A 57,671-nucleotide genomic window follows, 5' to 3' on the forward strand; every position below is an offset into this window, starting at 1 on the left:
CTATGACGGCCAACTCTATGGTTGGGCACCCTCGGGAGACGATGAGCACCGCCGCTTTATCGCCCCCTTGGAGCCCTCTGATCTGCATCGCCCTTATGCGCTGTTACGTTTTGCCAACAACTATGTAGCCGAGATCTCGCCGAAACGGACGGAGTGGGTGACTGCCTATTACAATGATACCGATGGAGTTTATATCCTCGCTACTGATCGGCAGCCTTTCGCTACCTACAATCAGTACGGCTTAGGATACGCCTGGGGCCACATGCGTACGCCTGAATATGCTGGAGATCCGAATTTTTACCACGACGTATGGGATGATCCATACCGATACGGTGCTTTTGGTGGTGGGAGGGTGAGCGTTGGGCCAATTGGGGGGCGACCGATGCAAGTCGAAGTCGAAGCAGGCAAAGTTGCGCCACCTTCGCCGGAACAGCGTCCCGCAGACTACGCCGACCTCGTGAGTATCTACTACTACTTCCTGGAGATGCCCAACAGCACGCGCGGTGAAGGCCCGATCTATGGACCGGAGCCGGAAGTGGAGCGTAGCGGGATCGACTGGGCGGCCTTGTTTGGGCGGCAGCCTGTTTCGACCGGTGGAGCTTTCCATACCGCCAAGGAGCTGCTGGGTGAGCGCTGGAGTCAACCGGCGCGGATCAAGATGCGCCCGGATACGCCCTTCTTCGACAATCTGCCCAGCTACGAGCGCGTGCTGCTCTTTGCGTTGGAAGAGAAGGTCTACGCCTACACGATGGAGCACGGCGTCTGGAATACCGAAGTGTCCCTTGCCGATCTCAACGCTGGCGATGTGAAGGGTAAGCTGGCCTATCCCGGCGGCTACGAGGTCGAAGGCCTCGAACTGCTCGGCTGGTAAGCCCGCACGAGTTCCCGGAACTTTCAGCCCTCGACTCGCACCGGCGGGTCGGGGGCTCTTTGTTGCCACGGGGGGCGCTAGCTCAAGCGCTCGATCGAGGCGAGGGCTTCGGCGATGGCGCCCTTCAGCTTGGGCACCTTCACGGGCTTGCTCAGGTAGCAATCCATGCCCACCTCCAGGCAGCGCTCCTCGTCGAGGCGAGAGGCGGCGGCGGTCAGGGCGATGATAAAGGGCTGTTGGGCGGGCGAGACATACTGGCGGATCTGCTGGGTGGCTTCAAAGCCATCCAGCTCCGGCATGTGCACGTCCATAAAGACGACGTCGTAGGGCTGGCGCATGCAGGCCTCGAAAGCCTCGCGCCCGTTTTGCGCCACATCGGCCGTGCAGCCCATTTTCTTGAGCAGCAGCAACAATACCTTGCGGTTCACGGCATTGTCTTCCGCGAGGAGCATGCGAAGCTTTTCCATGCCTTCCGGGCGGTCGCTGAAGTCGTCCGTCGGGGCGGCGCGGTTGGCGGCCGAAAGCTCCTTGCCGGCCAGCGTGATGACTTCGCCGCCGATGACGGGCAGGGGCAGGGTAAAGTGGAAGGTGCTGCCTTGGCCGAAGATGCTGTTGACGCCCATCTTGCCGCCCATCAGCTCGCAGAGGCGGGCGCTGATGGCGAGGCCGAGGCCCGTGCCGCCAAAGCGGCGCGTAGTGGAGGCATCGACTTGCGAGAAGGGGCGGAAGAGCTGGCTCACGCGGTCTTCCGGGATGCCGATTCCGGTGTCCTGGACTTCGAAGCGCAGGAAAATCTGCTCGTCTTCGCGAGCGCCGACGGCGACCCGTAGGGCCACATGCCCGTGGGTCGTAAACTTGATCGCGTTGCCCAGCAGGTTGATCAGGATCTGGCGCAGGCGAGTCGGGTCGCCTTGATAAAGGCGGGGCATACCCTCTTCCATTTCGAGCCGCAGTTGCAGCTTCTTTTCTTCGGCCTTTACGCGCAGGAGGTTCATCGTCTCCTGGAGCAGCTCCTGCATGTCGACCTGGATGGCCTCGATGTCGAGCTTGCCGGCTTCGATCTTCGAAAAGTCGAGAATGTCGTTGATCACCTCCAGCAGCGTCTCAGAGCCGTGGCGGATGGTGCGGACAAAATCCAGTTGCTCGGCGTTGAGGGGCGAGACTTCCAGCAGCGCGCACATGCCCAGCACCGCATTCATGGGGGTGCGGATTTCATGGCTCATGTTGGCCAGAAATACGCTCTTGGAGACGTTGGCGTTTTCTGCCTCCAGCGCCATTTCGTTGGTGCGCGCAATCGTCGCCTCAAACTGCTCGTTGAGTTGGTCGAGCTGATTCTGCAGCCATATGATCCGGCGCTCGGCATCGCCCAGCTTTGCTTCGGCTTCTTCCAGCTCGGCTTCGGCGCGCTCGCGGGCGGCCCGCTCCAGTTGCCATTGCAGGCGATACCAGGCGGTATCGTGTTCGGCCGGCTCTTGCTGCAGCGCATCCAGCAGCTGGCGGATTTCCTGCAGTCGTGCTGCTTGGATCCGCTTGGTGGCCTGCGTATCGGGCACGCGCGCCGCCAGCTCGTTTGCACGCGCGGGATGGCTCTCACGGGAGGGCAGGATTGGATTCGTGGGCAGCACTGGACTCAGGCAGGCGATTCGTTGTTGAATGGTTTTTATATCGTCCAAGAGGGGCTACCCTTTAACCGCATTCGCCGGATAAGCTCTCACGACACGCGTGTCGCCTCTGCCGCATGTTGGGCAAAGGCGAGCGCTGCGGGGCCGTTGCTAAGGCCGTAGCAACGGAGCCAGTGAATCGTTAGCAGGCAGTCGCAGACAAGAACGCGCTTTCAATAGCGTCTTTTGCAGTTCTGGATCAAGTCCCCAAGCCATCTCGAGGACGTTTTGTGCAAAAGTGGTCTCCCACGCCGTTTCCTGCGGATAGGGCCAGGCTTCGGGCTGACAAAAATAAGGCAGCAAATACTGCAGCGCGCGGGGCAGGCTGGCTCCGTTGGGAGCTTCAAAAGCCGTTACGTCTACTTCCACATCAAGGCCGAGCAGCGCCAGGCGGTAAAAGTGCTCCAGGTTTTCGGTGCTGTAGCTCCAGGTGCGGGTGCGGACCAACTCCTCCGGCTGGGCACCGCTGGAGCGGATCTGGCTGTAGACCCGGGCGCGCACAGAGCTTTCGAGCAGGTGACGCAGGTAGGCGCGGTTGCCGATGAAGTGGGCGAGGCCGGCCGCCTGCAGATCGAAGGCCGTGCCGTGGTTGTTGATCGAGGCGGCTTCGTCGCGCCCGTGGTCGCTCGTGATCAGCCAGAGAAAGTAGTCTTCGTACCATTCGCGCAAGGCGGCGAAGTCCTCTGCCGGCAGGTGCGGGGAATGGGCTAGCAGCAGGATGCCGTCGGCCAGTTCCCCCAGTGGGTGAGCGTCGATGATGCCCGTGCCGCGCCCGTCGCTGCGGCCCGGGATGGCCTGCGCGTGGTTCAGGTTGGGTCGCATGCCCGTTTCGGGGTCGAGGAACCAGACATGGAGCAGCTTGGCCCCGTGGGCGGCGTAGCGGTCCTCACCTGTCAAGTGCCAGGCCAGAGCGCAGTAGCGCACGTCGTGGATCATGCGGTGCAGCGGCTCGCGGTCCGACACACGATCGCGCTCGGGGTTGAATTGGCCGTCGCGGCGCACGTAGGGCAGGCCGTCGGGCGTCTCCGGGTTGGGCCACCAATAGGGGCCCGTGCTGTAGTAGTCTCGCGGGTCGCCACTGGGTGGGGTGCGCTCGTTGAACGTCACCGAATACGTTTCGCCTGCCGCCACGATGCGGTCGGCCTCTGCCTGCACTGCGTCGCGCAACCCGGGCCAAGGGGCTTCGTTGGATTGGGTGAGATCTTCAAGGCGGTCCTCCTGCCAAAAGAGCAGTGGCTGGGGGAGGGCCAGCAGCGGGGACGTGAACAGAGCCAGGAACAACAGGGAGGGGTAGAGGGGTTTCATGCAATGTCGACCAATAAATATTAGTTACAAGGGCGTCAATGCTCGTGCCTGTGAATTAGCTCCTGCTTCGGGCGTTGCCATGGGTGGGCTGGGGCGGTAGAGCAGATGCTTTTGCGGCTAACCCCTTTTCAAAGAAGACTATGCTCAAAGGAATTTCCCCCCTGCTTTCGCCGGAGTTACTGGCGGTGCTGTGTCAGATGGGCCATGGCGACGAGATCGTGCTGGCCGACGCCCATTTCCCGGGCCATACGGTGGGCCAGCGCGTGCTGCGGGCCGACGGCCTGCGCATTGCCGATCTGCTCGACGGTATCCTGCCACTCTTCGAACTCGATGCCTATGTCGATGCGCCGCTCGTAATGATGGCGGCGGTCGAGGGCGATGCGCTCGACCCGAAGGTGGAGGAGGCCTACCTGCAACCTGTCCGCAAGCACGCCCCCCAGGCGCCCGCCATCACGCGGATCGACCGCTTTGCTTTTTACGACCGCACCGAAAAGGCCTTCGCCGTCGTCATGACGGGCGAACTCGCCAAATACGGCAACATCCTGCTCAAAAAAGGCGTGACGCCGGTCGTGTAGAAGTGCGGACGCAGAAGCGCCGGGACCTTGCGATCCCGGCGCTTACTCTAACGGGGTCCAGGCTATAGGGGGCCTGGGTGTCTTGGTTTGGGAAGTTATGCGCCCTGGTCTACCGGGGGTTGCTCAACCGGCACGTAGGCTTCGGACCAGGTCTGGTCGACGCCGACGATAATGCCGATCTCACGCTCCATGCTGTCGCCTTCGCCGTCGGTGACGGTGAAGCGGAAGCTGCCGAGGCCGCTGAAGCCGCTGACCGGCGTGAAGCGGGCGGTGACGCCGTCTTCGAGCATCTCCACGCTGCCTTGCGACTGGTCGACGACGGCGTGGACCGGCGCGTCGGTGAAGCCGCGGGTATATTGGCTCAAGTCGATCTCCACCGAGCCGTCGACCGCGCAGGTGTAGTGCGGGGTGGCGAGGAAGGCGAGGTAGTCGTCGAGGTTGGTCCAGAAGTCGCCATCCGGGTCGGCATGGGCATCGCTGAAATCGCCGGCGGGTGAGTCGGTCGGGGTGCCGATGAGCGTCTCCCACCAGTCGGGCAGGCCGTCGCCGTCGGTATCCCAGCCGGCGGGGCGTTGCAGCTCGTCATACAGCTCCCAGCCGCCGACGTCTTCCTGGCTGTCGATCAGGCCTGCGTAGTTCGTCTTGCTGCCGCGGTAGGTAAAGGAGCGGTCGAGCGTGTTGGAGATCACACGGTCGTCGTGGCTGTCCTGCATGGGCAGGTTGCAGCCCACATCGGAGAGCACCTTCTTGTAGGCGAGCACGGCCGAATCTTCGGTGATGTGGGAGGGGAAGAACTGTTGGTCGACGTAGGCATCCGGGTGATCATTGTCGGTCGTGTAGCCGCCCGTCTGGTCTTCGGGTCCCACGTCGGTACGGGTCGGGTCGGAATAGTCGAGGATGTTACCCTCCATGAAGTAGCGCTGCTGGCCCGAGCCCACGCTTTCGTGCTGCGGGTTGAGGAACACGAGGCGAGTGGTGGAGGGGCCCTGCTTGTAGTAATTGCCGACGAAGTTGACCTCCTTGGCCCCACCGTCGGTAGCGCGGCTGCGCCAGTTGTAGACGATGTTGTTGCGCAGGTCGAGGCGACCGGCGTAGGCCCCCGTGGTGTCGAGGCCGCCCGCCATGCTCCAGTTGCGACCGGCGCAGTGGACGAGCAGGTTGTGGTGGAACGAGCCGACATCGCCGCCGATGCTGGCCGCATAGCCGTGCTGGGCGCCTTCGGGGTAGTTCTTGTGGCCGGCTTCGTTCAGGGCCTCGGCCAGGATGGTGCGCTGCAGGGTGATGTTGCGGCCACTGCGGGAGCTGAAGGCCTCGTCGATCGACCAGCTGACCGAGACGTGGTCGTAGATCGAGTGGTTGGAGCCTTGCATGCCCGTGCCGTCGGAAGTTTGCTCGGCGGTGTTGCCCAGGCGGATGCGCATGTAGCGCATGATGCCGTCTTCCACGCCGCTGAAGCCCAGCTTGTGCTTGCGAATGGTGATGCCCTTGCCCGGAGCGGTCTGCCCGGCGATGGTGATCTGGTCGTCGTTGTCCTGCACCGTGAGGTTCGACTCCAGCGTGATGGTGCCGGCTACGTTGAAGACGACGGTGCGCGGCCCTTCGACCTCTTCGATCGCCCAGCGCAGGCTACCCTCGCCGCTGTCGTTGAGGTTGGTCACGGTCACAACCTGGCCGTTGCGGCCCCCCACGGCGAAGCGGCCGTAGCCTTCGGCGCCCGGGAAGGCGAGGCGGCGCGGGGCAAATTCCCACACGTCGCCCGTGGCGGTGCCGGCGGCGTTGGTGGAGTCGACGCGCCAGTAATAGGTCTGTAGCGGGTTGAAGGCTCTTTCGACCTCCATCTCCGCCTCCGTGACGCTGCCGAGGTATTCGGGCGACTCCGGCGTGGCATTGGCGACGGCTTCCGGATCGGTGCCAAAGTAGACGGTGCTGGTTTCCGCCCCCTGGCCGCGTCGCCATGAGAGCAGCACGCTGCCATCTTCGGCATCCACATGCCCGTCTTCATTGGCGGGGGAGGGGGAGATAGCGGCGGAGGGCATAGGCACCTCGTCGGTGTTGTTGTTCTCCACGTAGCCGAGCGCGAACTCACCTGTCACGCGCTCTTCCGGCAGGTAGACCCAGTTTTCAAACTCAAAGCTCCAGACCCAGTCGGAGCCCGGGTCGAGGTAGATCGTGCCGAGGAAGTTGCCTGTCCACACGTAGTCTTCGACGCGAGGGAAACCGGCCCAGGTCACGTCGGCAGACTGAGGCGGGTTGGCATTGGTGTCGTAGAAATAGACCCAGGAGCCTTCGCTCGTCACCCAGTCGGCGGGGAGATAGATCCAGCTGTTGGTGCGGTAGGCCCACAGCCAGTTGTTTTCGGACACATAGAGCGTGCGCAGGAAGTCGCCTGTCCAGGTGTTGCCCTCGGCATCGACGCCAAAGTTGAGCGCCCAGTTGTTGGATTCGGGCGTGACGGAGGCCCAGGTGCGGCCGACGCGGAGCTCGTCGAGCAGCATCTCGGCGTGCGGGCGCTGGAGGGCTCCGGTGCCGGTGGTGCTGGCATTGCCCACAAAGGGGCTGATCCAGTTGAGGTTGGTAAAGTCGATCGGCTTTTCGCCGTCCATGATCGCCACTTTGGTGATGTCGGCGTTGGCGAGGCTTTCGCCCATCGAAAGATCCGGGTTGACCCAGATGTAAAGATTGTCCGCCACGGTCGCATCGCCCACGTGGTCGATCCGCACCACGATGAAGGCCTGCTCGCTGAAATCGACGTCCGAAACCGTATCGAGGCTGGAGCCGTAGACCGACCATTTGTTGGTCTTCCAGTTGGAGAAATTGCCGACGGAGATGCGCTCGGAAGTGCCGCTCCAGAGGCGGACGGAAGCGCCGCGCGGGTAGGGGTTGGGGTACCAGCTGTCGAAGTCGTCCGGATCTGGCGTGCTCGGGTTGTCCTCTGGATCGTCGAGCGGCCCTACCCGTTGCCCGATGAACGAAACGTAGGTGCTCGTATTGGGCTCGGCGCCGAGGGCGGCGGCAAAGCGGCGGGCGAGTTGCAGCTCTCCATTGGCCCCGGTGAGGTGCACGTGGTTGCCCTTGGTCGTCAGCCCGCCATAGCTCAGGCTGCCGCTCTGAACGATGGCGGAGTTACGGACCTGGGAGGAATTGCCGCCGGTAATGTCGACACGCCAACCCCAGCCGCCGTTCCAGCCACTGCCGCCGGAGAGCATCTCGATGCTGCTGCCGACATCGTATTCAAAGCCTTCGTAGGCGAGCAGGTCGTCGTTTTCCTGCGCCTGGAGCGCGAGCATGGGGCCGGCCAGCAGCAGGCCCAGCGTCGTGGGGAGGGTGTGTACGCGCAAGGCGCGCACCAAGGGGGAGCACACAAGTTTCATGGAGTAGGTCTACGCCAGCCGTGGGAGGGAGGCGAAGAAAAGCGGGGGTAGGGTAAAGATGGGAAGTTATTTCAAATGAAATAACCTGCTACAGGGATGAAATTAATTGAAAATAGAGTCAAGGATTATCCCCCGGGCATGGACGATTTTTTTACAAATTACTGGCGCATATTATTATATTTAGATGTGAGGCTGCGCTGCCGTCGCTTCATCTTTTCTCGCGCCAAGGTTGTCACTGGCAACGCTTCTGGCGTAATGGGGTTTACTCTACCATGCATCAGTTTCGTATCCCGGCCCTGCTCCTCGCCCTCAGCGCACTCACGGCGGCGGCGCCCCTGCACGCGCAGCCCCGCAACCGCCCCTCGCCCGTGATCCAGGGCCCCGAGCAGCTCAACGAGGCGGAAGGCCACCGCGTGCTGCAACAGTTTCGCCAGATCGGCTGGCCGGGCGACTTTGCCTTCCGCTTTCGCCTGCTGCATTACCCGCGCGGCGGCAAGACGGAGGTCTATTACGGCACGCTCTACGGCGCCTGGAATGCCCAGCACCCGGAGACCCGGGTCGACTTCGACCCGCTGGACGGCGAGCGCCAGGCCTACCTCTGGGAGGGCAACCGCGAAAGCTGGCACTACGCCGGTGCAGGTGAGCCTACGCCGCTCGATGGCGAGACGCTGCACCAGCCGTTGCTCCCCGGCCTTGTCTACACGCCCTTCGATTTCCAGATCCCCTTCCTGGAGTGGCAGGATTACGTTTATGAGGGCACCCACCGCGTCGCCGGCCGCCCGGCGCACTACTACCTGATGTACCCGCCGAGCGACGACCCCCGTTATGCCGAGATCGGCGCGGTGCGCATCATGATCGACGCCGATTTCTACGCCATCCTGCGCGCCGAAGTGCTCAGCCCGGAGGAAAAGATCATCCGCACCCTGCGCGTCGGCTCGTTCAAGAAAGTCGACGACCAGTGGGTGGTGACGCGTTTCGACCTCAGCGACGAGCGCACCCGCACCCGCACGCGCCTGGAGTTCGACGCGGCTGCGCTGGGTCGGGATTTGCCCGATACGCTCTTCACGCCCGAAAGCCTGGAAGCGCCCTACGAGGCCCTGCCGCGCCAAGCCTTCCGATCGCTATAGCGAAGCGCGGGCTGCCATTGGGGGCAGGAGAGCCAAGGTGTGATGAAATAGAAAAAAGGATTGTGCTTTGCGCCAATGAAAGATTTGATCGCTACACCCCAATCTGGTTCATCACAACACTCTCCTTACCCCTACTATGGTCTCCTCATCAAGCCCGGTAAGCTTTGAGGTTGAGCAGCCATTGTGGCAGCGCCTGCAATCCCTGGCGGATCATGCCGGCCACCTGCCCATCTCCCGTCTGGTGGAGACGGCGCTCAATCGCCTTGCTGCCCAACCCCTGCCCGAGGCGCCCCCGCCCCGCCGGCAGATGTCTGTCCGTCTCAAGCCAGAACTCCGCGACGTGCTCGACCAGCTTTCCGAAGAAGCTGGCCTCAGCCGCTCGCGTCTGATCCGAGAGGCGCTCGAAGCCCTCGTCGAGCATCCCCCGCTGGAGTGGATGCACAACGGCAACGGCCTGGCCAAGAAGCCCGCCGCCTCTCCCGCCACCCCGGTGGAAGAAGACGCTGCTTCGGCCTCCAGCCGCCGCAAACGCCGCCTGGGCGCGGGCCCCGCACCCCGAGCCCGTCGTCGCCCTGGCGCCGAAGTGGCCCTGGTGGGCGAGAGCCCCGGCCTCAACGGCAAGCGCAAGCCCAAGAAGGCGAAAAAAGGCGCATAAACCGCAGCCCTGCCTCTTGCAGGACGAGGCGGAAAGGGCTAGGCTCTTCCGCCTCCGCTGCATGTACCGACCCGGCTGCGGTGGAGCTTCCCCGAGCCGCCAAAGCCTGCGCGCGACCGGAAAATCCTTGCCACCGGGCTGGGAACTGACGTGATAGGCGATTGCCTCTCGAGCTATTCGTTTTTACGGGATTTCGCAATGAGTTATCAGCATCTTACACCCCCCGCTGGCGAGAAAGTCGCCAAGGTGAACAATCAACTGCACGTGCCGGACCAACCGGTGCTGCCCTTCATTGAAGGCGACGGCATTGGCCCCGACATCTGGGCCGCCTCCCAGCGCGTGTTCGATGCCGCAGTCGAAAAGGCCTACGGCGGCAAGAAGAAGATCACCTGGTTCGAAGTTTACGCCGGTGAAAAGGCCTTCAACAAGTTCGGCACCTGGCTGCCCGAAGACACCCTGCAAGCCTTCAAGGAATACCTCGTCGGCATCAAGGGCCCGTTGACGACCCCGGTGGGCGGCGGTATCCGCTCCCTGAATGTGGCCCTGCGCCAAGAGCTGGACCTCTACGTGTGCCAGCGCCCCGTCCGCTACTTCAAGGGCGTGCAAAGCCCCGTCAAGGAGCCGGAGCTGGTCGACATGGTGATCTTCCGTGAAAACAGCGAAGACATCTACGCCGGTATCGAGTTCCAGAAGGGCACGCCCGAGGCCGCCAAGTTTGCCTCGCTGCTCAAGGAGCACTTCCCGAAGCCCTTCAGCAAGGTCCGCTTCCCCGAGACCTCCGGCTTCGGCATCAAGCCCGTCTCCGAAGAAGGCACCAAGCGCATCGTCCGCTCGACCATCCAGTATGCGATCGAGCAAGGCCGCAAGAGCGTTACGCTCGTGCACAAGGGCAACATCATGAAGTTCACCGAAGGTGCCTTCCGCGACTGGGGTTACGAAGTAGCCCGCGAAGAGTTCGGCGGCAAGGTCATCGGTGAAGGCCCCTGGGTCGAGCTGCCCAACGGCATCGTCGTCAAGGACGTAATCGCCGATGCCTTCCTGCAGCAGATCCTGATGCGCCCCGCCGAATACGACGTCATCGCCACCCTCAACCTCAACGGCGACTACATCTCCGACGCCCTGGCCGCGCAGGTCGGCGGCATCGGTATCGCCCCCGGCGGTAACATCAACTACATCAACGGCGCCGCCATCTTCGAAGCCACCCACGGCACGGCCCCCAAGTATGCCGGCCAGGACAAGGTCAACCCCGGCTCCGTGATCCTCTCCGGCGAGATGATGTTCCGCTACCTCGGCTGGAACGAAGCCGCCGACCTCGTGATCAAGGGTATGGAAAAGGCGATCTCCGGCGGTCAAGTGACTTACGACCTCGCCCGCATGATGAACATCGACCCGATCAAGTGCTCCGAGTTCGGCAGCGCCGTGATCAAGGCGATGGACTAAGCCAGGAGTTTCATTGTAAGGCCTATCGCGCCAATCTCTCAAAAACCCTGCCAGAAAATGAAACTCCCACTGCGCTATCTTCTCGGCGGCGCGGCACTGCTTGCCGGTGCCTCGTCGCTTCAGGCCATCGACCAGACCGTCCGCGTCTCGGCGTTTTACAGCGTACCGGGCGACTCCGACTTCTCGGGCCCGTCCGACGCCGTGCTCGACGGTGAAGGCGGCCTCGGCCTGTCCCTCGCCTGGGGCGTCAACCTGCCCGTCCTGCGCGCCGAAGTGGAATTCCTCGGTGCCCAGTACGACTACGACGGTATCCAGTCGGAAGACCTGAACGACTTCGACGGCGATTACGAACGCTACGGCCTCTTCGGCAACGCGATCTTCGACCTGCCCGGCGTGCCGTTCATCGACCCCTACATCGGGGCCGGTGTGGGTGTGGTCCGCACCTCGACCAACCTCACGGTGCAGACCCGCACCGAGAGCAATGGCACCGTGACGACCACCAACACCCAGACGGTCAACGACGCCAACATGACGCCCGCCGTCCAGTTCATGGTCGGCCTCAAGGCGGAAGTGGCGGACAAGATCTACGCGACCGCCGGCTACCGCCTGCTGTATGCCGATCAGGACATCACCGAGTCGGCCCTGGAAGTGTCGCCCAACGAGCTCAGCCACTTCTTCGAGCTGGGCCTTGGTTACAATTTCTAGAGCCTGAATCTGGTCCCACCTTTGCGCCCGGAACCTCCAGTAGGCTCCGGGCTTTTTTGTGTCTCTACTCCTCTACGTGGATGCGCACGGTAGCCGGGGTCAGCCCGTCGGCCACGGCGCGGAGTTCGACCACGCCGGGTTCTCCGGTGCCTTGCACGATGACTTGAGCGAGGCCGTTGAAGACGCGACGCTGAGCGGGTGGGGCCGGCTCGATGATTTTCCACTGGGCCGGCTTCGTCTGCGCCAGCAGCTCTCGCGAGCGCCAGTCGCCGAAGGGCTGGGCGGCGATCTGCAGCACGTTGCCGGTCGGCTTCAGCTCCAGCGAATTGAGGGGCAAGGCGGCGGTCGCGGTCTTGGGATCCGCATGGTCGAAGAGCACCTTGCCGTTGAGCGTCACCCGCTGTTCCTGCCCGAGGGCCGAAAGCAGCAGCTGTACCTGAGCGCCTTTTGGGGCCTTGGGCCGGTCGAAGCGCACTTCGTAGACAACGGCGCTTTGGGTGTCCGCCGGGTTGGGGGCTTGCCAAGCGCCCAGGCTGCGGGTGGAGACGGTGGGGTTGAACTGCTCCGGCTCGTGCGAAGAGGGGTTGCCGTTGCCGACGCCCACGATCCGCCCCGGCCCGGTCAGGCTGAAGCGCACGAGGTGGTCCGCCGTCGGCACCAGGTAGCCATCGGCGGCATGCACGCCCACTGCGATCACGGCCGTAGCTTGCGGGTCGGCAGGCATCGTGAGCCGGTCGGCCAACAGCTTCACGGTGGCGGCTGGCCCGGTGGTGGGGCGGCGCTCTTCCATCGCCAACTTGCCGCCGTTGTAGCCGCGCAAGACCAGCTCGCCCGGCGCGTAGACGACGTTCCAGCTCAGGAAGCCGTTGCGCGGCATCGCCTGGCGGCCTTGGGACTCGCCGTTCACGAGCAGCTCGACTTCGTCGCAGTTGCTGTAAGCGCTTATTTCGATGGTTTCACCCTCGCGCCCCGGCCAATTCCAGTGCGGGAAGACGTGCAGCACCGGCTCGTTTTGCCACCATGCGCGCAGGTAATAAAAGCTGTCTTTGGGGAAGCCGCAGTTGTCGAGAATGCCGAACTGCGAGAGCACCGCCGGCCAGCCAAACGGCGTCGGCTCGCCCCGGTAATCGAAGCCCGTCCAGTAAAAGACGCCCGCCGCGTAGTCGCGCGCGGCATAGTGCTGCCAGCCAGTGATGGCGTTGCCGCCGGACGAGCCGTCTTCGCGCGGGGCCTGGTGGGCGAGGGCAGGGGCGTCGACGTAGATGCCGCGCGTGGCCTGGATCGTCGTTTCTTCGGTGCCGACGATGATTTGCTGCGGGTAATCGCGGTGCTGCCGGTCGGTGTCTCCATGCTTGATGTAGTTGACGCCCATCACGTCGACCACGGTGGAGATGCCGCCCCAACCGCCGCTGATGGCCGCCGTCACGCGTCGGGTCGGGTCGAGCCGCTGGACGAAGCGCTGCATCCGCTCGGTGACGCGGGCACCCTTTACATTGCCCTCGATCGCCCACTCTTCGTTCCCGATCGACCACAGGATCACGCTCGGGTGGTTGCGGTCGCGCAAGATCATGTGCCGCAGCTCGTCGAGGTGGTAATCGTTGATCCCCATCAAGCGGTTTTCGTCGATCACGAGCATGCCCAGCCGGTCGCAAGCCTCCAGCAGGGCCGGTGAGGCCGGGTGGTGCGACACGCGGTAGGCGTTGCTGCCCATCGCTTTAAGTTGGCGCAGTCGGTATTCCTGCAGGTCGTCGGTCAAAGCTGTGCCGACGCCCGCATGGTCCTGGTGATTGTTCGTCCCCTTCAGCTTCACGTGGCGCCCGTTGAGGAAGAAGCCCTCGTCGGGGTCGAAACGGATCTCACGAATGCCGAAGGGCGTGCGATAGCGGTCGATCTCTCCCCCGTCTCGGTCGGCCAAAACCGTGCGCAGCGTGTAGAGGTAGGGCGCGTCCAACTCCCAAAGACTCGCGTCGATCACGTTCAGGGCGTCGCTGACCGTGACGGTGCCGCCAGGATCAAGCGTCAAAGTGTCTGATTCGGTCGTCGAGACGACGTTCCCTTCTGCGTCGATCACCTGTTGATGAACTTGGAAGGTAGCGGTCTCGAAGCCCTCGTTTTGCACCGTGGTTTCGACCGATACCGTAGCGTTTGCGCCTTCGATTTCGGTGGTGACGTAGGTGCCGTAGCGGGCGACGTGCAGCGGGGCCGTCTTGAGTAGGTAGACGTGCCGGTAAATACCCGCGCCCTCGTAATACCAGCCCTCTTCCATCGAGGCGTCCGCACGCACCGCGACCACGTTGTCGCCGCCGTAGTTGAGGTATTCGGAGAGGTCGTAACTCTGGGAGAGGTAGCCGCTCGGCTCTTGGCCGACGAAGAAGCCGTTTACAAAGATGGCGGCGTCGCGGTAGATACCGTCGAATTCGACCCGGATCCGGCGGCCAAGATCACTCTCGGGCACGTGGAAAGTATGGCGATACCAGCCCACGCTGTTTTCCGGGAACCCTCGGCCCACTGCCTTAAAGCCGTGGCTTGGGCTGGCGTCGGGCGCGTAATCCAGCTCGGCCGCCCAGTCGTGGGGCAGGGTGATCTCGCGCCACCCTCGGTCGTCAAACGACGGTGCGGCAGGGCCGTCGCCGAATCCAGCCTTGGCGAGGTAAGAGAAGTAACCTTCGTTGAAGTCCCAGTCGGCGTCGGTCTCGGTGGCGTGTCCCAGCGCAAAACGCCACCCGTCGTTGATCTGGGTGCGTGTGCGGCTAGGTGAGTCGGGGTAGGTTTCGGTGGCGGCAGCCGCTCCAACGGAGGCGAGCAGCATGCACCATGGCAGGAGCCAACAGCTGTAATGCATCATTCATAAGGAGTTTGAGGCGGGGATGCCGTCAGTTTGGGAGATGCGGCTACGGTTCTCAATCACAATATGCAGACAGCCTGATTTGTGCGTTAGGATATTTAGAGGATAAGATTCAGTCGCAAAATCGGTGAAATCGAGTCTCAATCGCCTTGACAGGGCCTAGTAGGGCTGCGATCAAAGGCGCAGTAAATCCGCCTGGGAGCTGACTTTCGTTCCCTGCGCTTGTCTATCTCGTTGAGAGTCATCGACGCTATTACGCTGATTCCATTTTGGTTGGTCTATCTTGAGTAGCGTTGGTTTCTGGGCGGTTTTACCAGTTTTCTTCCCCAAGTAACCATGCCCGCCGCCGGGCTTTCGCAGAACCACAACCGATGAAACGCATCTCGTCCCTCTACCTCACGCTCTTGGCTGTTGGCAGCCTTGTTGTGCCGACCGCAGTCGCCCAAACCGCCTTTCAAGAAGAAGAGCCCGCCTTCGAGCTCGCTCCCTTTGCCGTAACGGCGGACGGCGCGCAAAGCGTGCTCTTCATTACCAGCCGCGACCTCAACGAGCGCCAGGCCAGCGACCTCGAAGACACCTTGTCGATCGACCCCAGCGTGACCGTGGGCGGCTCGACCGCCATCGCGCAAAAGATCTACGTGCGCAACCTCGGTGAGGGCCTGATCAACGTCTCGGTCGACGGCGCCACGCAGTCGGGCTCGCTCTTTCACCACACCGGCCGCATCGCCATCGAGCCCGAGCTGCTGAAGCAAGTCGAAGTGCAGCCCGGCGTGGGCAACGCGACCGACGGCCCTGGCGCGCTCGGCGGCGCGATCCGCTTTGTGACCAAAGACCCGGAAGACATGCTGGCAGACGGCCAGACGGTGGGTGCGCAGACCAAATACACCTATTTCAGCAATACCGACGGCCACAAGGGCAGCGTGATCGGCTATGGCCGGTTGAGCGATGGCTGGAGCATCCTCGCCAGCTACGTCGGCTCCGAGCATGAAGAGATCGAAGACGGCGACGGCAACGAGCTGGCGGGCTCCGGCTCGCGTCAGGACGTGATAATGACCAAGGTGGTTGGCCACTTCGGCGACGGCCACACCGTGCGCGCCAGCTTCGAACATCTGGACGAGGAAGGCGAGAAGCTCCGCCGCCCCGAATGGGCTCCCAGCCCCGGCAACCCGTCCTACCCGATGGAATCCGAGCGCAAGACGGGCACTGTCGGCTACAGCTTTGATCCCGCCTCCATCGAGTGGATCGACCTCGAGTTTACCGCCAGCTACACCACCGCCGAACTCATGCAAAACGGGTCTTATGGCCCGTACGAAGGTAAAGTGGAAGGGCTGCAGTTCGACCTCCGGAACCATCAGGAAGTCGGCATCACCAAGGTGACTTACGGCATCGACTACCGACGTGACGAAGTGGAAGCAGGTTCGGTTGGCAGCTCGGTCCGCGAAACCGAGAGGGGTAACGTGACGGGCCTCTTTGCCCAAAGCGAGTTTGACTTCACCGAAGCCTTCACCCTGACCGGCGGTGCGCGCCTCGATTATTACAGATTGAAGGACCGTCAGGACCAACGCTTTACGGACAACGGCTTTAGCCCCAACATCGGCGCGATTTACCGGCTGACGCCCGAGCTGAGCATCAACGCCAGCGCCGCGACCGCTTTCCGTGGCCCGGATGTAGCCGACGCCTTCCGTGTCGACATTGCAGACAACGACCCGGATCTCGAAGCCGAAAAGGCCCGCAACTACGAGCTGCGCCTGATGTACGAGCAGGGCGGCCTGCTGCTCGAAGGCGGCGTCTACCGCAATGAGATCCACGACGTCATCACCAACACGACACCGTGGGACCGCCACTATCTTAACGCTGGCGATGTCGAGACCGATGGTGTCTTTGTGCGTGCCGTCTACAGCACTGAGCGCTACAACCTGAGCCTGCAATACAACCACGCCGACACCACCATTAACGGCCAGACGGCGACGCGCTACCAATACAGCTCGCTCGTCTCCCGGATCGGCGATACCTGGGTGGCCGACGCCACCTGGCGCCCGCTCGACCAGCTCGATGTGGGCTGGAACGTGCGCTACGTGCAGGGCCTAGACGATATCTCGATTCCCGAATCCATCACCGGCGGAGTTCCGGGTGTATCTATCGACAAGCCTGGCTACGTAACTCACGACTTCTTCCTGCGCTGGCGCCCGGAATTCTTCGAATACCTCACGCTCAACCTTACGGTGAAGAATATCTTCGACAAGCAATACCTCAGCCACGGCAGTGTGGAAGATATGCGGAACATGCCCGGAACCGGTTGGGAATCCACGGTGGGCGCACCGGAGCAAGGCCGCGACATCCGCCTCTCCGCTACCCTCCGCTTCTAGTTCCGATGAGTCAGCCCCAGCCAGCCAAGGCGGCGCGCCGCCCCTTCTCGTTTCGCCGCCTGATCTTCTGGGGCCACCTCATCCTGGGCATCGTCACCGGGGTCGTCGTCTTTATTATGTCGGCCACCGGGATTGCGATCGCCTTCGAAGAAGAAATGCTCGCCTGGGCCGATCGTGAAGTGAGCCACGTCTCGCCACCGGCGGAAGCTGCGGCCCGCCTGCCGGTCGAGGCCCTCGTTGAGCGCGTAACGGCGGCGCACCCGGACTTTGTGCCGACGAGCATCACCGTTTTCAGCGAGCCCGACCATGCCCACGCCTTCTACGCAGGTCGCGAAGGGCCGCTCTACGTCAACCCCTACACCGGGGAGACGCGCGAGAGCGAGGCGCACGACCTCCACCACTTCATCCATTACATGGAAGAGTGGCACCGCTGGCTGGCGATGGAGGGCGACGCCTTCCCTGTCGGTCGCATGATCACCGGCGTGGCCAACATTGGCTTCCTGCTGCTCTGCATCAGCGGGCTCTACCTGTGGTTACCGCGCCGCTGGAGCTGGCGGGCGCTGCGGCCCATCCTGTGGTTCGTCAAAGGCTACAAAGGCAAGGCGCGCGACTACAACTGGCACAACGTGCTCGGCTTTTGGAGCCTGCCCGTGCTCGTCGTGCTCGCCGCCACCGCCGTCGTCATCTCGTTCCGGTGGGGGCACAACCTGCCGTTCCAGCTCGCCGGCGAGACGCCGCCCGAGGCCCGCAACTACGGCATGATGCGCACCCCACCCGCCGAGGTCCCGACTCCGCCCGAAGGTGCCCAACGCGTGCCGCTCGACGTGGCGCTGACAGAGGTGAGCAATGCCTACCCCGAGTGGGTCAATATCGGGCTTGAGCTGCCCACCCCCGAGCAACTGGCCGCCGAGACGCCCGACCCGCTCCACCTTGGCGTAACGGTGCCGGATTATATGCCCAGCCGGGCTTACATCCCGATCGAGTCGGACCCTTTTACCGGCACGATCCTCAAGACGACGCATTTCGAGACCCGCAGCCCCGGCCTGCAAGCCCGCGTCTGGATCCGCTTTCTGCACACCGGCGGGGCCTTCGGCTTCTGGGGCAAGCTGATCGCCTCCATCGCCTGCCTCGCCTCTCTGGTGCTTGTCTACACCGGCTTCGCCCTCACCTGGCGCCGCTGGCTCCGCAGCCAGAAGAAGAAGGCGAAGACGGCGTAAGGGAAGAGGAGGGATGCCGTGCGGATCAACGATGTGACCGACGCTTCCGTTGTCGCCCGAAATAATGAGGCGTAAGGAACCTGGGTGATGCACCGTTCTTTGACGTTCCCATCTGCCTGCCGGGAGTGACCTCGCTCTCTTCCGGTCACGTTTGATGGATGCCGGAAACGGAGAGAGCCATGGCAAGGCGGGGGGCTGGAGAATGAGCATTGCATCTGCAACCTCAACCCCCCGTTACCCATGTTACGATTCCTCCCGATCGCACTCCTGTGCCTCGCATCGGTGGTCCACGCGGCAACCCGCTATGTGCCCTCCCAATATTCGACCATCCAGGCCGCTGTAAATGCCTCCGGTTCGGGCGACACCATTCAGATCGCCAACGGCACTTACTACGAGCAAGTCAACATCCCGAGCAGCAAGTCCAACCTGAGTCTGGTGGGCGAGACGCAGACTGGCGTCAAGCTGAGCGTGGGCAGTGCCTCGCAGACGGCTCTCACGGTCAATGGGACCGACATCACCGTCAGCTACATGACGATCGAGAACACTGCCGGTCAAACCGCAGGCCCCGCCAATGCCGTGCGCGTCAACAGCCAGCGCGTCCAGTTTCACCGCTGTTATATCCTCGGCTGGCAGGATACCTTCGCTATCTGGAACAACGCCCTTGTCTACTGCAGCCTCAGTGAGATCCGGGGAAGTGTCGACTTCATCTACAGCGGCGGCACCGCCTTCTTCTACTCGTGCAATATCAAGCAGATCCGCAGCTCTGGCGGGGTGATCGCCGCCCCCAGCACCCCGCAAAACGTGCCCTACGGCTTCGTCTTCTACCGCTGCAAGATCAACCGGTCCAGCAATGTGCCCGACGACAGCAGCACGCTCATGCGCCCCTGGCGTGAGTTCGGCCAGACGGCCTTTATCGACTGCACGCTGGAGGATCATATTACTGATGTGGCCTGGAGCCCTTGGGATGGCCGCGAAGCAACCTGCCGCGCTGCCGAATATGGCAGTAAAACGCCCTCCGGGGCCAGCATCAGCCTCACCCCGCGCGCCTGGTGGGTCGTGCGCCTTACCTCCTCCCAAGCCGCAACTTATTCAGAGAGCAACGTGCTCGGCGGCTGGAACCCGCCCCTCTGATTGGCCCCTGCGCTTTCTCAAGCAAAGACTACAGAACTCAGGCTACGGCGCGACCTTCCCAACGGTCGCGCCGTTTTTTTGCTTTGATCACCGCCCCGCACTTAGGCGTCAGCTGTATTGGCAGCTTTCGAGGTAGTGTTCGTGGGAGGGGGAGGCGGAGGTCTCGTTGCGGGAATTCTGGTGGTGAGGGCGGCTGTGGAAGATCGCCAGGAGGCCGAGCGCCGAGAGCAGACCTGCGACAATCGAGGCGAGTATGACCAAGTCTGGCGCGGTCAAAGCCAGGGTGCGCAGGGGGATCTGCAGGCGGTGCAGCGCGGTGGGGATGAGGGCGAGGCCGCTGGCGAGGGTCAACGTGCCGCCTACATTCCACCAAGGGCTGAAGGCGTGGCGCGGGGCATGTCGTAGATGCCTCGCCAGCCCGGCTAGAAGCGCCGCGAGCGCTGCGACGATGGCCGAGCCGTAGAGCCACACCGGGTGCCACGAAGCTTCCACCGGAGGCGGTGTCTCGCCGAGCAGCAGCGCTTCGATGCCCAGTGCGAGGGCATGGAGCTGGTCGGCTTCGAGCGGGTGGCTGCGGTTGGCGAGCAGTGCGAAGCCCCAGCCGCTCTCGGGCAGCAGAAACACTTCCGAGTGGAAATCGGCCGTGCTGCCGGCGTGCCAGATGCGGGTGAGGTTGTCGCGCGTGCTGCCGATGCGCCAGCCAAAGCCGTAGGCCCCGAGGTCGCTGGCGGGGGCGAGCGGGTCGAGATACCATTGCGTCTCACGCTCGGGCAAGGCGGCACCCGGGCGCTGGAGCGCGCTGAGGAAGCGGCCCATGTCTTCCGCGCTCGCTGCGATGTAGCCGTAGGGCGCGCCCGCCGTGTCGTAGGGCAGGCCGCTGCGGAAGGGCACGCCCCACCACGCGCGGTAGCCGGGTTGCCAGCCGGCGGCGAGGGCCGCAGCCTCGGAAGCGGCCGCGTGTTCCATGCCCAACGGCCCAAACACGCGGGCCTGCAGGAAATCCGCGAACGTCTGCCCCGACACCCGCTCAATGATGGCCCCGAGCAGCGCGTAATTGGCGGCGCTGTATTGATAGGCCGCACCCGGTTGGGCGATCAGGGATTCGTGGGCGAGGCGGGTCAGGCTGTGCTGGAGCGCCTGCGGGTCGTTCTCGGCGTGGTCGGCGAGGTGCAGGCCGCTTTCGGTGCTGATGCCGCTGTGGTGGGCGAGTAGCTGCCATACGGTAATCTTCGATGCGCGGCGGCTCGCCATCGTAAATTCGGGCAGGTAGGTCGACACGGGGGCATCGAGCTGCACCTTGCCTTCGTGGATCAGGATCATGATTGCGTAGGCCGTCAGCGCCTTGCTGTTGGAGCCGATGAGGAAGGGCGTTTGCGGAGTCACCGGGGTCGGTGCGCCGCCGGTTTCGCCCCAGCTTTGCAGGTGTGCGATGTCGCCCTCGTGGACGATTGCGAGTGAAGCGCCGGGGACGCCGAACTCGTCCAGCGCTTGCTCCACGTATTGGCTGACGCGGGCGAGGTCGGTCGCAGGTTCGGCGGCGGAAAGAGAACGAGGTGAAAAGAGCCAGCTAAAGAGCAGCAGAAGCAGGGCGCAGCAGGAGGAAGCAGCAGGACAGCCGTTTGAGACGTGCATGCTTGGCACTTAACAAAGTCCGCGCCAAGGCGGCGGTCTGATGTTGCAAGTGTCTTTATATAAGCCGGAAACAAAATTGGATAGTTTGTTTATTCGGCGTGAGGCGCCACCTGCTGGCGATTGCCGCCAGTTCGGGTCTGGTGGATTTCACCACGGTGCCGATTCCAAAACCGACCCAAAGTTACCATGTCGCGTGGTTCGTTCCCGCTTGCGACCACAAGTTTGGGCGGCAGAATAAGGCCATGACTCCCATCTTGATTGTTTTGCTCGTTTTGGCGGTTGTCGTGGTGGTGGCGGTGCTCTGGGCCATTGGGGTTTATAACGGCCTGGTGGCGTTGCGAAACCGTTTCAAGAACGCCTTTGCGCAGATCGACGTGCAGTTGAAGCGCCGTTACGATCTGATCCCCAACCTCGTCGAGACGGCGAAGGGCTACCTGAAGCACGAGCGCGAGACGCTGGAGGCTGTCATGCAGGCGCGCAGTGCGGCGACTGCTGCACAATCGGCTGCCGTGGCCGCGCCGGGAGACCCGCAGGCGATGGGCCAGCTAATGCAGGCCGAGGGCGCGCTGACGGGTGCGTTGGGCCGCTTTTATGCGGTGTCCGAAGCTTATCCCGAGCTGAAGGCCAACCAGAACATGATGCAGCTGACGGAGGAGTTGACCTCGACGGAGAACAAGATCGCCTTTGCCCGTCAGGCTTACAACGACGCGGTGATGCGCTACAACACCGAGCGCGAGCAATTCCCCGCCGTGGTCTTTGCCGGCATGTTCAACTTTGGCGAGGCTCGCCTCTTCGAGGTGAAGGTGGAGAGCGAGCGCGAGGCCCCCAAGGTCAGCTTCTAAACCCCCGTCGCTTCCTCTTTCCATGGCGCAGCCTTCCACCGACGGCACCCTCGACTTTTTTGGCGCGCAGGAGCAGGCGCACCGCAAGTCGGGCTGGCTGCTCCTGTATTTCGCACTGGCGGTCGCGTTGATCGTGCTCGGCGTCAACCTGCTCGTCACCGGCGGCTGGGTTTTCCTGCTCACGCTCAACGAAGAGCGCTCTTCCTTGCCCGCCGGGGCCTGGTGGAGCTGGCCGCGCTTCGGCGTGGTCTCCGGCATCACCGTGCTGATCATCGTGATCGCGGCGTGGTCCAAGCTGGAGGAATACAACCAGGGTGGGGGAGCGGTCGCGCGCAGCCTCGGCGGGCGCAAGGTCGATGAAACCACGCGGCAACCGGCCGAGCGGCGCCTGCTCAACGTGGTGGAAGAAATGGCCCTCGCCGCGGGCGTCCCAGTGCCCGAAGTCTACGTGCTGGAAAACGAGGCGGCGATCAACGCCTTTGCCGCTGGCACCACGATCGAAAACGCCGCCGTAGCGGTGACGCAGGGCACGCTCGACAGCCTCACGCGCGACGAGCTGCAGGGCGTGATCGGCCACGAGTTCAGTCACATCCTCAATGGAGACATGCGGCTCAATATCCGCATCGGTGGCATGCTCTTTGGCATCATGGCCCTGGCGATCCTGGCGGGTGGTCTGTTGCGCGGCATGTTTGGCGGGCCACGCGCGGCCTACCCGGCTACATATTCGACCCGCCGCAAAGGGGAGGGCAACGGCAACGCGGGGGCGTTTATCCTCGTGCTGGTCGTCGTGGCGGTGGGCGTCTATGTGCTGGGGCAGATCGGCACCTTTTTCGGACACCTGATCCAGGCGGCGATCTCGCGCCAGCGCGAATTCCTCGCCGATGCTTCCGCCGTGCAGTTTACGCGCAACCCCGAAGGCCTTGCCGGCGCGCTGAAGAAGATCGGCGGCTGGAGCCAGCGCGGCAAGCTGACTGAGCCCAAGGCCTCGGCCATGGCGCACCTCTTTTTCGCCAACGCGCTCAACACCCAGTGGCTGGGCCTGATGGCGACCCACCCGCCGCTGAAAGAGCGCATCCTGCGCGTCGACCCGGGCTGGGACGGCAAATTTTCGCGCCCCGAAGAAACGCGCCGCGAGGCCACCAAGCCTCCGCCCATTCCTCCGCAAGGTGAGCCGCTCAACCCCGCGCAGATGGTGATGATGGCTGGCGCGATCCAGAGCACGAGCCTCGAATATGCCCGCCGCCTGCGCCAGACTTTGCCCCGTGGGCTCCGCAGCGTGGGCGAAGATCCGCAGCTTTCCCGCTTTGCCTTGCTGGGCCTGATGGTCGACCGTGAGTTCGGTGGGCAGCGGGAGCGGCAACTGAACTGGTTGTTGCAGCGCTATCCAGATCACAAATTTCAGCTCAACGAAGTCGTGCAACTGGTCGACGAGTTGCCGCGCTCTGCCCACCTGCCGTTGCTGGAGCTGGCGAGCAATGCCCTGCGGCAAGCTTCGATGGCCGATGCGGAAAGCCTTCGCGAAGAGCTGCAACATCTGGCGCAAGTGGACCGGAGGGTCGATTTGCGCGAGTGGTGCATCCTCACGATCGCCTTGCGCCGATTGGAGCGAAATACCGCCACTCCGCCCATCCAGACGGAGGTGCCGCCGGTGGCGGGAGCGATGTCGCGCGTATTGAGCCGCATTGTTGAGCTCGATCAGTCGGGCGATCGCTCGGCGGCGTTCCGGCAGGCCCTGCAAGGGCTCTACCTCGCGAAATACCTCCAGTACGTGCCAGCCGGGGAGGCGAAGACAGATGAGCTGACGAGCGACCTGGAAAGCCTGCGGCCCTGTTCACCCCCGATGAAGAGCGCCTTCTTGCAGGCCTGTGGGCGAGCAATTCAGCAGGATGCGCAAATTACGGCCGAAGAGGCCGAGCTGTTTCGTGCGCTGGCCATCGGGCTGGGAGTGCCGATGCCCCCTGTCATCGTGCAGTAGGCAAAAAGAAATCCCCCGGTCGCTTCCGAGGGATTTCTAGGCTCTAAAAACTACAAACGCTTCAGGTTGGATCCTCTATAAACTCTCTTGAAGAGTAGGAATACGATCTTGGGGAATCCGCCCAGCAAAGTCAAGGAACGTAACGGAAAAGGAGTAGATTTTGTTCATTTTTTTTTGAATGAGTTGAATCCTGGGGCGTTTGAGAGGTATGGAAAGAGATTCTCCCGCCGTCGGCACGGCGTTTCCGACCGCTCGGTTGAGGGTGCCTTGCCACTTGACGTGTGGTCGATCTGCTCACAGGCATGAAGGCGAGCCCGACACGTGACCCCGGCCAACGGCACCCCCTGATGGAAAAAGTCTGCGAAAACCTGCTGCCGAACTGTCACTCCGCCCTCCAGATCGTGGAGACGGGGATCGCGCGCGACCTCAGCCTGAAGGAGCGTCTGGCGCTGCGCTACCACAGCCAGCTCTGCCCCTTCTGCAGCTGCAAGCGCTTCAAGCTCGATACCATGCTGGAAGAGATGCGCGAGGCCGAGCGGGCGCGGCGGAAGGCCACCTAGAGCGTCTTCAGGTAGTCTACAGCCTTGAATCCATGAAGAGGAGTTCGTATATTACTCCCTTTGATTGCCCATGGGATCTTTGGTAACTCTCCAGAATCAGCGGTTCACGGCCAAGATTTCGGCCCAGGGAGCGGAAATATGCTCCCTCTACGATCGCCAGACGCAAACCGAACACATTTGGCAAGGTGATGTCGAATGGTGGGCCAAGCACGCGCCCATCCTGTTCCCCATCGTGGGGTCGCTCAAAGACAACCGCTACACCTACCGCGGCGTCAGCTACGAGATGCCCCGGCATGGCCTCGCCCGCACCCGCGAGTGGGAGTTGATTGAAGAGCTGCCCGTACGGGCCCGCTTCCGCCTGAACAGCGATGCGGAGACGCGCTTCAGCTACCCCTTCGACTGGCAACTCGTGGCGACGTATCAGCTGGAGATGGACGGCCTCCACATCCGCTACAAGGTGCGCAACATCGGCCAGAGCGACATGTATTTTTCCCTCGGCTCGCACCCCGCGCTCAACGTGCCCTGGATCCCCGATTGTGAATTCGAGGACCACAACATCGTCTTCAGCGAAGACGAAGTCTGGGCACGCTACCCGCTGACCGAAGACGGGCTGCTCTCGACGACCCCCGAGCCGCTGCCGGTGGAAGACCGCAGGCTGCGCCTCAACCACCCGATGTTCGAGCGCGATGCCCTCGTGCTGAAGGGCATCCACTCTCGCCGCGTGCAGATCTGCTGCGAGATGGCCACGCAGTACCTGGAAGTGGACCTCGGTGGCGCGCCCGATCTCGGCATCTGGCAGCCCGCCGGCGCTCCCTTTGTCTGCATCGAGCCCTGGTTTGGCCATTCCGATCCGGAAGACCACGACCAGGACCTGACACGCAAGCCCGGCATCCTCCGACTCGAGTCGGGCGAAGCCTTTCGCACCGCCTACAGCATTTGCGTGCGCGACGGGCTGATGGAGTAAGCCGCGCGACTGGGGGTGGACATTCGCGTTTTGGCGCGCCAGACTGCTTGTATGACCGTGCAAGAGCGCCTTGCCACCTACCTGACCCAAACTCCGGAGGTCGATCCGACCGCCTATATTGCCGACAGCGCCGAGCTGATGGGCTGCGTCAAGATCGGGCCCCACGCCTCCGTCTGGCCGCAATGTGTGCTGCGCGGCGACATCCACTCGATTGAAGTCGGGGAAGGGTCCAACATCCAGGACGGCACCATCGTCCACCTCGCCGACGACTACGGGGTCAAGATCGGCCGCTACGTCACCATTGGCCACGCGGCCATGATCCACGCCTGCACGATCGAGGACGAGTGCCTCATCGGCATGCGGGCCACGGTGCTCGACGGGGCGGTGATCGGCAAAGGCTCTATCGTCGGGGCAGGCGCGCTGGTCACCAAGGGCACGATCGTGCCGCCGTATTCGCTCGTCGTCGGCCTGCCAGCCAAAGTCGTGCGCACCCTCGACCCCGACCACAATCAAGGCCTCGACCTCTCCCGCAAATACGTGGAAGTGGCCAAGGCCCACAAAGCCCAGCAGCAAAAGCGCGGGTAAAAAAGCTGGCCTTACTCCGCGCTCCAGCTGCCCAGGACGCGGAAGAAGGCCGCTTCGGTGCTGGTCGGCAGGGCGACGGTGCGGCTGACCGGCGTCGTTTCCGCGTTGGCGGGGACCGTTTCCACGTCGGCCCAGCTTTCGCCGCTCCAAGCTTGGATGGTGTAGGCCACTCCCGCTTCTGCCTGCCAGGTAAGCTGTGCCGTAGTGGCGCTGGCGAGGGCGAAAGTCACTTCCGGCGCAGCGGGCGGCACGGGCAGGGCAGGGTGGATGTAGCCCACCGCTTCCAGATCGAAGCCCGCCGAGGCCGAGACCGGGTAGGGGTCGTAGATCGGGTCGCCATCGCTGTCGAGCGAGTTGCCGTCGCCTACCACGTCCACGATCTTGACGTAGCGGATGGCCTCGAAGTCCAGATGCTCGCTGCCCGGCAGGCCGCGCAAGTCGGCGAGGTCGAAAGGCGTGCCGTAGCCGATGCGGTATTTGCCCGCCAAGCCGTCCACGTCGCGGGCGTCGAGGCGGCCAAAGGCTCCGACCGTCGAGGCGGTCAGCGAGTCGCTGGGGAAGCGGACGAAGTTCACGCCGTCGCTGGAGACCTCGACGTAGGCCAGCTCCAGCATCTCGTCGTTGAAGGAGTTTTCGAACACCGCCAGGTCCCAGCCCTCGCCGTCGCGGAAGGCCTCATCGAAGCCCAGCACGACTTCGCCGCCGCGCCCGATGCAGAGGATGTCGTAGACGCCGCCGGTGCGGGTCTCGGGGTCGCCGTCGTGGTAAGGATCTTCGGCGGGTGCCGGCCCGACGGAGGGGCCGAGGGCGCGCGCCGGGGTTTTCCAGATCTCCGACACGTCGGTGCCGTAGTTGAGCGTCACGATGCTCGAAGCCCAGCCAGCAAAGTTTTCGGCCGTGCCGGGGATGGCGGTGGTGGGCGTGCCCTCCCAGTCGCGCAGGCCGGGAGCCTGGCGGGGATAAGGGCCGTAGGCGTAGAGTGAGGCGGCGGCGGTCAGGCCGAGCAAGGTGGCGGAGAGGCGGAGGTGCTTCATGCTAGAAAGAGTATTGGGCGCCGGTCCGCCAGCGGATACCGGGGGCGGGATACCAGGCGCCGCTGTATTTGACGGTGGCGTAGCGGTTGTCGAAAAGGTTCTCAGCGGCGCAGTAGACGCTCAGGGCCTGCCGCGGCTGCCAACGCACGCGGGCATCGACCACGGCGGCGGCAGGAAGGCGCGGCTGGATATTGCGGAAGTCGTCGCCTTCGTAGGCGCTGCTGGTGTAGCGATAGCCGACGCCGAGCGTGACGGTCTCGATCACCTCCACCTCGCCGCCCAGCGTCACTTGATGCGCAGGCACGAGAAAGCGGTCGTTGCCCTCAAACGGGCCACTGGTGAAGCGGGCGTCGATCCAGGTGTGGTCGAGCTGCAGGCTCCAGCGGTCGGCCTGCCAGCGGGCACTGGTTTCGAGCCCCAGGCGGCGCACGTCGGCCAGGTTGACGTTTTCGTTGCCGTTGAAGTCGATCTCGCCCTCCATCCACTGCGCAAAGGCGTTGAGCCGCAAGGTCAGCGACTCCTGCCGCCACTCGCCGCCCAGCTCCACGTTGTAACCCTCTTCCGGCTCCAGCTGGCTATCGAAGTCCGGGAAGCCGCGGTAGGAGAAAGCCTCGTCGATGGCTGGGTAGCGGTAGAGCCGGTCGACCCGCAGCCATTGGCGGAAGTTCACACTTGGCTGCCAGACGAGGCCGAGGTTGGCCGACCAGCCATCGAGGTCGCGCGTGGCCTCGCGGTAAACTCCTCGGCTGTAGTCCGGCGAAAAGGGGTCGTAGGTGACGAGGTCGTAATCGTAGCGCGCCAGCTCGCCCCGCACGCCGCCGCTGATCTGCCACCGCTCGCTCAGCTCCTGGCGGCGGTGGAGGTAAAGGGCGGCGGTCGAGAGCGAGACGTCGGCCTTACCGATCAACACCTCGCGCGAACGGTCCTGAAAGTCGTCGATCTTGAGGCCCGTGCGGGTCAGGTCGAGCCCGGCGGAGCTCTCGCCGCTGGCGTCGGCCCGCTGCACGCGAGGGGCGGCGTGGGCGATGTGGTAGGTGTCTTCGGTGAAGATGCCGTCGAGGTCGGGCCGCACGTAGCGGTGCGTGTAGCCGGCCGGTACTTCCACCGCCCAGTCTTCCGTCTCCAGCGTCCAACTGCCCTGCGTGGCGAGGTAGGTCTCGTGAGACGACGTGCGGCCGCCCCGGCTGGTCTGCGGGTCGCGGTGATACCATTCGGTCGTCAACGGGCCGGGCATCTCGCTGTAGCTGTCGACCCATGTCACTTTGCCACTGGCGTGCCAGCGGGCGTTTTGCGGGCGGTAGCCGAGGGAAAAGTGGGCAGAGTCGGCCTCCTGGGCGCTGTGCTGGCGGTAGCCGTCCTCCTCATAATGCTGGGCGGCGGCAAACGCGCTCCAGCCGCCTCCGAGGCGACTGCCGGCGGCCAGTTGAGCGTCGCGGTAGCCAAGGTTGCCCCCGGCCAGTGTGGTGCGGAAAAACGGGGCGGTGGGGGCCTCGCGGGTAGTAATCTTGATCACGCCGCCGACCGCGTGGTTGCCGTAGAGAGTCGTCTGCGAGCCGCGAATCACCTCCACCTGCTCGATCAAGACGGGCGGGATCTCCAGCCAGTTGATGCCGCCGATGTCGGGCGGGTTCATCGGGATGCCGTCGACGAGTACCAGCGCCCGTTGCGTGCCGACCGAGCCGAAGCCCCGCAGGTTGATCTCGGCCTGCAAGGGCGAGCCGCTGTAGGAGCGGAACTGCAGGTTGGCCTCCTGCCGCAGCAGGTCGACTACCGTCAGCGCGCGGGAAGGATCGAGCGCATCCCCGCCGATCACGTCGATCGAGGCGGGTACGGCACCCACTTCGACCGGGAAATGCCAGGCCGTGGTGGTAACGGCAGGCAACGCCACCGGCTCCTCACCCTGCCCCCAGAGGATGGATGCGGTTATTAGGGGAAGTGCTGGTAGGAATTTGTTCAATTAGAGATTTTTGTCTTGCTCCCAGGCCTGATGGCAAGCGTTTTGGCATGTGACTGCCATTTTGGTATACTGACTATGAACTTGAAATCAACCTTCTCTCTGCTGGCGGCATTTCTGTTCGCTGGCACGCAGGCCATTTCGGCCCAATTCTTCGGCCTCGACGACATCTCCAACTGGGTCGGCACCGGCAGCCAGACTTCCGCGCTGGTGGTCGACTGGAACGACGGCCAAGGCTCGGTGGCGTGGGGCTTCCGCTATGACGGTACCGCCACCGCCTTCGACATGGTCGCCGCCGTGGCCGCCGCCGACAGCCGCTTCAGCGTCATCGAAAGCACCGACTACGACGACACCGTCGTGGGCATGGGCTACGACCGCGATGGCGACGGCTTCTCGGTGACTCCCTCCGTGACGTTCACCGACGGCATGGGGCTGGCAGGTTCGGCGGATGCCGACGGCCTGGTGTCGAACGACCTCGACGACTCCTTTGCTGCCGGCTGGTTCACCAACGGCTTCTTCGCCTTTTTCACCTCCATGGCCGAGCCTTACCTCAACGACAACTGGGAAGAGGCGATGATCGGTGCGGGTACATTTGAGCTGACCGATGGCAGCTGGAGCGGCTTCACCTGGGCCGCTGCGCCCGGCTGGTCGGCCGACGCCCCGGTAGCTCCGGTGCCCGAGCCTTCGACCTACGCCGCGCTGCTCGGCCTGGCCGCCTGCGGTTTCGTCTTCTGGCGTCGCCGCCGCGCCTAAAGGTGCGCATTTTGTGAGGAAAACTTGTGAATGAGGAGGGCGGCCGAGTGGATCGGTCGCCCTTTTCGTTTCTTTGCGCTTGGCGCACCCGCCTGCGCTTTACACGCTTGTTTGATGCCCCTTTCCAAGAAGGAAAAAACGACCGTCTTCCTGATCGGTTTTGCCCTCGGCACCGCCATGCTCACGCTGGCATATCCGCTGATCAAGCCCGACGGCAAGGAGCACCCTTGGCGCGACCAGACGGCGGCGGAAGGCTCGTTCCCTTACACCTTTACCGACGATCTGGGCCGCGAGATCACGCTGCGTCGCCAGCCGCGCCACTACATTTCCCTCGCCCCGAGCGTCACCGAGATCGTCTACGCCATGGGGATGGGCGACCACATCATGGCGGTCACGGATTTCGACACCTACCCGCTGGAGGCCAAGGAGCTGCGCGACCGGGGCGCCACCGTCGGCAGCCTCGATACCCCCAACCTCGAGCTGATCATGGGGCTGCAGTCCGACATCGTGCTGGGCTCCGACCTTACGCCCACCACCGTTTACGAACAGTTGCAGGACCCGCCCCGCACGGTCGCGGTTGCCTTCCGGCACGACTCGTATGAAGACGTGATCGGCGATATCAAGCAGATCGCCCTCGCCCTCGGCGTGCCGGGCAACGGCCTCAAGCTCGTGCGCGAGCTGGAAGAGCGGCACAACGCGGTCGAGCAACGCGTGGAGACGGTGCGCGACCAGCCCGAGCGCCGCGCCATCGTGCTCTACGGCATCGAAGACAACCTGCTGCCGGGCGTTTCCCCCGGCCAGAATACCTGGATCGGCGACCTCTTGGAATCGAGCCACGCCCACAATATCGCAGGCGAAAGCAAGAGCGGGTGGGGCACTCTCGGCCTCGAAGGCCTGCTCGCCGCCCGCCCGGAAGTCATCGTGGTGCAAGACGGCCGCACGCCGGAGGAAAAGCGCGTGCTGCGCGAACGCCTTGGCCAACTGGCCGCCCACCCGGTGTGGTCGCAAATGCCTGCCGTGCGCAACAGCCGCGTGGTGCTCGTCGCGCCCGACCCGTTTTCAATCCCCGGCCCCCGCATGGTCGAGGCCTACGAGTCCCTCGCCCGCGCCATCTGGCCCGAAGCGTTTCGTTGAGCGGGTGGAGGGGGCGTGCTCTGGAGTGCTGCGCTCCGCGCAGATCTGGATGATGGATGGGAGGCGGCTAGCCATGGCGGAGCGCTCAAGCGAGGTCGTATTGTATGTTCCGAGGTAAGGGATGATCTCAGAGTAAGGCAGCCCACTCGTGAAATCAGATCGGCGCGGAGCGCCCCGCACTCCACATCGCGTCAGGAGATTCGTCTGCACCTGAATGCCAGCGCCCCTTACTGGTCCCCAAATCCCAAATCCTGTTGGGTGGGGCCGGGTTCGGGCTCGGTGGCACGGCGGATCCAGTCGTTGATCTGCTGGGGTGAGAGCACGTCGCTGGCGGGCAGCTCGTCGAGGCTGCGCAGGCCGATGAAGTCGAGAAAGCCCTTGGTGGTGCCGTATTGGATCGGTCGACCCGGGAGGTCGGCGCGGCCCTTGATCTCGATCAGCGCGCGGTCCATCAGGCGATTGAGCGCGTTGTCGCTGGAGACGCCGCGGATGGCTTCGATTTCGGCTCGCGTAACCGGCTGGCGATAGGCGACGATGGCCACTGTCTCCATCTGCGCGGCGGAGAGGCGCTTCGGGCGGGGCTCGTTGCGCAGCAGGCGCACCCAGTCGGCATGTTCGGGGGCGATGGCCAGCTTGTAGCCTTCGACGCCTTCCACGAGGCGCCAAGGCTCCTGTTTTTGCTCCAGTTCGACCGTGATGCCACGCATGGCTTCGCGGATCTGGGCTGCCGTGAGCAGCGAAGGCACCTGGTCGAGCAGGCTCTGCAGCACGCCCTGCCCGGCGTCGGCGGGCGGCTCGGCAATCTCGTCGTTCGCTTCCGAGGTATCGGCCTCCGCCTGCTCGTGGAAGCGCTGGACGACGTTCTGGATCTGGCGAATCGTCAGCGGCTCCGAGCTGGAGAAGAGAAGGGCGAGCAACGTCTTTTTCAGGTCGAACATGGAAGCGACTTGTTCTACAACAGTGTGCGCGCGAGGCAAAGCCGATTCCATTTCGCACTCGCGTTGAACGATTTCGGCCTGTAACCCGTCTCCACAAACAGATGTATCAATTGTTCGAAGATGCCGGTGTGTTTGCCTGGCCGCTGCTCCTCTGCTCGGTGCTGGCCATGGTCATTATCATTGAGCGGCTGATCGCGCTGCGCACGCCCCGCGTCATCCCCAAGCATTACCAGGACGCCTTCATGCGCGGAGAAGTCCCGGCGGCAGGGGATCATACCGTGATGGGCCGCATCGTGACCGCCTTTCACCAGGCCGAGTTCGACTCCGACCAACTCAAGGCGGTCGCGCGCCTGCAGGTGACGCGGATGGAGCGCGGCCTCTTCATCGTGGAGGTGATCATTGCCGCCGCGCCGCTCATCGGCCTGCTCGGCACCGTGACGGGGCTCGTCAACGTCTTCGGGCAGATCGACGCCGAATCGGGCCTGCCGGACTCCAAGGCCTTCGTCGAAGGCGTGGCGTTGGCGCTGACGACCACCATGCTCGGCCTCAGCATCGCGATCCCGGCCCTCGCCGCCAATGGCTACCTCCAGCGCCGGATCGACACCTTTTCCGCCATGCTCGGCGTCGGCGTCGAGCGCCTAGTCGCCCTCAAGCGCGAGCAGGAGCAAAAGCAGCCCGCCAAGGTATGAGCGAGAGCATCATCCCCCCGCGCCCGCGCCGGAAGCCGGAGATCAACATCGTGCCGCTCGTCGACGTGCTGGTGGTGCTGATCTTCTTCTTCCTCATGTTCATGCAGTTCCGTAACCTTACGGCCCTGAAGCTGACGCTGCCGCAGATTGAGACCGCCGGGCAGAGCGACATGGAGCAGCGCCCGATCGAGATCGGTGTCTTCCCCGACGGCAGCTTTGCGCTCAGCGGCGAGGCGATTGCCGAAGAGGAGCTGCGCAACTTCCTGCGCGTGATGGCCAACGACGACCCCAACCGCAAGGTGCTCGTGCTGGCCGACGAAGACAGCCGCACCAAAGACCTGACCAAGGTGATGGACATGTGCGGCAAGCTCGGCCTGCGCAACCTCAGCCTGCAGAGCCGCTAGCGCGCCCCTTTACGAACCCACTCCTTACCCCGATGAAGAAACTGACCTCCACGCTGCTGGGGCTGCTTTGCCTTGCCCCGGTCCTGTTGCTCGCTCAACCTCACGGTCGCACCCTCGGCCGCGTCCAGACGACCCCCGAAGGCGATACGCTGATGGGCTTTCCTGGCGTCGCCGTCGATGCGCGCTTCACGGGGGTGCAGCGCATCGCCTTTCGCGCCTCGATGGTCGGCGGACAAGGGCAGGGATTCTTCAACGTCTACGTCAACGGCGTCGAGCTGCCGATGATCGAGGTGACGGGCGCGGAGCCCAAAGACTACCCCATCGCCGACCGCCTCGACCCGCGCGAGGCCTACGACGTGCGCCTCGTGCGCCGCAATGAGCCCTGGCATGGCGTGGTGCGCTGGCAGGAGTTTGTGGCGGCGGAGAGCGTACAATGGCTAGAGCCCGCGCCGTTGCCCGCGCGCAAGCTCATGTGCCTGGGCGACTCGATCACCTGCGGCTATTTCTCGGAATACTACGGGCCGTATGTGCGCGAGGGCTTCCACAGCACCAACGCCGAAGCGGCCTACGGCTGGCAGCTCGCAAAGCTCCTCCACGCGCAGGTGAACCTGATCAGCTACGGCGGCAAGGGGCTCATCCGCGATTGGCAGGGTAACGAAGACGCGGTAACGCTCGCGCAGCTCTTTGAGCGCAGCCTGCCCGATACGGCGGATAGCCGTTGGGACCATGCCGCCTACGTGCCCGACGTCGTCACCATCTGCATCGGCCAGAACGACTTCAACCCTGGCGTGATCGAGGCTGATCGCTACGTGCCCGCCTATATCGCGCTGGTGGAGCGTATCCTCGCAGTCTACCCGGAGGCCAAGGTGCTGCTCATTTCCAGCCCCATGCAAAACCCCGCCGACGAGGCTGACGGGCACAAGAAGCAAGTCCTCGAAAGCCACCTGCAGGCCGTCGTGGCGCACTTCGAGCAAGAGGGCAACCAGCAGGTCCGCTGGCACTCGGTCCACTACTACCCCGGCACGGAACTCGACGCCCATCCCATCGCACCCCAGCACTATCAGATGGCACGTGAACTCGCGGCCGACCTCGGTCCTTGGCTCGGGTGGGCAGAGTAGGCGAGATCGCTGCAAATTCGGCTGGCCAAACCGCGCGCGTTCGTTGTCTTTTGGGTGGATGAGCAGTGCGGAACAACCGGTCGTTTTGACATGCGCGCAGCCCACGGGGCAATTGCACCTGGGCAACTACTTCGGCGCGGTGCGCAACTGGACGAGCTTCCTCGACAGCCACGAATGCTATTTTGGCATCGTGGACCAGCACGCGATCACCATGCCCTACGTGCCGGCCGAGCTGCGCCAGAGCTGCTACAAGACGCTCGCGCTCTACATCGCCTGCGGCCTCGAGCCCGAGAAGTGCAATCTGTTCCTGCAAAGCCACGTCATCGGCCACACCGAGCTGGCTTGGATCCTCGGCTGCCTCTGCCCGCTCGGCCAATTGGAGCGCATGACGCAATACAAGGACAAGTCGGCCCGTGCAGATGAGGGCGTCTTCATCGGCAGCGGCCTGCTCTATTACCCCGTGCTGATGGCCGCCGACATCCTGCTCTACAACGCCGATGTCGTGCCCGTGGGCGAAGACCAGCGCCAGCACGTAGAGCTGACCCGCGACCTCGCGATCAAGTTCAACGCCACCTACAGCGACACCTTCAAGGTGCCCTCGCTCAACATCCCCAAGCACGCCGCCCGCATCAAGAGCCTGCAAGACCCGACGCGCAAGATGTCGAAGAGCGACCCCAATCAAGGGGGCGTGCTCTACCTGCTCGACGAGCCCAACATCATCCGCAAGAAGATCAAGAGCGCCGTGACCGACAGCGGCAGCGAAGTGCGTGCGGATGACGAGAAGCCCGGCATCACCAACCTCTTGCACATCATGAGCGCCTCCACCGGCCGCTCGATCGAAGAGCTGGAGGCGGCATTCGCGGGCAGCCAATACGGGGCCTTCAAGGAAGCCGTCGCCGAATCGGTGGTCGACCTGCTCACGCCCATTCAAGAGCGCTACAAAGCCATCTCCGAGGACAAGAAATACCTCGAAGGTGTGATGAAAGCCGGCGCCGACGCCGCCCAGAAGCGCGCCTACAAAGTCCTGAGCAAGGTTTCCCGCAAGGCAGGCTTTGTCGAACGCCCGCGCTAAAGCGTTGGGGTTCTAGCTCTTCACCTGGCCACTCTCATCGAGCGGCGGGGCATTGGTCTGGCGCTCGTGGTGCTTTTCTTCCTTGGAGAGCACCGTCTCGTTGGCGCGCGGCGGCTTGTGCCCAACCCGCTCCTTCTTCTTCCATGGCCGGATCAACACGACGAGGAAGACAAGGGCGATCAGGAGAATAATGGGGATGAATTCGAGTCCAAACATGGGGTAGCCTTGGTTGAGTGTGACCCCAATTGATGCATAACGTGTGCCGGTTTGTGGAGGGAGGGTACAGAGAGTCGGTTATATGTCCATGTCCATGCTATAGGTTTGCTGAGGCGGTTCGGATTTCCACGTTTCTATGTCTTTACCGTCGCAAAAGGTGTCGATTATATAGCCTAATAAATCATAACGTCCGTTGTCTGATCCGAGGAAAAGAAGGTAAGGCGTGGTTTCGCTCTGCAGTGCCCAATCGTCAGATCCGATCGGGATTAATGAATATGCCCCTACGTTTTGGCCACTCTCTACACATTTAAAAAGCGCATAGACTGCATCCTTGTCGTTGGGCGAAATTCTAGCCTCATCCAGCCACAATCTGAAGTCTTTCAAATAGTTCATGCCTATTTCTAGCGGCGCTATTTATTGAACGCAAGGTATTTCCCCTCATCTCCCTCACCCCCGCATCCGCCACGACACGATCCCGATGGTGACCAGCGAACTCAGCGGCATGAGAATGGCGGCTAACAAGGGGTTCATGAGGGCGGCGAGGCAGAGGGCGATGGCGACGAGGTTGTAGCAGACGGCGAAGGCGAAGACGGCTTGCACGGCGCGGCGGCGGCGGTGCTCGATGTCGAGCAGCGTGAGCAGGCCCCCGAGGTTGCGGCCGAGGAAGTAAAAGTCGGCTTTGGCTTCGAGCAGGCCCCGGTCGACCACCGGGGTGCCGCGCACTGCCGCCGCGTCGAAGGCGAGGCTGTCGTTGGCCCCGTCGCCGATAAAAAGCGTGAGCGCCGGGTCGTGCTGCTGCACCCATTCGGCCTTTTGCTCGGGGGTGAGGCGGCCTAGTGCGGCTTCGGCGGGCAGGCCGAGGTGGCGGGCCATCGCGGAGACCTTTTCCTCGCGGTCGCCGCTGAGGATGTGCAGCTGCAGTCCGCGTTTTTGGAGCGACGCGACGGCGGGGACCGCGTCTTCCCGCACCGTCTCGACAAACTTCAATTGCGCGAGCAGTTCGCCATCTCGGGCGAGGGCGCAGTCAAAATTGCCGTTGATGTCGTTGCCCGCGATCCGGTCCAGCTCGCCCTGGCTGGCGGCTGCCGCCCACATGGGGCGACCGAGCGCGTAGCGGTGGCCGTCGATCAACACCGTGACGCCAAAGCCCACCGCTTCCTGCACGGGCGAAACGCTGGCATTGTCGGGGTTGCCGTGGAGCGCGGCCTTCTTGCGCACCGGCGATTGGCCCAGCGCCAACAGCGACTCTCGCAGCGCGCGCGAGATCGGGTGCAGGCCGTCTTCGACCAGTCGCCAGAGGGCGGCGCGCTCCGCCTCGCCCAGCGCGTGGAGCACCTCCGGGTGGGCGAGGTCGGGCGTTTCGAGGGTCAGGGTGCCCGTTTTGTCAAAGACGATGCGCTTGAGGTGGCGCAGGCGGTGGAAGAGATCGGCCTCCTTCACATAGACGCCGGCGCGGCGCAGTTGGGCCACGCTCTGCTCTTGCGCCAGCGGGTAGGCGACCCCCAGCGCGCAGGGGCAACTCACCACCAGCACACTCAGCGCCACTTGGCCCGCGACGAGCCAGTTGCCCGTGCTGAGGCCCCAGGTCAGGGAGCCGATCACGCCAATGATCAGCACCGCCACGAGGTAGTAGCGCAGGATCGCCTCCAGTTGCACGTGGCGGAGCTGGCGCGGCTCAATGGTCGTCAGGCGGCGCAGCAGCGACTCCTCCCACGTCTCCTCCGCCGTCAGGTCAAACGGTTGGCGGCTGACGTTGATTGCGCCCGCCGGCACCACCTGGCCCGGCTGGAAGCGCACCGGTTCGGCCTCGCCGTTGATCCATTCCAGGCTCAACTCGGCGGCGGGCGACTGGTCGGAAAGACGGCTGCGCACCGGCACGAGATCGCCCGGACCGCAACGCACTACCTGCCCCGGCTTGAGCGTTTCGATGGCCTGATCCGAAACGCCGCCCGTGCTGCCGACCACCCGGGCCGTCGTGGGTTGGAGGCGCGACTGCCGCAGCGCAAAGCGGTTGCGCTCCACCGCGCGCTCCTGCAGCCAGCGGCCCCCGAGCATGAGGAAGGTGAAGATGGCGACAAAGTCAAAATAGGCGTAAGTCTCGTGTCCGTAAAAATAGCCGAAGAGCGAGCCCGCGTAGGCCAGTGTGATGCCGAGCGCGATGGGAAAGTCGATATGCAGCGCGCCGATGCGCAGGGCCCGCACCGCGCGGTCGATAAAATAGGTGCCGCCCGCCAGCAGGGCGATGGTCGCGCTCAGCAGCGTGAAGAGGCCGAACAGCCCCGCCAGCTCAAAGTCGTCGGGCATGCCCAGGTAGCGGGGCAGCGTAAAGAGCATGGCATTCATCGCCGCCGCGCCCGTGATGCCTACGCGGCCCAGCAGACGCTGGCTCTCGCCCGTCTCGCGCTTGCCCGGCGGTTGGAGCAGGTAGCCGAATTGCTGGAGCGCCTCCGCCGCCCGCGTCAGCACGGTCGTCGGCGAATCGTCGGTGTCGCCCAGCGCCAGCCGGTCGAGCCGCTCGCTTTGCCACTGGATGCGCACCTGGCCCAGTTGCGCGTTTACCTCCACCCGCTGGATACCCTCCTGCTGGCTCACCACGCGCTCAATCAGCCACACGCAGCCCACGCAGGAGATGCCCGTCAGGTCGAGATCGGTCGTGGCGCTGGGCTTGGCCTGCTGTGCTTCGGCGTCGGCCTGCAGTTGCGCCAGCCAGCGGTAATCACGTTTCTGCAGGGCGGCAGGTTTGACTGGCGAGATGATGCGGTCGCGCAGGTCGTAGTATTGGTCGAACCCGCTGGAGGCGATCATGCGCGCCACGTAGGCGCAGCCGTTGCAGCAATATTCGCTCTCCTGGCTCGCACGCGCTTCAAATGGCGTGCCGCAGTGGGCGCAGACTTTGGTCGTGGCGGAAGGCATGGGGGAACGGTGGCCCCTTGCCGGTCAGGAACCGCAGAAGAGGCCGTTCTGGTTCATCGTCTCGAAGTGGACGATGCGGAAAATGAGCACCGCTGCAACCACCGCCGCCAGGCCGCGCTGCCAAAGGCCGAGCGTCGAGGGCTTGAGTCGACCGCTCCAGCGCACGTAGCCCGCCTGCACCAGCCAGAGCAGCGGCAAGGTGCCCAGCCCAAAGGCGAGCATCAGCTCCGCGCCCGAGACGGGGTCTTGCGTCATGATGGAAAGCCACAGCAGCAGGTAGAGCGGCCCGCAGGGCAGCAGGGGCGTGCAAAAGCCGAGCAGCGCACTGGCCAGCGGACGCGGCATGCGCAGAAATTTGCCCGTCTGCCGGTGCAGGTAGCGCGCGGGGCCTTGCGGCTTGGGCAGCCATTGGTCGATCCGCAAGGCTACCACGAGGAAGAACAGCGCCATGGCCCAAGGGAAGAAGCGCGCGACCGGCTGGCCCCAGGTCTCGAACCACCCGAGCGCGGTCATGCCGAGAATACCTCCGACCACCCCGAGCAGGGTGTAGCTCGTCAGCCGCGCCGCCTGGTAGACGCCTGCGCTGGCGGCAAAGCTGGCCGCTTCACCCGGGCGGGGAGCGATGAAGCACGCCAGCGGCCCGCACATGCCCGCGCAGTGCAGGCTGGTGACGAGGCCGGCGGTAAAGGCGGCACCGGGGCCGGTGATGCTGGCAATATCCAAGGCGATCAGGCGGGAAAAATGGGCGCTAGCGGTCGAAGGCCAGCAGCCGCAGTCCAAAGACAGTAAAGAGCGAGCCGGTGGCGTAGCGCAGCCCGTCTTTCATCTTGGGGAAACGCTCGAACGCTGCCCGCAGTTGCGCCGCCAGAATCGAAACCAAGCTGAACCAGCCCAGCGCGAGCGTACCCAACGTGAAGCCGAGGAAACCGATCAACCCCGTATGGTCGAGGCCGTCCTGCGGGATGAATTGCGGCATAAAGGCCAGAAACGTCAGCCCCACCTTGGGATTAAGGACGTTGGTCAAAAAAGCCTGTCGCACCAGCCGCCCAGTCGAGAGGGCAGGGGATTCGCCGGAAAAATCGAGGGCGCCGCCGCGTTTGAAGGCCATCACCGCGAGATACAGCAGGTAGGCCGCGCCCGCGTACTTCACCACCGCAAAGGCGAGCGCCGAAGTCTGCAACAGGGCGGTCAGCCCGACGACAGCCGCCGTGGTGTGGACGAGCAGGCCCAGCCAGAGGCCGAGCGCCGACCACAGCCCCGCCCGCACGCCCTGCGACAGCGCGCGTCCGCTCACGTAGAGGAAGTCTGGCCCCGGAGAGGCGATCAACAACAGGCTTCCCCCGCAAAACAGCAGGTAAGTCCCTCCATCCATACAGACTAGTATGGCTATCAGGCTGCACAGAGCAAGTTTTCCACAGCGGGAGTCGGATTAATCAGAAAAGGCAGAGAAGACAGAGAAGGAAGGGGGCAGCTCACCTCTTTTTCTGCCTCTTCTGTCTTTTCTGGTAAAAAGAAAAGCGCCCCGCTTTGTCAAAACGGGGACGCCCTCATTCAAACTATTACCTAGACCCGCGGCCTCAACCGACCGCTTGCTGTGCTTCCTTGGCGGCTTTGGCCGAGGCGCTCTTTTCGCGCACTTCGTATTCGCGGCGCACGTCGAACTCGGCTTGCTTGCCGGCGTTCCATTGCTCGACCGGGCGCAGGTAGCCGACCACGCGGCTGTAGATCTCAGCCTGGCGACCGCAGTGCGGGCAGTTGGCGTGCTCGCCGTTCAGGTAGCCGTGCTCGGCGCAGACGCTGAAGGTGGGGGTGAGCGAGAAATACGGCAGGTGGTAGCTCTCGGCCACACGACGGATCAGGCGCTTGGTGATCGTGAGGTCGCGGATACGCTCGCCGAGGAAGAGGTGGAGCACGGTGCCGCCGGTGTAGCGGGTCTGGAGGTCGTCCTGCTTGTCCAGCGCCTCGAAGATGTCTTCGGTGTAGTTGACCGGGAGGTGCGTGCTGTTGGTGTAGAAGGGCTCGGCTCCCAGCTCGCGCACGGCCTTGTCGTTGGCAAATTGGATATCGGGGAAGCGGTCGCGGTCGGCCTGGGCGAAACGGTAGGTCGTGGACTCCCCGGGGGTGGCCTCGAGGTTGTAGAGGTGCCCGGTTTCCTGCTGGTAGCTCACCAGCCGTTCGCGCATGAAGTCGAGCACATCGCGGGCAAAGGCCTGGCCGCGTTCGGTGCCGATGTCTTCGCCGAAGAGGTTGGCGCAGGCCTCGTTCATGCCCAGCAGGCCGATGGTGCTGAAGTGGTTGGCCCAATACGTGCCGCGCCGCTCCTTGATGTCGCGGAGGTAGAAGGTGGTGTAGGGGTACAGGCCGCCGTCGGTCAGGCGTTCGAGCAGCTTGCGCTTCACTTCGAGGCTGTCGCGGGCGAGGTCCATCAGGCGGGCGAGGCGGGCGTAGAAGTCCTGCTCGTTGGTGGCGAGGTGGCCGAGGCGCGGCATGTTGATCGTCACGACGCCCACAGAACCCGTCAGCGGGTGAGCACCGAACAGGCCGCCGCCGCGCTTGTCGAGCTGCGTGTTGTCGATCCGCAGACGGCAGCACATGCTGCGCGCGTCCTCTGGATCCATGTCGCTGTTGATGAAGTTGCTGAAGTAAGGCACGCCATACTTGGCCGTCATCTCCCACAGCGGGTCGTGCTCCGGGTTGTCCCAGTCGAAGTCCTTCGTCAGGTTGATCGTGGGGATGGGGAAGGTGAGGATGCGGCCCCGGGCGTCGCCATCGGCATACAGCTCGAAGAGCGCCTTGTTGAAGCGGTCCATCTCGGCCTGGAACTCGCCGTAGGTCTCGGGCTGCAGCTCGCCGCCGCGGATCACGGGGTGGTCGCGGTAGTGCGACGGGCACTTGAGGTCGAGCGTCACGTTGGTAAACGGCGTCTGGAAGCCCACCCGCGTCGGCACGTTGACGTTGAACATGAACTCCTGCAGGGCCTGCTTCAGCTCCGCATCGCTCAGCTTGTCGTAGCGGATATAGGGGGCGAGGAGCGTGTCGAAGCTGCTGAAGGCCTGCGCGCCGGCGGCCTCGCCCTGCAACGTGTAGAAGAAGTTGACCACTTGGCCCAGCGCGGCGCGGAAGTGCTTGGCCGGGCGGCTCTCCAGCTTGCCCGAAACGCCGCGGAAGCCCTCCTTGAGCAGGTCGAAGAGGTCCCAGCCCACGCAGTAAACGCTGATCAGGTTGAGGTCGTGGATGTGGAAATCGCCGTGCTCGTGGGCGTCGCGCACCTCGCTGCTGTAGACCTTGCGCAGCCAGTAGCTCTTGCTGAGGCTGCTGGAGAGGTAGTGGTTGAGCCCTTGCAGAGAGAAGCTCATGTTGCTGTTTTCCTTCACCTCCCAGTCGAGACGGCTCAGGTATTGGTCGACCTTATCCACGTCGGCCGCCTGCTGGATCTCGCGCAGGCGGGCGTGCTGCTCGCGGTAGACGATGAAGGCGCGGGCGGTGGCGCGGAAGGGCGAGGCCAGCAGCACCTCTTCGCACATGTCCTGGATCTGCTCGACCGTCGGCACGTCGACAGTGAGGATCGTCAAGGCGTGTTCGACCACGCGCACGGCGAGGCGCAGGGCCATGTCTTCGCCGAATTCGCCGGTCGCAGCGCCCGCCTTGGCGATGGAAGCGGTGATCTTGCGGGTGTCGAACGGTGCGATCCGTCCGTCACGTTTCTTGACCTGCGAGAAGAGGCCGGTCTTGCTGGCCAGATAGGCTTGGAGGTGGGTATTCGGGGAAAGGTCGAGCATGACAAAAGGTGTTTTTGGAGGAAGGGGAGGCGTAAGCCCCAAAATGTGAACAACCAGGCGTATTGCCTACATTTAGTGTCCATCAGGGTGAACGACCACAACATATAGTACCCGCTCTTCCTCCAAAAAGGATAAAGCGCTTCTCCGCCGATGCTTTCAGCAGCACTGAACCTGTCGATTAGCAGCCGTGACAGGTCTCCATCTCCGGGCACAAAAAAGCGCCAGGCAGGAGTGCGCGGCGCTCGGAAAGAGGAGGAGGGTGGCGTGCTGGCTAAAGTCGTGAAGCCACGATGCGGTAGTAGCCGTAACTGTTGAGGCTGACGTCGCGCTGGTAGAGGCTCGCTTCGGTTGCGGAGTGGTCAATCGTCTCGAGATCCGTCCAGGTGCCGTCGATGTTGCGCCCTTGCAGTACGTGGCGCACGCTGGGTTGGGCATGCCAACTGAGGCGCAGGGTCGTCTCGTTCAGCACCGCCGCTTCGAGATCGGGCATCAGGACAGGGAAGGTGTAGTCGTAGATGACCCAGGGGCGATAGGCACCGTCTTGCCAGAGGGATCCCCAAATAGTGCTACCATCTAAGCTCGTATTGTGGACATGAAAGTTGGAGATGTAGTCGAGGCCCTCGTGGTCTTCCACCTCGTTGAGCAGGTTCAGGATCTTGCCGTTCTCCCAGATGACGGGCACCTGCGCGCCCGTGTGTGTGAGCGCATTGCCAATAACGATTGCTGCGCGAGCACTGGAGGCGCTCATGTTGATGATACCATGGCTACCTTGGTTGGTGGCGATGCGTCCACGAAATCCAGAGAATGGCCGCGGCTCTTCCTCGCCCGCAAAAACCCAGTGCGGTAGATGGTCTCCGAGGTCGATCGCGGTAATATCTCGCGTCACACTCCGCCACACCCATTCAGGCACTTCGCGGTACATGCCCTTTTTCCATTCGTAGCGAGTATGCTCCCCGAAGTCGGCGGAGAATATGATGTTGCTCCCGTCGTGGTTGACGCTGTGGGCGACGGAGTTGGGAGCAAAGACATCCCAGCCCCCTGCTTCGTTCAGCTTATAGATGCTGTAGTAGTAGCGGCCATTGGAGGATGGCAATCCGGGTTTGGTCGTGTGGAGGATCGTTTTGCCATCGTCGCTGATTTCAAAGTTGGTGGTGATCAGGTTATCCTGAATGTCCATCCGCACGTATCCAGTAGCTTCCGTCCAATAGAAGAAGGCCTCATCATCTAGATATGTTTTGCGCGCCGCGACTATCCAGGCCGTCCCTGCATCGCTGACGACATCAAAGCGCATGTAAGTATATCCTTCAGGCGCTGCAATCGACTCCACACCCTTTTCTGGGGTCCATTGAGAGGCTCTTCCCACGTCGTTACCGGTGGTGGCATCGGGAAACCAGGCGGTGCCCCAGACGGTATCACCATCTGCACTGGCTCCAGCGGTCCATTTCCAGTTCTCTGGCAAAACAGCGAAGGTGAAGTCTCTTGCTACACCAGGAACAGTTAATCCGATGAGCGTGGCGAGCCCCACCAGGCGACGACATTTAGCAGTCATGCCTGTTTGTGGGGTTATGCATTCAATAACGCCAGTACAAAAACTCACGGTCGCAGGCGTTGGAGCCTGACGACCGTGGGGAAAGGAGGCAAGGGGCTTGCTTACAGCTTCGTGGCTACGACGCGGTAGTAGCGGGCGGCGTCTTCGACGGCTACCTCGTAGGTGTAGGGGCCGATCTCGGTCGATGAGGCGTCGTGGGTCGCCAGATCGGTCCAGGAGCCGTCGGGGTTGTGCACCTGCAGCACGTGGCGCACACCCGGTTGCGGCGACCAGACCAGGCGCATTGTCTCGTCGTCGAGCGGCACCATTTCAATCGCTGGTTGCACGACCGGCACCGGGTAGTCGCGGATGATCCAGCTAACCCACTCTTTTGGCTCATTATCCACATATAACTGTCCGTTGCCGATGAGGACTGAGCCGTCGCGGCTAATATGCAGGATCTCGAGGCCCCTTACTTCTCCCGTGCCACCCGCTGCTGCGATGACTTCCCAGATGCCGGTCTTGCCGGTTTGAGCATCGATTACTGCGCTGCTAGTATGTACAACGCCTCCTGCAGCGCCAGCTTCAGCCAAGGTCGAGGGAGTGTAGTTGGTGACCTCATCAAGCTGAGATAGCCCGGCGGCCTTACTCCAGGAAAAGACAACATTGGTGCCCCAGAAAGTAGCGGTGCCTTTTCGGCTGGTGCCATAGACGACCAACCCGTCGGGGCTGATGTCTGTGGCCCAGTTCGATTCAAAATGGTCTTCAGCGGCATCTTCCACGACAGGGAAGGCAGGAATGCGTTCCATACCTCCAGCTTCGCTCCACCTGAAGGCGTGGCTGGTGATGCTGCCAGCTATCGGATAGAAATTTCCGGCCACCGTCGCTCCGTCAGCGCTCACCGCTGTTATTTTCGTGTGATCCGCGAATAACTCCAGCCCGTGGGTTACTGTCCATCGAAATCCGTTGATCGTGGTCCAATAACTCCCGGCCTCCCACTTAGTCTGAGAAATGGTGCCTACAATGACGCTACCGTCTTCGTTCAACGTGGCAGAGCTGATATCAATTTCTGCTTCCAGGCCAATTTTCTCCTTTAAGGAGATCGGTTCTTCTTCTTCCGTCCAAAAGAACCGCTCGAAATTTTCACCGTAAAAGATGATGCTGGAGCCATCCCCACTTACCGCTTCGACACTCATGCAGAAAAAATCCTTCAGTAGGGTAGTTCCTCCCTCTTGAAATATCAAAAGCCTGGGTTCGGCATCGTCTCCTTCGGTGGCGTATCCGTAGAAGATCGTTCCGTTTGAGTTCATTTTTTGAATTGTCGCGCTTTCCACAAGCGGTGACTCAAAAACTTCAAACGTCATCGCCCAGGCAGGCGAGGCGGCGGTAACCAGCGTGAGGAGCGAGAACCAGCGGCAGCAGGACGGTAGGTGCATCACCAATACCTGAAGCCTCTACCTTAATAACGCCAGTACAAAAACTCACGGTCGCAGGCGTTGGAGCCTGACGACCGTGGGGAAAGGAGGCGAGGGGCTTGCTTACAGCTTCGTGGCTACGACGCGGTAGTAGCGGGCGGCGTCTTCGACGGCTACCTCGTAGGTGTAGGGGCCGATCTCGGTCGAAGAAGCGTCGTGGGTCGCCAGATCGGTCCAGGTGCCGTCGGGGTTGTGCACCTGCAGCACGTGGCGCACACCCGGTTGCGGCGACCAGATCAGGCATATCGTGTCTTCGTCGAGCGGCACCATTTCAATCGCTGGTTGCACGACCGGCACCGGGTAGTCGCGGATGATCCAGCCGATGTGGGTGGTTTCCAACGTGCTTTCCTTGAATGTCGATCCTCTACCGATAATCGTGGAGCCATCGCGACTGATACCGGTGATCTCTTCGAGGGTTAAGTCTTCTGCATCAAAGCCGCTTTCTTCCACTAGCTCGCTGATGTAGCGCTTCCCTTTTTCAGCGTCGATGATGAAAGGACTATCCTCGGCGTGAATCATGACAACACCTCCCCCCGCTGCTCCATACGCGCCTTTCGTCTGGGGAGCATCCAGATAGTTCTCCAGCGGAGTCGGAATCCCTTCTCCTTTCCAGACAAAAGCGGTGGAAGTGCCCCAGGGCGTAGGGGGGCCGAAACTGCCAAACCCGTGGACGGTGCGCCCATCCGGGCTGACTCCTGTCGCACTACTTTTGGTTCTGTAGCCCGCTTCCGGGTCTTCTTCTGTCGGCATAAAAGGAATGGCCTCGAAGCCATTTTCCTCTGTCCACCGAAAGGCTTGGCGCGAGGTTATCATTCCATAGTCCCCCTCAGGGGACTCGGTGTTTTGGCGAGTGTATCTTGTGCCGACCGCTGTTTTGCCATCGGCGCTCACGGCTGCCAGCTCGATCTCATCTTCAAATATTTTCATCCCGGCTTCGGCCGACCAATAGAAGCTGCGATACGGAACAGTGACCTCGCTGCCGGTGATGACCGTGCCGTCTTCGTTCATCGAGAAGGAGGTTCCAAGGCTTTCGCCTTGGGTGACTCCTAAGTGCTCTTTCAAGTCGACTGCACCGGTGGATGCTGTCCAGATCAGATATTCACGCTCATCTGTGCTATTGAAAATGAGCGTCTTTCCATCGCCGCTTATGGCCAGAATATCATAAACAGGGACCTCGTAGATGGTGACTTCTCCTCCGGCGGTGATGCTGAACAGCTTGCCGGGCTCGGCCTGCATATTTGTGTAAGCAATCCCATACATGATGCTACTGTCAGCACTGATGGCTTTCAGTTGATTCTCTGGATATCGAATCCATCCGACATCCGGTAGCTCTGAGCGGATAATGGGGATTTCAACAACCTCAAACGTCATCGCCCACGCAGGCGGTGCGGCAGTTGCAAGGGCGAGGAGCGAGAACCAGCGGCAGCAGGACGGTAGGTGCATTTTTAATACCTGAAGCCTCTACCTTAACAACGCCAGTACAAAAACTCACGGTCGCAGGCGTTGGAGCCTAGCGACCGTGGGGAAATGCTTGCGGCGGGTTGCCGCGAGGCCTGAGGAATCGCTTTAGCCGAGGCTGGCGAGCAGGCGCTCGATCTCTTCCTTCTTGGCCTTGGTTTCGGCGAGCTGGGCGCGGGCCCCTTCGACGATGTTGGCCGGGGCGCTGGAGACGAATTTCTCGTTGTTCAGCTTGGCTTCGCCGGACTGGATGCCCTTTTCGAGCTTGGCCAGTTCCTTGCCCAGGCGTTCCTTTTCGGCTGCGACGTCGATCGCGCTGGCGAGGTCGAGGAAGATGGTGCCGAGGCTCGTTACGGTGGCAGGCATCCCGTCGGGGCGCTGGTCGAGGGTGGGCATCTCGCCGGCGGGGATCAGGTTGAGGATGGTGGCGAGGTTGTCTTCCACCACTTGGCGCTGCGCCGGGTCTTCCGCAAGGTAGCGCAGGGACACGTCGCGCTTGTTGGCCACGTTGTAACCGGCCTTGAGGGCGCGGGCTTGCGTGATGAACTCCTTCACCTGCTCGACTTGGGCGGCGGCGGCGCTGTCGACCACGATGCCGGTGCCGGCCAGCTCGCGGCGGAGCTGTTCGGCGGAGCAGAGGCGGCTGTCTTGCAGGAAGCGCTGGCCCTTGCCCACATAGCCCAGCTCTTGCCACAGTTCTTCGGCGATGAAGGGCATCAGCGGCTCGGCGAGCTGCAAGGTCTGGCGCAGGCACAAGTCGAGGATGGCGAGCACGGTGCCCTTGGTCGCCTCGTCGCGCAGCTTCGTCTTGGAGGCCTCTACATACCAGTCGCAATAGTCGCTCCAGAAGAAGGCGTAGAGCTCCTGCGGGTAGGGGTGCATCTCGAAGCGGCCAAAGGCGTCGGCGATGTTCTGCGTGGCCTGGATCAGGCGGTGCAGGATCCAGTGGTCGTAGCGGTCGAGCTTGGAGGGCTCGATGCGACGCAGGATGGCGCCGAGGCCGGAATTGTCGCTCGCGGACCCGCTCATCTGGCGGAAGCGGCAGGCGTTCCACAGCTTGTTGCAGAAGTTGCGGCCCAGCTCGACCGACGGGGACTGGATGGGCTGGTCGCCCTTGGCCTCGGTAAACTCGAAGCGGATGTCCTGGCCCTTGGGGGCGATGTTGACGATGCCGTAGCGCAGGGCGTCGGCCCCGTAGGCGGCGATGAGGTCGAGCGGGTCGGGCGAGTTGCCGAGGCTCTTCGACATCTTGCGGCCGATGCCGTCGCGGATCAGGCCGGTGATGTAGACGTCGCGGAAGGGCAGGCGCTTGGCGATCTCGGCATCCGTCAGCTCGGTCTTGCCTTCGCCACTGAACTCGAGGCCGGCCATCACCATGCGGGCGACCCACAGGAAGATGATGTCGAAGCCCGTCACGAGGGTGCTCGTGGGGTAAAAGTAATCCAGCTCCTGCTGTTGTTCGCCGGTGGCGTTGGGCCAGCCGAAGTTGGCCAGCGGCCAGAGCCAGGACGAGGCCCAGGTGTCGAGCACGTCTTCTTCCTGCTCCCAGTTGTCGGGATCTTCCGGGCCTTCGACGGAGACGTGGACGAGCTTGCCGTTGGCGTAGTCCTGCTCGGTGAGGGCGCTGCGGTCGATGCCCTTCTTGTACCACACGGGGATGCGGTGGCCCCACCAGAGCTGGCGGCTGACGCACCAGTCGATGTTGTCGCGCTCCATCGTGTCGAGCCAGTGCAGGTAGGTCTTGGCCCAGCGCTGCGGGTGGAAGCGGAGCAGCGGCTGGCCGTTGGCGTCGACGGCTTCGATTGCGCGCTTGGCTTCGGCCACCTTGGGGTAGCGCAGCCACCATTGCATCGTGAGGCGGGGCTCGATCGGCACGTCGGCACGCTCGGAGAAGCCCACGTTGTTTTCGTAGGCTTCCTTCTCGATCAGCAGGCCCAGCTTTTCCAGCTCTTCGGCGGCGGCCTTGCGGGCCTTGAAACGGTCCATACCCACGAAGATCTTTGCGCGCTCGTGGATCGTGCCGTCGGGGTTGAGCACGTCGATGATCGGCAGGTTGTGGCGCTGGCCGATTTCAAAGTCTACCTGGTCGTGGGCGGGCGTCACCTTGAGCGCACCGGTGCCGAACTCCTTGTCCACCGCCGCATCGGCGATGACGGGGATGGGCTCGCGAGGGAAGGGGCGCCAGACCATCTTGCCGACGAGGTGCTGGTAACGCTCGTCTTCCGGGTGCACGGCGACAGCCGTATCGCCCATGATCGTCTCCGGGCGGGTGGTCGAGATTTCGAGGTGGGTGCGCGTGACGCCGTCGGCGCCGGTGGCCGGCTCAACCAGCTCGTAGCGCATCTTGTAGAAGAAGCCCTTTTGCGGCTTCATGATCACCTCTTCATTGGAGAGGGCCGTGAGGCTGACGGGGCACCAGTTGCTCATGCGCAGGCCGCGGTAGATGTAGCCGCGGCGGTAGAGCTCCACAAACGAAGTCAGCACGGCCTTGGAGTAGCCTTCGTCGAGCGTAAAGCTCGTGCGGCTCCAGTCGCAGGACGCGCCCAGCTTGCGCAGCTGGTTGAGGATGATGCCGCCGTAGTCTTCCTTCCACTGCCACACCTCTTCGAGGAACTTCTCGCGCCCGAGGTCGCGGCGGTGCTGGCCGCGCTCGCGCAGCTTCTTCTCGACGCGCGTCTGCGTGGCAATGCCGGCGTGGTCGGTGCCGGGGAACCAGAGGGCTTCCTTGCCTTCGAGGCGCGCGCGGCGGGTAAAGATGTCCTGCAACGTATTGTTGAGGATGTGGCCCATGTGGAGCATGCCCGTCACGTTGGGCGGCGGGATCATGATGGTGTGCGGCTGCTTGTCGGGGGCAACGTGCGCCGCGAAGGCGCCCTGCTGCTCCCAGGCAGCGTACCACTTGTCTTCCACCTGCGAGGGGTCGTATGCTTTGGCGAGTTCAGGCATGGCCGTCTGGTAACTGAAGAATCGAAGGCGCGGCCGCACCACTCGTGTCGACCGCAAAGGATCGAAAATCACCAGCGCAGCCCCCGGTAGTCAAAGGAAAAGACGCGGGGAGGGGGCTAGGAAGCTTCGGTCGACGCTTCCGCCTGGATGAGCCCGTGCAGATACTCCGGCGCAAAGTCGGCGCCGTTTGGCCAGGCAAGCGTGTGCCCCTCAAGGTGAAACTCTCGAAAGTAGGCGAGGTCCTTGACCTCAGGTCGGCCACGCCGGATGAGCCGTCGTTGAAGCGAAGCTCCACGCGGTGCCCACTCGCATAGCGTGCATCTATCACGTGTAAAAAGGGCATGGAGGCAGGCTGTTTTAATCGTTTGAGATCGCAACCTTCCCCTCCCTTGCAGCCCATCGTTGACGCCGCATCGCCAAGCAGTTAACGATGTCTTGGTTTTACGTCGTTCGGTGTCTGCCCATGGCTTTTTCCCTTCTCAACCGCGAGCAACTCGTCCGTTTCGTCCAGCGGATACCGGCGGCGGTGGCTGTGTTCGACCGCGAGATGCGTTACATCGCCTACACGCAGCGGTGGTTGGTAGACTACAATCTGCCGGAGAATATGGAGCTGGCGGGGCGCAGCCATTACGAGATTTTTCCCGAGGTGCCGGAGCGCTGGAAGCAGATCCACCGCGAGTGTCTGGGCGGGCGAGCGCTGCGCAGCGATGAAGACTATTTTGTGCGCTCCGACGGGCGCACGGTGTGGGTGAAGTTCGAGCTCGACCCCTGGTACGACGACCATACGGGCGAGATCGGGGGCATGATCATGTATACCGAGGTGATCACCGAGCGTGTGGAGCAGCGCCTGGCCTGGCAAAAACAGGTCGAGCGCATGCAGCTGCTCTACCAGGCCGCCTCGCAGGATGCCGAGAACATTGCCGCGCAGCTGACGGAGACCTTGCGGGTGGGCACGCTTTCGCTGGGCCTCTCCATGGGCATCATCAGCGAGATCAAGGGCAATTCCTATCGCGTTCTTTATACCTACGACGAGAGCGACCAGCTCCAGCCGGGGGCCGAGTTCCCCCTGCAGCAGACTTATTGTCAGTTGACCCTCGATCGTGGCACGATCACTTACACCGAACACGCCCAAAACTCGATTTTCCAGGGCCACCCCTGCTATGCCGCCTTTGGCCTCGAATCTTACGTGGGGGTGCCCATCCGGCGGCGCGGCAAAGTGATCGGCACGCTCAACTTTTCCAGCTCGCAGCCCCGCAAAACGCCCTTCACCGCGCTGGAGGTCGAGTTTATCAACCTGATGAGCCGCTGGGTGGCCAATACGCTGGAGCGCCAGGAGATCGAGCAAGACCTTAACGAAGCCCGCCGCCGCGCCGAGGAAGCGAACCAGGCCAAGAGCAGCTTTTTGGCCAACGTCAGCCACGAGATCCGCACGCCGATGAACGCCATCCTCGGCTTCAGCGAGTTACTTGCGCAACGGGTCAACGAGCCGGTGGCGCGCCGCTACCTGCAGTCGATCACCAACAGCGGGCGCATCCTGCTCAACCTGATCAACGACCTGCTCGACCTGTCGAAAGTCGAGGCGGGCAAAATCGAGCTCAGCCCCGTGCCGGTGGACTTGCGCGAGCTGATGATGGAGCTGGAGAGCATCTTCTCGCTGCAAATGGCCCACAAGGGACTCGACTTCAGCATCGTGCTCCCGGAAACGGTGCCGACGGTTTACCTCGACCATGCGCGCTTCCAGCAGGTGCTCGTGAACCTCGTGAGCAACGCGATGAAGTATACCGTGAAGGGGCATGTGAGGTTGAGCGTGCAATTTGAGGACGGCGAGGAGTCCGACCAGGTGCACCTGTGCGTGGCGGTGGAAGACACGGGTATCGGGATTGCGGATGAGAAGAAATCCATGATCTTTTCCCCGTTTGTACAGCTGCACCGCGAGCAGGATGTGAAGGCGGGCGGCACCGGGCTGGGGCTCGCCATCTGCCACCGCCTCGTGCTCCTGATGGAGGGGGAGATCACGCTCGATAGCCAGCAAGGGAGGGGCAGCACCTTCCACATCTCGCTGCCCAACCTGCGCGTGGCCCGTCGCGAATCCTCTGCCCCGCGCCCACGCAAGAAGCATCAGCACTTTGCCCGACAGGGTAATGGCGAGCGCATCCTCGTGGTCGACGACGACATCAGTAACCGCTACCTGCTGGTCAACTTCCTCAATCAGCTCGGCTATTCGCCTTACGAAGCCGTCAACGGGCGTGATGCGCTGGACAAAGTTCGCCAGTCGCCCCCCGCGCTGATCTTCCTCGACCTTTCGATGCCGCAGATGGACGGGGTCACGTTTTGCGAGACGATGCTGCAAAGCGAAGAGATCCCCACCTGCCCGGTGATCATCAACAGCGCCACCTACCAGATCGAAAAGGTCTCCATCGCGCGGCTCCCCAATGTGGTGGCCAAGATCCCCAAGCCTGTCTCGCTGGAGCAGGTGGCGCAGCTGTTGCGCGACTTCTTCCGCAAGCTGGCAGAAGAGGGCATGGGCCCGGCGGAAGGCGTCGAGCGCGCTCACCTTGCCTCCACCGCCCGCCAGATCATCGTCAACGCCCAAGGCCTGCCGGATATGGACCGGCTGGTGCGCACCCTCGATTTTCGCCTGCTCGACCAGTTGATCCACCTGCTGCAAGCCGTGAAGCATATCCATGCCGACTTGCGCCGCCTGGGGGATGAATTGCAGCAAGCCAAAGACCGCCTGGAGCTGGAGCAGATCCGCCAGACGCTGACCTGGCTCCAGCAGGAGCTGAAAGACCCGACGCCATGAGCAAAGTTACCTCCAGCTGCATCTTGATCGTGGACGACAATGTGGAGAACCAGCGTGTCATCGCCGGCCACCTGATCGAACACGGCCACGCCCCGCTTTTCGCCGGCAACGGGTTTCACGCACTCGACATCCTCGACGAAGAAAAACCCGACCTCGTGCTGCTCGACATCATGATGCCCGGGATCGACGGCTGGGAAACTTGCCGCCGCATCCGCGAGGACCATAGCGCGCTCGAGCTGCCCGTCGTAATGCTCTCGGCCAAGAACTCGCTCAACGACATCATGCGCTCGTTCGACGTGGGCGCCAACGATTACGTGACCAAGCCCATCATCGGCCGCGAGCTGATTGCGCGGGTGCAAAACCAGCTGCTGGTAAAGCACGGGGTCCGCGAACGCGACGCCCTCAACGATTCGTTGCGCGAGCTGACCGAAAACCAGCAGACCTTCTTCTCCGTCCTCGCCCACGACCTGCGCAACCGCCTCGCCAGCAGCATCAGCCTGATCGATGTGGTGACGCACCAGGTCAAGCTCGAGCCCAACTACCATGAGCTCTGCCAGATCGCCGGGCAGGAGCTGGCGCGAACTCACCTCTTCCTCGACAATCTCCTGACTTGGGGGATGCGTGAGATGCGCCAGGCCGATTACCAGCCCATCACCTTCCGCTTCGACGAGCTCAGCTCCAAGCTGCACCTCTTTGCCGAGATGCACCTCGCACGGCACCAGCTCGAGCTGATCAACGAAATCCCTGCCAAGCTGGACGTATATGGCGACTTCGACCTCGTCTTCGCCATCCTGCGCAACTTCCTCGACAACGCGCAGAAGTTCAGCGAGCCGGGCAGCCGCATCTGGCTCCAGAGCCGCGACGAGCCCGATTTTCTGTGCATCACCGTCAAGGACGAAGGGCCGGGGATGAGCGAAGAGCAGGTGGCACAACTGCGCCAGAACGGGCCCGTGATCCCGCAAGATACGATCGAGCGGGCCGGGAGCGGCTTCGGCCTCCAGCTCAGCCGATCGTTTGCAGCTCGGCACGGCGGCAGGATCGAGATCGCCTCACAGTTGGGGGAGGGGAGCGCATTCACGCTTTGTTTACCGCGCAAGTCCTAGATTACGTACCAGGGTAACGTGTGGAGCGAGCACGGCCGAATGTCGCCGGTCCCGCTTGCAATAGTGTAGTTCGCCGCCATAATTGCAGTTGCTTGATCCATGTTTACGCCGAGCGATTCCACCGCACCGGAGTCCGGTCCTGCCCAGGAGTTGCTGGCGCTGGCCCGCGTGCCCATTTTCCGCTTCCAGCCTGCCGAAGATCGCTGGACCTTCGACGCGGTGGCTGCGGCATTGACGGGTGGCCACACCACCTTGACCACCGACGACTGGCGCTCGCACTTTGAGCCCGCCGCCGGGGAGGCCCTGGACAAGTGGATTGCCTACGTCTGTGGCGAGCAGGCGGGCGCGCTGGTGGAGCACCGCTGCCGCTACCACGCCCAGGGCAGGCCTCACGTTGTCCTGCTCCGCGCGAAAGTGCAGCCCGACGGGAGCCTGCGCGGCGTGATGCTCGACGAAACGGCCCACCACCTCCAGCAGCGCAGCCTCGATGTGGCCCATGCCCGGCTCGACGCCTTGCTCGAAGCCTTTCCCGTCGCGACTATTATCGTCGATGCAGAGTTCAACCTCTTGCGCTGCAATCAGGAAGCCCGCCGGATCTGGGGCGATGCCCTGGAAGAAGGGCAACCCCTTCCGCAGCGGCAGGCCACCTTTGTCGACACCGGCGAGCCTGTGGCGCCCAGCCAATGGGCCATCTACCGGGCCGTGAAAGAGAGCCGGCCCGTCGTCAACGATTTGCTCCACGTCCGCCCGGCGCGCGATGGCGAGCCCTGTTACGTGCTCAACTGCGCCGCGCCCGTCTTCAACTCTGCGGGAGAGGTCGAGGGGGGCGTCAGTGTGGCTTTCGATGTCACCGAACGTATGCGCCACCTCAACGCCCTGCGCAACAGCGAAGCCCAGCTGCGCATCAGCAACGAAGTGGCCAAGCTCGGCTCGTTTGTCTGGGACGTGGTGAACGACGACGACCAGTGGTCGCCCGAGCTGGAAAAGCTCTACGGCTTCGAGCCCGGCGGCTTCCCCGGCGCATTCAAAGACTGGGAAGACCGCCTGCACCCCGACGACCGGGTATATGCGCGAGCCGCTGCGATCGACGCCCTCAAGACCGGCGAGATGAACGTCGAGTTTCGCATTGTCATGCCCGACGGTGGCACCCGCTGGCTCGCGGCCCGCGCATCCGTCTTTTTCGATGAGGAAGGTAAGCCTCAGAAAATGATCGGGGTTAACATTGACATTACGGACCAAAAGGAGGCAGAAGAGGCTATGCGGGCGAGCGAAGAACGCTACCGCCAGTTGGCGGACGCTATGCCTCAGTTGGTATGGACGGCTGCAGGCGATGGTCGCGTCACGTACTACAACGTACGAGCCCAGGAATACAAAGGCCTGCGCGAAGAAAGCCCCGGCAACTGGGTATGGGAGCCCATCGTGCATGCCGACGATATGGGGGAGACCCGCGATGCCTGGCAACACGCCCTCTCCACCCGCGAGCCCTACCAGTGCGAGCACCGCGTGGCCATGGCCGACGGCTCCTACCGCTGGCACCTCAGCCGCGCCCTGCCCCGAATCGACCAGGAAACAGGCAGCATCACCTGGTATGGCACCGCGACCGACATTCAGGACTTCCGCGAAACCGAGGAAACGCTGCATGGCTTCTTCGAAGGCAACGAAGTCTACCTCGCGGTGATGGAGCTGCGGGAAAGCGATTTCCACTATCTGCTGGTCAACCAGCACATGGCCAATTTCTATCGACGGCCCCCGGAGTCCATGGTCGGCAGCAGCAGCAGCGAGATGGGGGTCGACGACGAGATTCGCAACTGGTGGATCCGCACGATGCGCCTCTGTGCCCGCTCGGGCAAGCCCCTCAAGTTTGAATACCAGATCAACCGCTGGGGCCGTAAGGAGTGGCTGCAGTGCAGCCTCAACCAGATTGCTTCCGGCACGATGGACTGCCCCCGCTTCGCGCTCACGGGGGTCGACATTACGGCGCTCAAGCAAAGCGAGGAAGACCTGCGTGTGAAGTCGGAGGAAGCCGACCGGGCCAACCGGGCCAAGAGCGAATTCCTTGCTCACATGAGCCATGAGATCCGCAGCCCGATGACGGCCATCCTCGGCTATACCGAGTTGTTGACCCAGATGGTACGCGGTGAGACGGAGCAGGACTTCCTCCAGACGATCCGGACGGAAGGCGAGCACCTCGTGCAGGTGATCAACGACATCCTCGACCTCTCCCGCATCGAGGCCGGTCGGGTGGAGCTGAACCTCCGCCTCGTCAGCCCGCTGGAGCTGGTGGAGAGCGTAATATCGCTCATGAATGCCACTGCGGTGGAAAAAGGCCTCCCGCTGCGCCTGGAGTTGGGCGACAACCTGCCGGCGCAGATCGAGACCGACCCGACCCGCCTCCGCCAGATCCTGCTCAACCTCGTGGGCAATGCGATCAAGTTTACCGAGAAAGGCGAAGTGGCCCTGCGCCTCTTCCGCCGCGAAGACGATTGCCTCTGCTTTGTGATCGAAGACACCGGCATCGGCATCAGCGAAGAGCAGCAAGAGCGCCTCTTCCAGCCCTTCTCGCAAGGCGACCCCTCCGTCACCCGCAAATACGGGGGCACTGGGCTCGGGCTCGTCATCTCGCGCCGCCTGGCCGATCTGCTGGGCGCGAGCATCCACCTTACCAGCGAGATCGGGCAAGGCAGCACCTTTACTGTCTGTGTGCCGATCCCCGAAGAGTTGGCGGAAGGCGAGACGGCGACGCCCGCTGCCGGCGGCACCAAGACCGAAGAAACGGAGCGTTCCGCAGCGTTGAGCGGCGTCGAAATCCTGCTGGTCGACGACCGGCGGGAGACGCGCGAGCTGGTTTGCCGCCTGCTGGAGCGCGCCGAGGCCAACGTCCGCATCGCGCAGGACGGCAAGCAGGCCGTCGACGAGGTCACTCGCAAGGAGCCCGACCTCGTGGTGATGGACATGCAGATGCCGGTGATGGATGGCTACCAGGCCAGCCGCCGCCTGCGGGCCAACGGCTTTGTGCGCCCTATTGTGGCCCTGACAGCCCACGCCATGCAGGGTGAGCGCGAAAAGTGCCTCCAGGCCGGCTGCGACGAGCACCTCATCAAGCCGATCAACGCCCGCAAGCTCGTGGATGTGCTCCGCCGCCTCGCGGCGGGCCAGTAGAGCAGGGCCAGCTGACATCAGCCTCGGGGTGGCCCGGCTTCTTCTCCTTTAAAACGGAAAACCCGCTCGGCCATGTGGCCGAGCGGGCTCGGGACCTCCTCCTCAGGTCACCTACTATCTCAGATAAAGAATGCGGCGGTTCCAGCTTTCGGAGTGGACGTAGCGCACCATGATTTGCACCACGCGGTCGTTGGTATTGGCCGGGACGGTGAAGGGGATGGCCAGCTTGCCATCTTGCACCGCGTAGTAGCCGGATCCATCGAGCTCTTGAAGGTCGGACGTGACGATCTTGACTTCGACTGGCACGCTTCCTTTGCCGTTGCAGAGCACTTGGATCGTATTCTGGTCGCCACGAGCGGTGATGAACGGGGCGGCGAGGCTGGGAATGTCGAGGGTGTAGGGCACCACGAGCAGGGCGCGGCCATCGGCTTTGCCGAGTTGCAGGTTTTTGATCGTGATGGTGCCATCCTTGTTGGTGGTATGGCTCAGCGTCTTGCGTTGCAGGAGGTCGTAGACCTTCACGCTGCCGTTCACCTTCAGGTGCAGGTTCGTGGTTTGAGCGATGCCGTCGGCCTGGGCGGAAGTGTCGGTGCGCAGGTCGTTGACTACGAAGACGTAGCGGGCGTCGCCATCGCGCAGTTCATTGACCACGGCGGAAGTGGTGTCGACCCAGGCGTCGGGGCGGAAGCCAGCCTTGAAGAACGCGCTGCGCAGCACTTGGGCGGCCTTGTAGTAGTCGCTGATGATGCGGGCATCATGCTGGGTGGGCCACCAGCGGGACTGGTTGTCGATCACGAAGAAGTCAGGATCGACCACTTGGGTGTTCGGCAGGGTGGGGAAAGTGTCCCGGGCCTTCTTGTCCATGAAGATGGTGCCGCCGTTCTGGGCGAAGGTCTTCAGCTTGGCGAACACGTCGTCGGGCAGCACCTCGGTGGCGAGGACGAAGACGGCGTCGAAGTCTTCGAGGGCGCCTTCGCGGACGTCGCTGTCGTGCACCGGCTCCCAGGGAATGTTGGCGAGGGCGAGGGCACGCTCACGATACTTCAGCAAGCCCTGGCTGCGCCAGTCGTGCATGTATTCGGAGGCGCGGCCACCACGGTAGAGCCAGGCTGCTTCGCTGTTGATGAAGCCCACCTTGGCGTAGGGGCGCTCCGTATTCGCGATGGCGGGGAAAAGGGGCTTGGCGAGCGTCTCTTGCATGCGCTCCATTTCGGCGATCTGCTCGTTGAAGGCGGCCTGGCGCTCGGGCGAGTTGCTCGGGTCGAGGGCTCGGTCGGTGCCCCAGTGGCCCATGCGGTCGGGGCGGTTGGAGAACACTGTCCAGAACGATTCGCGGAAGATGGCGCGGGAGAGAGGCTCTTCGCTCGC

43 protein-coding genes (2 of these 43 cut by a window edge) are annotated in these 57,671 nt (G+C 63.1%); 23 read left to right on the plus strand and 20 right to left on the minus strand.

Annotated features, from left to right (window positions below; translation table 11 throughout):
- Positions 1 to 871, plus strand: partial view of a hypothetical protein gene (locus Q7P63_01940; GenBank protein MDP0498836.1) — the 3' portion only. The gene continues 251 nt to the left of window position 1, outside the view; 871 of the gene's 1,122 nt are visible here — the last part of the coding sequence; its start codon lies beyond the left edge, outside the window; the stop codon is at positions 869 to 871.
- Between the two features lie 77 nt (positions 872 to 948).
- Here Q7P63_01940 and Q7P63_01945 read toward each other — a convergent pair whose 3' ends face one another.
- Positions 949 to 2,496: an ATP-binding protein gene (locus Q7P63_01945; protein MDP0498837.1), complete on the minus strand. Its 1,548-nt coding sequence runs from the start codon at positions 2,494 to 2,496 to the stop codon at positions 949 to 951.
- 147 nt (positions 2,497 to 2,643) lie between these two features.
- Positions 2,644 to 3,837: an alginate lyase family protein gene (locus Q7P63_01950; protein MDP0498838.1), complete on the minus strand. Its 1,194-nt coding sequence runs from the start codon at positions 3,835 to 3,837 to the stop codon at positions 2,644 to 2,646.
- A gap of 140 nt (positions 3,838 to 3,977) precedes the next feature.
- Between Q7P63_01950 and fucU the strand changes: the two genes are divergently transcribed.
- The gene (fucU, locus tag Q7P63_01955; protein ID MDP0498839.1) at positions 3,978 to 4,412 is read left to right on the plus strand and encodes an L-fucose mutarotase; all 435 of its coding nucleotides are present in this window, start codon (positions 3,978 to 3,980) and stop codon (positions 4,410 to 4,412) included.
- A 95-nt stretch (positions 4,413 to 4,507) separates the two neighbouring features.
- Here the strand turns inward: fucU and Q7P63_01960 are convergent, their stop codons facing one another.
- The gene (locus Q7P63_01960) at positions 4,508 to 7,783 is read right to left on the minus strand and encodes a hypothetical protein (protein MDP0498840.1); all 3,276 of its coding nucleotides are present in this window, start codon (positions 7,781 to 7,783) and stop codon (positions 4,508 to 4,510) included.
- Positions 7,784 to 8,055: 272 nt separating this feature from the next.
- Here Q7P63_01960 and Q7P63_01965 point away from each other — a divergent pair, with 272 nt between their 5' ends.
- From Q7P63_01965 to Q7P63_01980, 4 genes are all read left to right on the plus strand, one after another.
- The gene (locus Q7P63_01965; protein ID MDP0498841.1) at positions 8,056 to 8,910 is read left to right on the plus strand and encodes an outer membrane lipoprotein-sorting protein; all 855 of its coding nucleotides are present in this window, start codon (positions 8,056 to 8,058) and stop codon (positions 8,908 to 8,910) included.
- Positions 8,911 to 9,046: 136 nt separating this feature from the next.
- Positions 9,047 to 9,565 carry a ribbon-helix-helix domain-containing protein gene (locus tag Q7P63_01970; GenBank protein ID MDP0498842.1) on the plus strand — a complete coding sequence of 173 codons (519 nt, stop codon included), beginning with the start codon at positions 9,047 to 9,049 and terminating at the stop codon, positions 9,563 to 9,565.
- A gap of 198 nt (positions 9,566 to 9,763) precedes the next feature.
- Positions 9,764 to 11,005: an NADP-dependent isocitrate dehydrogenase gene (icd, locus tag Q7P63_01975; GenBank protein MDP0498843.1), complete on the plus strand. Its 1,242-nt coding sequence runs from the start codon at positions 9,764 to 9,766 to the stop codon at positions 11,003 to 11,005.
- A 57-nt stretch (positions 11,006 to 11,062) separates the two neighbouring features.
- On the plus strand, positions 11,063 to 11,710 hold the full coding sequence (locus tag Q7P63_01980) for an outer membrane beta-barrel protein (protein ID MDP0498844.1): 648 nt from the start codon (positions 11,063 to 11,065) through the stop codon (positions 11,708 to 11,710).
- A gap of 64 nt (positions 11,711 to 11,774) precedes the next feature.
- On the opposite strand, the gene galA is transcribed toward Q7P63_01980, so the two are convergent.
- A complete protein-coding gene (gene galA, locus Q7P63_01985) occupies positions 11,775 to 14,519 on the minus strand; it encodes a beta-galactosidase GalA (GenBank protein MDP0498845.1) in 2,745 nt (914 codons plus the stop codon).
- Positions 14,520 to 14,926: 407 nt separating this feature from the next.
- On the opposite strand from galA, the gene Q7P63_01990 reads away from it, so the two are divergent.
- From Q7P63_01990 to Q7P63_02000, 3 genes are all read left to right on the plus strand, one after another.
- Entirely contained in the window at positions 14,927 to 16,921 is a 1,995-nt protein-coding gene (locus Q7P63_01990) for a TonB-dependent receptor (protein ID MDP0498846.1), read from the plus strand.
- Positions 16,922 to 16,926: 5 nt separating this feature from the next.
- A complete protein-coding gene (locus Q7P63_01995) occupies positions 16,927 to 18,138 on the plus strand; it encodes a PepSY-associated TM helix domain-containing protein (protein MDP0498847.1) in 1,212 nt (403 codons plus the stop codon).
- 240 nt (positions 18,139 to 18,378) lie between these two features.
- Entirely contained in the window at positions 18,379 to 19,269 is an 891-nt protein-coding gene (locus Q7P63_02000) for a pectinesterase family protein (protein ID MDP0498848.1), read from the plus strand.
- A 108-nt stretch (positions 19,270 to 19,377) separates the two neighbouring features.
- Here the strand turns inward: Q7P63_02000 and Q7P63_02005 are convergent, their stop codons facing one another.
- A complete protein-coding gene (locus Q7P63_02005; protein ID MDP0498849.1) occupies positions 19,378 to 20,901 on the minus strand; it encodes a serine hydrolase domain-containing protein in 1,524 nt (507 codons plus the stop codon).
- A gap of 242 nt (positions 20,902 to 21,143) precedes the next feature.
- On the opposite strand from Q7P63_02005, the gene Q7P63_02010 reads away from it, so the two are divergent.
- The 5 genes from Q7P63_02010 to Q7P63_02030 all read left to right on the plus strand — a co-directional run bounded on the left by Q7P63_02010 (position 21,144) and on the right by Q7P63_02030 (position 25,827).
- Positions 21,144 to 21,743, plus strand: coding sequence for a LemA family protein (locus Q7P63_02010; protein ID MDP0498850.1), 600 nt, complete (start codon positions 21,144 to 21,146; stop codon positions 21,741 to 21,743).
- Positions 21,744 to 21,765: 22 nt separating this feature from the next.
- A complete protein-coding gene (locus Q7P63_02015) occupies positions 21,766 to 23,718 on the plus strand; it encodes a M48 family metallopeptidase (protein MDP0498851.1) in 1,953 nt (650 codons plus the stop codon).
- A gap of 281 nt (positions 23,719 to 23,999) precedes the next feature.
- Positions 24,000 to 24,278: a hypothetical protein gene (locus Q7P63_02020; GenBank protein MDP0498852.1), complete on the plus strand. Its 279-nt coding sequence runs from the start codon at positions 24,000 to 24,002 to the stop codon at positions 24,276 to 24,278.
- Positions 24,279 to 24,348: 70 nt separating this feature from the next.
- Positions 24,349 to 25,242: an aldose 1-epimerase family protein gene (locus Q7P63_02025; protein MDP0498853.1), complete on the plus strand. Its 894-nt coding sequence runs from the start codon at positions 24,349 to 24,351 to the stop codon at positions 25,240 to 25,242.
- 51 nt (positions 25,243 to 25,293) lie between these two features.
- The gene (locus Q7P63_02030; protein MDP0498854.1) at positions 25,294 to 25,827 is read left to right on the plus strand and encodes a gamma carbonic anhydrase family protein; all 534 of its coding nucleotides are present in this window, start codon (positions 25,294 to 25,296) and stop codon (positions 25,825 to 25,827) included.
- 11 nt (positions 25,828 to 25,838) lie between these two features.
- Here the strand turns inward: Q7P63_02030 and Q7P63_02035 are convergent, their stop codons facing one another.
- Together Q7P63_02035 and Q7P63_02040 are read right to left on the minus strand one after the other, a co-directional pair.
- A complete protein-coding gene (locus Q7P63_02035) occupies positions 25,839 to 26,861 on the minus strand; it encodes a PEP-CTERM sorting domain-containing protein (GenBank protein MDP0498855.1) in 1,023 nt (340 codons plus the stop codon).
- Position 26,862: 1 nt separating this feature from the next.
- Complete coding sequence (locus tag Q7P63_02040) at positions 26,863 to 28,818, minus strand: TonB-dependent receptor (GenBank protein MDP0498856.1); 1,956 nt, start codon at positions 28,816 to 28,818, stop codon at positions 26,863 to 26,865.
- A gap of 75 nt (positions 28,819 to 28,893) precedes the next feature.
- On the opposite strand from Q7P63_02040, the gene Q7P63_02045 reads away from it, so the two are divergent.
- Both Q7P63_02045 and Q7P63_02050 read left to right on the plus strand, forming a co-directional pair.
- Positions 28,894 to 29,568 carry a PEP-CTERM sorting domain-containing protein gene (locus tag Q7P63_02045; GenBank protein ID MDP0498857.1) on the plus strand — a complete coding sequence of 225 codons (675 nt, stop codon included), beginning with the start codon at positions 28,894 to 28,896 and terminating at the stop codon, positions 29,566 to 29,568.
- Between the two features lie 114 nt (positions 29,569 to 29,682).
- A complete protein-coding gene (locus Q7P63_02050) occupies positions 29,683 to 30,702 on the plus strand; it encodes an ABC transporter substrate-binding protein (GenBank protein ID MDP0498858.1) in 1,020 nt (339 codons plus the stop codon).
- Positions 30,703 to 30,929: 227 nt separating this feature from the next.
- Here the strand turns inward: Q7P63_02050 and scpB are convergent, their stop codons facing one another.
- On the minus strand, positions 30,930 to 31,640 hold the full coding sequence (gene scpB, locus Q7P63_02055) for an SMC-Scp complex subunit ScpB (GenBank protein MDP0498859.1): 711 nt from the start codon (positions 31,638 to 31,640) through the stop codon (positions 30,930 to 30,932).
- A gap of 101 nt (positions 31,641 to 31,741) precedes the next feature.
- On the opposite strand from scpB, the gene Q7P63_02060 reads away from it, so the two are divergent.
- Genes Q7P63_02060 through trpS form a run of 4 tightly spaced genes read left to right on the plus strand, consistent with a single transcriptional unit; the run spans position 31,742 to position 34,923 of the window.
- Complete coding sequence (locus Q7P63_02060; GenBank protein ID MDP0498860.1) at positions 31,742 to 32,329, plus strand: MotA/TolQ/ExbB proton channel family protein; 588 nt, start codon at positions 31,742 to 31,744, stop codon at positions 32,327 to 32,329.
- Positions 32,326 to 32,733, plus strand: a complete 408-nt coding sequence (locus Q7P63_02065) for a biopolymer transporter ExbD (GenBank protein MDP0498861.1) — start codon at positions 32,326 to 32,328, stop codon at positions 32,731 to 32,733. Before Q7P63_02060 ends, Q7P63_02065 begins: the two co-directional genes overlap by 4 nt.
- Before the next feature lie 32 nt (positions 32,734 to 32,765).
- Positions 32,766 to 33,851: a GDSL-type esterase/lipase family protein gene (locus tag Q7P63_02070; GenBank protein ID MDP0498862.1), complete on the plus strand. Its 1,086-nt coding sequence runs from the start codon at positions 32,766 to 32,768 to the stop codon at positions 33,849 to 33,851.
- Positions 33,852 to 33,909: 58 nt separating this feature from the next.
- A complete protein-coding gene (gene trpS, locus Q7P63_02075) occupies positions 33,910 to 34,923 on the plus strand; it encodes a tryptophan--tRNA ligase (protein ID MDP0498863.1) in 1,014 nt (337 codons plus the stop codon).
- Positions 34,924 to 34,935: 12 nt separating this feature from the next.
- Here trpS and Q7P63_02080 read toward each other — a convergent pair whose 3' ends face one another.
- The 11 genes from Q7P63_02080 to Q7P63_02130 all read right to left on the minus strand — a co-directional run bounded on the left by Q7P63_02080 (position 34,936) and on the right by Q7P63_02130 (position 49,615).
- Positions 34,936 to 35,139: a hypothetical protein gene (locus Q7P63_02080; GenBank protein ID MDP0498864.1), complete on the minus strand. Its 204-nt coding sequence runs from the start codon at positions 35,137 to 35,139 to the stop codon at positions 34,936 to 34,938.
- Positions 35,140 to 35,217: 78 nt separating this feature from the next.
- The gene (locus Q7P63_02085; protein MDP0498865.1) at positions 35,218 to 35,532 is read right to left on the minus strand and encodes a hypothetical protein; all 315 of its coding nucleotides are present in this window, start codon (positions 35,530 to 35,532) and stop codon (positions 35,218 to 35,220) included.
- Between the two features lie 54 nt (positions 35,533 to 35,586).
- A complete protein-coding gene (locus Q7P63_02090; GenBank protein ID MDP0498866.1) occupies positions 35,587 to 38,052 on the minus strand; it encodes a heavy metal translocating P-type ATPase metal-binding domain-containing protein in 2,466 nt (821 codons plus the stop codon).
- A gap of 24 nt (positions 38,053 to 38,076) precedes the next feature.
- Positions 38,077 to 38,775, minus strand: coding sequence for a sulfite exporter TauE/SafE family protein (locus Q7P63_02095; GenBank protein MDP0498867.1), 699 nt, complete (start codon positions 38,773 to 38,775; stop codon positions 38,077 to 38,079).
- A 25-nt stretch (positions 38,776 to 38,800) separates the two neighbouring features.
- Positions 38,801 to 39,424 (minus strand): LysE family translocator, encoded by a 624-nt coding sequence (locus Q7P63_02100; protein MDP0498868.1) that lies wholly within the window; start codon positions 39,422 to 39,424, stop codon positions 38,801 to 38,803.
- A 205-nt stretch (positions 39,425 to 39,629) separates the two neighbouring features.
- Positions 39,630 to 41,831, minus strand: a complete 2,202-nt coding sequence (locus Q7P63_02105) for a ribonucleoside triphosphate reductase (protein ID MDP0498869.1) — start codon at positions 41,829 to 41,831, stop codon at positions 39,630 to 39,632.
- Between the two features lie 271 nt (positions 41,832 to 42,102).
- Complete coding sequence (locus Q7P63_02110; protein MDP0498870.1) at positions 42,103 to 43,122, minus strand: hypothetical protein; 1,020 nt, start codon at positions 43,120 to 43,122, stop codon at positions 42,103 to 42,105.
- Positions 43,123 to 43,481: 359 nt separating this feature from the next.
- Positions 43,482 to 44,795: a hypothetical protein gene (locus Q7P63_02115; GenBank protein ID MDP0498871.1), complete on the minus strand. Its 1,314-nt coding sequence runs from the start codon at positions 44,793 to 44,795 to the stop codon at positions 43,482 to 43,484.
- Between the two features lie 102 nt (positions 44,796 to 44,897).
- Positions 44,898 to 46,277 (minus strand): hypothetical protein, encoded by a 1,380-nt coding sequence (locus Q7P63_02120; GenBank protein ID MDP0498872.1) that lies wholly within the window; start codon positions 46,275 to 46,277, stop codon positions 44,898 to 44,900.
- 123 nt (positions 46,278 to 46,400) lie between these two features.
- Positions 46,401 to 49,238, minus strand: a complete 2,838-nt coding sequence (locus tag Q7P63_02125) for a valine--tRNA ligase (GenBank protein MDP0498873.1) — start codon at positions 49,236 to 49,238, stop codon at positions 46,401 to 46,403.
- Between the two features lie 116 nt (positions 49,239 to 49,354).
- Entirely contained in the window at positions 49,355 to 49,615 is a 261-nt protein-coding gene (locus tag Q7P63_02130; GenBank protein MDP0498874.1) for a DUF2442 domain-containing protein, read from the minus strand.
- 86 nt (positions 49,616 to 49,701) lie between these two features.
- Here Q7P63_02130 and Q7P63_02135 point away from each other — a divergent pair, with 86 nt between their 5' ends.
- The 3 genes from Q7P63_02135 (at position 49,702) to Q7P63_02145 (ending at position 56,303) form a co-directional block, all read left to right on the plus strand.
- Positions 49,702 to 52,041 (plus strand): ATP-binding protein, encoded by a 2,340-nt coding sequence (locus Q7P63_02135; protein ID MDP0498875.1) that lies wholly within the window; start codon positions 49,702 to 49,704, stop codon positions 52,039 to 52,041.
- A complete protein-coding gene (locus Q7P63_02140; GenBank protein MDP0498876.1) occupies positions 52,038 to 53,144 on the plus strand; it encodes a response regulator in 1,107 nt (368 codons plus the stop codon). Before Q7P63_02135 ends, Q7P63_02140 begins: the two co-directional genes overlap by 4 nt.
- Before the next feature lie 99 nt (positions 53,145 to 53,243).
- On the plus strand, positions 53,244 to 56,303 hold the full coding sequence (locus Q7P63_02145; protein ID MDP0498877.1) for a PAS domain-containing protein: 3,060 nt from the start codon (positions 53,244 to 53,246) through the stop codon (positions 56,301 to 56,303).
- A gap of 114 nt (positions 56,304 to 56,417) precedes the next feature.
- Here Q7P63_02145 and Q7P63_02150 read toward each other — a convergent pair whose 3' ends face one another.
- On the minus strand, positions 56,418 to 57,671 hold the 3' end of the coding sequence (locus tag Q7P63_02150; GenBank protein ID MDP0498878.1) for a hypothetical protein. 2,385 nt of this gene lie beyond the right edge of the window; only the last 1,254 of its 3,639 coding nucleotides appear in the window; its start codon lies off the right edge, out of view — the gene reads right to left on this strand; its stop codon occupies positions 56,418 to 56,420.

This window comes from Verrucomicrobiota bacterium JB022 (assembly GCA_030673845.1).
In the GTDB taxonomy this organism is placed as follows: domain Bacteria; phylum Verrucomicrobiota; class Verrucomicrobiia; order Opitutales; family Oceanipulchritudinaceae; genus WOUP01.

Excerpts from the sequence above, each read along its gene's own strand:
- Q7P63_01950 (MDP0498838.1), bottom strand. The coding sequence starts at position 3,837 with ATGAAACCCCTCTACCCCTCCCTGTTGTTCCTGGCTCTGTTCACGTCC.
- fucU (MDP0498839.1), top strand. The coding sequence starts at position 3,978 with ATGCTCAAAGGAATTTCCCCCCTGCTTTCGCCGGAGTTACTGGCGGTG.
- Q7P63_01960 (MDP0498840.1), bottom strand. The coding sequence starts at position 7,783 with ATGAAACTTGTGTGCTCCCCCTTGGTGCGCGCCTTGCGCGTACACACC.
- Q7P63_01965 (MDP0498841.1), top strand. The coding sequence starts at position 8,056 with ATGCATCAGTTTCGTATCCCGGCCCTGCTCCTCGCCCTCAGCGCACTC.
- Q7P63_01970 (MDP0498842.1), top strand. The coding sequence starts at position 9,047 with ATGGTCTCCTCATCAAGCCCGGTAAGCTTTGAGGTTGAGCAGCCATTG.
- icd (MDP0498843.1), top strand. The coding sequence starts at position 9,764 with ATGAGTTATCAGCATCTTACACCCCCCGCTGGCGAGAAAGTCGCCAAG.
- Q7P63_01980 (MDP0498844.1), top strand. The coding sequence starts at position 11,063 with ATGAAACTCCCACTGCGCTATCTTCTCGGCGGCGCGGCACTGCTTGCC.
- galA (MDP0498845.1), bottom strand. The coding sequence starts at position 14,519 with ATGCTGCTCGCCTCCGTTGGAGCGGCTGCCGCCACCGAAACCTACCCC.
- Q7P63_01990 (MDP0498846.1), top strand. The coding sequence starts at position 14,927 with ATGAAACGCATCTCGTCCCTCTACCTCACGCTCTTGGCTGTTGGCAGC.
- Q7P63_01995 (MDP0498847.1), top strand. The coding sequence starts at position 16,927 with ATGAGTCAGCCCCAGCCAGCCAAGGCGGCGCGCCGCCCCTTCTCGTTT.
- Q7P63_02000 (MDP0498848.1), top strand. The coding sequence starts at position 18,379 with ATGTTACGATTCCTCCCGATCGCACTCCTGTGCCTCGCATCGGTGGTC.
- Q7P63_02005 (MDP0498849.1), bottom strand. The coding sequence starts at position 20,901 with ATGCACGTCTCAAACGGCTGTCCTGCTGCTTCCTCCTGCTGCGCCCTG.
- Q7P63_02010 (MDP0498850.1), top strand. The coding sequence starts at position 21,144 with ATGACTCCCATCTTGATTGTTTTGCTCGTTTTGGCGGTTGTCGTGGTG.
- Q7P63_02015 (MDP0498851.1), top strand. The coding sequence starts at position 21,766 with ATGGCGCAGCCTTCCACCGACGGCACCCTCGACTTTTTTGGCGCGCAG.
- Q7P63_02025 (MDP0498853.1), top strand. The coding sequence starts at position 24,349 with ATGGGATCTTTGGTAACTCTCCAGAATCAGCGGTTCACGGCCAAGATT.
- Q7P63_02030 (MDP0498854.1), top strand. The coding sequence starts at position 25,294 with ATGACCGTGCAAGAGCGCCTTGCCACCTACCTGACCCAAACTCCGGAG.
- Q7P63_02035 (MDP0498855.1), bottom strand. The coding sequence starts at position 26,861 with ATGAAGCACCTCCGCCTCTCCGCCACCTTGCTCGGCCTGACCGCCGCC.
- Q7P63_02045 (MDP0498857.1), top strand. The coding sequence starts at position 28,894 with ATGAACTTGAAATCAACCTTCTCTCTGCTGGCGGCATTTCTGTTCGCT.
- Q7P63_02050 (MDP0498858.1), top strand. The coding sequence starts at position 29,683 with ATGCCCCTTTCCAAGAAGGAAAAAACGACCGTCTTCCTGATCGGTTTT.
- scpB (MDP0498859.1), bottom strand. The coding sequence starts at position 31,640 with ATGTTCGACCTGAAAAAGACGTTGCTCGCCCTTCTCTTCTCCAGCTCG.
- Q7P63_02060 (MDP0498860.1), top strand. The coding sequence starts at position 31,742 with ATGTATCAATTGTTCGAAGATGCCGGTGTGTTTGCCTGGCCGCTGCTC.
- Q7P63_02065 (MDP0498861.1), top strand. The coding sequence starts at position 32,326 with ATGAGCGAGAGCATCATCCCCCCGCGCCCGCGCCGGAAGCCGGAGATC.
- Q7P63_02070 (MDP0498862.1), top strand. The coding sequence starts at position 32,766 with ATGAAGAAACTGACCTCCACGCTGCTGGGGCTGCTTTGCCTTGCCCCG.
- trpS (MDP0498863.1), top strand. The coding sequence starts at position 33,910 with ATGAGCAGTGCGGAACAACCGGTCGTTTTGACATGCGCGCAGCCCACG.
- Q7P63_02080 (MDP0498864.1), bottom strand. The coding sequence starts at position 35,139 with ATGTTTGGACTCGAATTCATCCCCATTATTCTCCTGATCGCCCTTGTC.
- Q7P63_02085 (MDP0498865.1), bottom strand. The coding sequence starts at position 35,532 with ATGAACTATTTGAAAGACTTCAGATTGTGGCTGGATGAGGCTAGAATT.
- Q7P63_02090 (MDP0498866.1), bottom strand. The coding sequence starts at position 38,052 with ATGCCTTCCGCCACGACCAAAGTCTGCGCCCACTGCGGCACGCCATTT.
- Q7P63_02100 (MDP0498868.1), bottom strand. The coding sequence starts at position 39,424 with ATGGATGGAGGGACTTACCTGCTGTTTTGCGGGGGAAGCCTGTTGTTG.
- Q7P63_02105 (MDP0498869.1), bottom strand. The coding sequence starts at position 41,831 with ATGCTCGACCTTTCCCCGAATACCCACCTCCAAGCCTATCTGGCCAGC.
- Q7P63_02110 (MDP0498870.1), bottom strand. The coding sequence starts at position 43,122 with ATGCGCTTTGATGTCGTCAGCGATGCAGGGACGGCCTGGATAGTCGCG.
- Q7P63_02115 (MDP0498871.1), bottom strand. The coding sequence starts at position 44,795 with ATGCACCTACCGTCCTGCTGCCGCTGGTTCTCGCTCCTCACGCTGGTT.
- Q7P63_02120 (MDP0498872.1), bottom strand. The coding sequence starts at position 46,277 with ATGCACCTACCGTCCTGCTGCCGCTGGTTCTCGCTCCTCGCCCTTGCA.
- Q7P63_02125 (MDP0498873.1), bottom strand. The coding sequence starts at position 49,238 with ATGCCTGAACTCGCCAAAGCATACGACCCCTCGCAGGTGGAAGACAAG.
- Q7P63_02135 (MDP0498875.1), top strand. The coding sequence starts at position 49,702 with ATGGCTTTTTCCCTTCTCAACCGCGAGCAACTCGTCCGTTTCGTCCAG.
- Q7P63_02140 (MDP0498876.1), top strand. The coding sequence starts at position 52,038 with ATGAGCAAAGTTACCTCCAGCTGCATCTTGATCGTGGACGACAATGTG.
- Q7P63_02145 (MDP0498877.1), top strand. The coding sequence starts at position 53,244 with ATGTTTACGCCGAGCGATTCCACCGCACCGGAGTCCGGTCCTGCCCAG.